Below are 45,956 nucleotides of genomic sequence, written 5' to 3' on the forward strand. Positions count from 1 at the left end.
TGCGGCTGGGTGGCGACGGCAGCCTCGACCCCACCTTCGGCGGCGACGGCGTCGTCACCGTGCCGCTCGGGAGCGGGCTCAGCGACGCCGCGGTCGGCGTCGGCGTCCAACCCGACGGTCGGGTGGTCGTGGCCGCCAACGACGACCGCACCGACGGCGAAGCGGTCGCCGTGCTGCGGTTCCGCCCGGGAGGACGCCCCGACCGCACGTTCGGCGGCACGGGGATCGTGTACGTGGAGGCGGGGCAGTCCGCGTGGCACGCGATGGCGCTCGGGCCGGCCGGCGCCCTGATGCTCGGCCGGATCTCGCCGCTCGTGACCGTCCGCGTCGTGCTCTGACACCGGCACCGGCCCACCAGCAGAACCAGGAGAGGACGACCGATGCGCACACGGACGGCGATCGCCGCCCTCGTCGTGGTCGGGGTGGCCGTGCCGGCCACGCCGGCGCCGGCTGCGGAGGGCGGCTCGGCGACCTTCGTCGTCACGACCGTGTCGGACGACGACACCGGTGGGTGCGACGAGGCCAGCTGCACCCTGCGGGAGGCGATCACGGCGGCGAACGCGCTGCCGGCCGAGACCGCGAGCACGATCGCCTTCGCCCTGCCGGGCTCGCCGCCGTTCGGCATCCGGCCGGCGAGGCCCCTCCCGCCTCTGTTGCGGGGCACGACGATCGACGGCACGACCCAACCCGGCTACGCGGGAGCGCCGGTCGTGGAGATCAACCTCGTCCGCGCCGGGCCGCTGGAGGTCACACCCGCCTACATCTCGCCGATCCCGGTCGTCCGTGGCCTGGCCGTCAACCGCTCTCGCGCCGAGGGGATCGTCGTCGCCGGCCGCCACTTCCTCCTTGACCGCAGCTTCGTCGGGACCGACGTCACCGGGACGGTCGACCGCGGGAACGCCGGCGACGGCCTCTTCCTCCGCTACGTCGACGCCGACGTCGTCGACAGCGTCGTGTCGGGCAACGGCGGCGTCGGGATCCGGTCCGAGGGCGGCAGCAGCACGATCGTCAGGGGCTCCCGGATCGGGACGGACGTCGCCGGGACGTCCGCCGTGCCGAACACCGGCGGCGGCGTCTCGATCTCGGCGACCGCGGGCGTCGTCGCCGACAACGTGATCTCCGGGAACGGGAGCCACGGCGTCGCCGTCGGGTTCGAGCTGGCGTTCGGGCCCGTCGGCCTGCTCGTCGCCGGCAACCGCATCGGCACCGACGTCACGGGGACGGCCCCGCTCGCAAACCTGGGCGACGGCATCCGGCAGACGAACGCCACCGTGCGCATCGGCGTCGTCGACGCCCCGAACGTCATCGCCGCCAACCGCGGCCGGGGCATCGCGGTCGACGGCTACGGCAACGTGGTCGTCGAGGCCAACGCCATCGGCACCGACCTCACGGGCACGCGGCGCCTGGGCAACGGCGGCGCCGGCGTGTCGCTGGGCATCGCCACGTCCTGGCCGTACCGGAGCTGGGTCGGCGGGGCGTTCCTGGACGGCACCAACCGCGTGGCCTTCAACCGGGGCCCGGGGATCGAGCTGCTGGCGGGGGCTGGCAACGTCGCCGTCACGTCCAACCTCGTGCACGACAACGCCGGGCTGGCCGTCGACCTCCTCGGCGACGGCGTGACGGCCAACGACCCCGGCGACGAGGACGACGGCCCCAACCGGCTCCAGAACTTCCCGGACATCGCCACGGCGACGGCGGCCGGCGCGACCACCACCGTCGCCGGCACGCTCGACTCCCTGCCCGAAGCGTCGTTCCGCGTCGAGGTCTTCGCCGACGCCGCCTGCGACGCCTCCGGCCACGGCGAGGCCGGGCGCCTGCTCGGGTCGGTGACCGTGCGGACCGACGGCGACGGCCATGCGTCGTTCGACGAGTCCTTCTCCGGGCGGAGCCGCCCGGGCCAGGTCGTCTCGGCGACGGCGACCCAGGTCGTCCACGACCTGGACCAGGCCACCTCGGAGCTCTCGACCTGCGTGGCGGTGGCGGCCGGCTGACCCGCCCGTCCCCGCGCTGGCCGTTTCCCCCCGCGAGCGCGAGGGTACGGGGCGGCCGCATTCCGAGTGAGGGGGACGTCGATGGGCCCACGCCCGTGGTGGGGGCGCCTGCTGGCGCCGGTGCTGGCCGTCCTGGCGGGGGCGACCGTGCTCGTCGCCGCGCCCGCCCCACGGGCGGTCGCGGCGCCGAACGACTACGTCACCATGCCCGACGGCGTGGACATCGCCGTCAACGTGCGGCTCCCCGACGGCTACCAGCCCGGGCAGCGGTACCCGACCGTGTTCGAGATGTCGGGCTACGACGGCGGCTCGGCCGAGAACGGCACCTTGCTGAACGACCTCGGCCTGACCATGGTCCCCGTCCTCCCGCACGACGACAGCCGCCAGCTCACCGAGCGGTTCAACCGGGAGTACGTCACCGTCCACGCGTCCGTGCGGGGCACCGGCTGCTCGGGCGGCGAGTTCGACCTGTTCAGCTGGAAGAGCGCCGAGGACGGGAAGTACGTCATCGACGAGTGGATCGCCCGCCAGCCGTGGTCCGACGGCGACGTCGCCATCATGGGCCACTCCTACAGCGGGATCACCGGCTTCATGGTCGCCGCCACCCGGCCCCGCCACCTCAGGGCCGTCACCGTCTCCGGCCTGATCGACGACCTCTACCGGGGGCTCACGTACCCGGGCGGCGTCGCCAACTACGGCTTCCCGCTGCTGTGGGCCGGCGCCATCCGCCCGGCCTACGACCTGCTCGGCGGCGTCGCCCCCGGCATCTTCCGGGAGGAGGACGATGACGACGTCGAGAACCGCCGCCTGCGCTGCGCGAACGACCAGCTGACCAAGCGGCGGACGGTCCTCGACGACCCGCTCGTGCAGGGCCTGAACGACACCGACAGCGAGTGGTTCAGGGCCCGCTCGCTCGTCACCTACGCCCACCTGATCGACGTGCCGATCCACGTGACCGGCGCGTACCAGGACGAGCAGACGGGGCCGCGCGGCCCGACGCACCTGTGGGAGCTGGTGCGGGGCGTGCCCAAGCGGCTGGTGATCACCAACGGCGACCACGACACCCAGAACCCGTCGAGCGCCGGGCCGGAGGTGTGGGCCGACCGCAAGGCCTGGGTCGACCACTGGATGGGCGTGGCCGCCGATCCCCGCTTCGGCGCGCTCGACGAGGACCGCCGCTCGGTGACGACCCTGCTCGAGACCCACCGCGACGCCGACGGCGTGCTCGTGTCCAACGGGCGGATCGAGTCGACCGACTTCCCGCTCGAGACGACGCGGTGGACGGACTGGCACTTCCGCAGCGGCGGCCGCCTCACCCGCTCGGCCCCGGGCGTGCTCGAGGCGCCGTCGGACGCGTACCTCTCCGGCTCCCGGCGGCAGGCGTGGTCGTACCAGGCCGGGCCGGCGTTCGGCCCGCCGTTCACGACCGCCGACGGGCCCGACGAGCTCGTCTACCGCACCTCGCCGATGACCGCGCCGATGGCCGTCGTCGGGCCGATCACCGCCACCCTGTTCCTGTCGGCCACGTCGGTCGACACCGAGCTGTTCGTCCAGCTGATCGACGAGGCGCCCGACGGCAGCCGCACGTACCTCCAGCGGGGCATGCTGCGGTCCAGCCACCGGGCCGTCGACGAGACGAAGAGCGACGTCGACGACGGCGTGCTGTACCGGCCGTGGCGGCCGCACACGAACCCCCAGCTGGTCGTGCCCGGCGCCGTCGAGGAGTACCTGGTCGAGGTGTTCCCGGTCGGCCACGTGTTCCGGCCGGGGCACCGGCTGCTCGTGAAGGTGAGCGCCCCGCCGATCCTCGACAGCTACTACGCCTACGTCCCGAAGACCACGCCCGGCGTGAACACCTTGTTCCACACCGTCGCCCGGCCCAGCCGGCTCACCCTGCCCCTCGTGCCGCTCGACGGCGTGGCGCTCGGCCCCGAGCTGGCCTGCGGGGCGCAGGAGGCCGTCCGCTGCATCCCGGCGCCGAACGGGTGACCGAGCGCCGGGCCGGTCGCCGCACGAAGGTGGTGGCGACGGTCGGCCCGGCCTGCGACGCCCCGGCCGCGCTCCAGGCGATGGCCGCGGCGGGGATGGACGTGGCCCGGGTGACCCTCGCGCACGGGCCGACGGACGAGGCGCTGGACCGCGTGCGCCGGCTGCGGGCCGCCGTGCCCGGCGTCGGCGTGATGGCCGACCTCCCGGGGCCGAAGGTGCGGGCCGCGCCGTTTCCCGAGGGCGGGGCCCGCCTGGTGCCCGGCGCGCCGGTCTCGCTCGTCGGCGCCGGGCCGGGCGACGGCAGCACGTCCGAGCGGGTCGGGGTCACCGACGACGTCGTGCTCGCCCTCCTCCAGCCCGGCGACCGGGTCGCCCTCGGCGACGGCGGGGTGGTGCTCACCGTCGTCGACCGGTCCGGCGACCGCGTGTCGGCGACGGTGCGCAGCGGCGGCACCGTGCAGGGCCGGCCCGGCATCGCCGTCCCCGGCGCCCGGGTCCCGCTCGCCACCCCGACCGCCGACGACCTCGAGCGCCTCGACGCGCTCGTGGCCGAGGGCGTGGACCTCGTCGCCGTGTCCTTCGTCCGCTCGGCCGACGACGTCGCCCGCGTGCGCTCGGCCGCGGGCGCCGACCCGCCCATGCTGGTGGCGAAGATCGAGACGCCCGAGGCGGTCGAGGACCTCGACCGCATCGTGGCGGTGGCCGACGCCGTGATGGTCGCCCGCGGCGACCTCGGGGTGCGGCTCCCGTTCGAGGAGGTGCCGCACCTCCAGAAGCGGATCATCCGCTCGGGCGTCCGCTACGGCCGGCCGGTGATCACCGCCACGCAGATGCTGGAGTCGATGGTGACGGCCACGACGCCGACCAGGGCCGAGGTGACCGACGTGGCCAACGCCGTGCTCGACGGCACCAGCGCGCTGATGCTGTCGGGCGAGACGGCGATCGGCGTGGACCCGGTCGCCGCGGTGACGGCCATGGCCCGCATCGCCGAGCGGGCCGAGCGGGACTTCGACTACGCCGGCTGGGGCGCCAACCTGGGCGTCCAGGAGGTGGCCGGAGGGCGGGGGTCGCCGGCCGGGATCACGGCGGCGACGACGGCCGCCGGCTGGAAGGCGGCCATCGACCAGGAGGCGGAGCTGATCGTGGCCTGCACGCGGTCGGGGGCGACGGCCAGGGCCATCTCCCGGTTCCGGCCCGGCATCCCGATCGTGGCCGCCACGCCGTCGGAGCGCACGGCCCGCCAGCTCACGCTCAGCTGGGGGGTGCGGGCGCTCGTCGTCCCCGAGTCGACGAGCACCGACGACATCGTGTGGTTCGCCGTGCAGGCGGCCGTGCGGGCCGGGCTGGCCGCCGTGGGCGACGTGGCCGTCGTGCTCGCCGGGTCGCCGACCGAGCCCGAGCCGGCCACCGACACGATGCGCCTCGTCCGCATCCGCTGACGGCGCGCCTGGCCCGCTACGGCGCCGCCACGAAGGTGGCGGTCACGGACCTGGCCCGCCGCATGGTCAGGGTGCACGTCGTGGACGTCCCCGTGCAGTCGCCGCTCCAGCCGGCGAACCGGGCGCCGGTCGCCGGCCTGGCCTTCAGCGTGACGGTCGTCCTGGCCACGAACGTGGCGGCGCAGTCGCGGCCGCACGTGATGCCGTCCGGCGTGCTGCGCACGGTGCCCCGTCCCGTCCTGGCGACGGTGAGCGCCGCCGTGCCCGGCACGGAACCGGCGCGCGCCCCCCAGTCGGGCTCGGTCTTGTTGCGGCCGTCGAAGGTCAGCTGCCTCGGCCGGGCGGCGGCGGCCGCGGTGGCGGCGGCGAGCGTCGTGGCCGACTCGGGCGAAGGGACGGGCAGGGCGTACAGCTCGTAGGTCCCCGTGACGGCGCTGAGGAAGATGATCTGGGTGCCGTCGGGCGACCAGCCCGGCTGGTACTCGTCGTTCGTGCCCGTCCTCGTCACGTTGCGGAGGTCGGTGGGGTCGTCGGCGTTGACGAGCCAGATGTCCCAGTCGCCGGTGCGGAAGCTGGCGAAGGCGATCAGGCTCGAGTTGGGCGACCACTGCGGGGTCATGTCCTCGGTGGAGCCGCACAGGGCGCTCTCGTCGAAGGTCAGCCGGGTGAGGTCGTCGCCGAACCCGTCGCCGTCGAGGTCGTGGGAGTCCATCATCCAGAGGTCGCACGAGTCGACGCCCTCGCCGCGCCCCCGGGACACGAACGCGATCCGCTCGCCGTCGGGCGACCACGTCACCTGCGAGTCGCTGATGCCGCCGCCGAACTCGGGCAGCGGGTCGGTGGTCAGCCGGGTGGCCGGGGGCAGGTCGCCCGCCTCGCCGGTCGCGTCCATCACGTACAGCTCGTAGCTCCAGTTGGGGCTCCCGTCGGCGTTCGGGCGGGACGACACGAACGCGATGCGGGTGCCGTCCGGCGACCACGCGGGCTGGAAGTCGCCGTAGCAGTCGAAGTCGTCCTCGCACGGCTCGCTGACGACGGACCAGTCGTCGGTCGCCGGGTCGGTGTCCATCACCTGGATGCGGGGCCCGAAGTGGGTGCCCCACCCGTCGAACGCGATCCGGGTGCCGTCGGGGGACCAGTCCGGGTTGCCGTTGTACCGGCCGTCGCTCGTGAGCCGGACCGGCGCCGCGTCGTGCGTGGCCGGGTCCATCACGTAGATGTCGTAGTTCCCCTGGTCGTCCCAGGACGAGTAGGAGATCAGCCCGTTCGGTGCCGGCGCCCCTGCGGTCGCCGGCCCGGCGCCGACGATCCCCAACCCGCCGAGCAGCGCCGTCGCCAGTGCGACCGCTGCGGACGTCCGGCTCCGGTGCCTCATCTCCGTCTCGTTTCTCGTGGAATGGCGCCCCCGTGGGCGACCGGTCCCGACGGTACGGCACGGGGTCCAAAGGGACCGTTAAGCAGGGGTGATGTCGCGCCGCTGCCCGTGATCCGTCGGGCCCGGGACCGCCCTGCCGGCAGCGTCGCTACGGGTCGCGCGCACCGACCTTCAGCCGACGCCGCGCCGGGTCGGGGCTAGTACTCGACGACGGCGATGCCCGCCGCGTCGAGCAGGTGGCGGTCGAGGTGGCCGGCCGCGCCGGTCGGCACGGTCAGGGTCGCCGGGTCGCCGTCGCTCACCCAGCGGTCGCCGGGGTGGGCCTCGAACCACCAGAACGCCGTCTCCGCGATGCCCTTCTGGGGCTCGGGCTGGATGCGGGGGACGTGGAACGGGTCGAAGCGGTCGTCGCCCGGCGGGTAGCTCGGCCCGCCCATGGCCTCGACGGCGCCGGCGAACCGGTAGGCGCCGCGTGCGCCGTCGCCGGCCCGGAGGATGCCCTCGTTGGCCGGGTAGTTGCCGTAGGGGAGGGCGAGGCTGACGACGTCGTAGTCGGGGACGAGCTCGCCGATGGCCGTGTCGGCCGCCGCCAGCTGGTCGATGACCTGGCCGAAGCCGGCCGTCGCGAGGTCGGCGTGCCAGAGCGTGTGGTTGCCGATCTCCATGCCGTGGTCGACGAGGTAGCGCAGCTTCACCTCGGCCAGCTCGGGCTGGTCGAACAGGTTGTTGGGCGGCGCCGCCTCGGGGAGCACGAAGAACGTGCCCCGCATCGGCCAGTCGGGGTGCTCGGCGGAGAAGGCGGTGAGGATGCCGACGGCGCTGTCGGGGGTCGGCACCCACTCGCCGTCGCGCTCCTCCATCGTGAGCTGGCTGTCGCTCGAGTCGTCGAAGGTGAGGACGACCGGCGTCTTGCCGGCGGGGACGTCGAGGTCCCACTCGAACAGGTCCCGCAGGTTCACCGGGTGGTAGCCGTGCTCGTAGAGGTAGTCGAGCTGGGCCCGGAAGTCGGCCGGCGAGATGGTGAGGTCCGGCGCCGAGGCGGGGTCCCCGACCCGGTGGTACATGAACACCATAATCCGCCCGGCCTCGTTGGGCGGCAGCCGCGTGGCGTTGACGGCGGCCCGGTGGGCAACGGCCGGCTCGGCGGCGTCAGCGGCCGCGCCCGGCGACGCATAGTGCGCCCGGCCGAGCAGGAGCCCGACGAGCAGGCAGTAGGCAAGCGTGTGCCCCGCCCGCTTGTGGTGAGCCGCGTCCAGCCCCAGCAGCTCGCGAAGCGAGTGCCCACCCGGTTGGCGCTCCGGGCCGCCGCCCCGGAGCCGGCGACGGAGCCGCCCCCAGGCGAGCCCGGGTTGTGCCCCGCCGAGCCTCAGCCGGCCACGAAGCGTGGACCCGGTCGTCTCGTCCCCGTCGTGGCGCGCCGCGCCGAACCCCAACAGGTCCCGGATGCGGTCGATCGCTGCCCTCCCAGGCCGTGCACGTGCCCCGTCGTGTCGGCCGGCCGAGCCCGTCCCGCTTGCCGGTCGACGGATCGTAGCGCCCCTGCCCGGTACGCTCGCCGATGCCCGCCCTCGTAGCTCAGGGGAGAGAGCAGCGGTTTCCTAATTCCACCCGGCCGGTCGCGTCTCCGCTGGACCATGTCGTTCCACAGGTCGGCTGCCGTGTGGAGGTGACCGCGAGGTGCCGCTCACAACTCCCATGCGCCGCCCGTTGTGGCACGGCGGAGCCATCGGGGTCAGAACGAAACGCCTGCAGACGACGATCTCGTTCGCCTCCGAACCACCGGGTCGCGGGATTCGAACTCAACGTTCTCCAGACCTGACTCGATCGGGAGCATCGCGACGAGTACCACTTGGACTCATTCGGGCTACGGCGGTAGCTCGGAACGAGCGCCTCGCAGGGGCGGCATCTTGTGCCGACCCAGACCTCTTCAAGCGACTCGCCCTCATTGCGAGTCCCTCGGTGTCGGCGTACGACCCGACACCTCCTCACCGGGTCGAGTACGCGCCTCCGCGATCAGACCAGGAGCCTGTTCGTTGACCTGCACGACGAACGATCGGGCCTCCTCGAGCGTCAACACGAGATCCAAGTAGTCCGGCTCGGTGGGCATCAAGTCGCTCTCCTGTCGCGCCGCTTGAGCGCTGCGTAGGCGTCGTCGCGGCTGACCGCCTCATGCCAGCCGACGGCGAGTGCCCACACCGACGTCGTTGTCTTCATCGTGCCGCCAGAGCCCGCGATAGCGCCCGTGGTGGGGGCTATAAACCGGAGCGGACGTCACGCGGAGCTTGGTTCACTCCTGCCCCTTCGGGTCCTGGCTGCGTTGCTCCACGAACGCACGGACGACGTCGTGCACGTCGACGAAGTCATTCGCCGGCCGTCGCGCAAATGTGTCGAGGGCGAGATCATCGAGCGCGCGGCGCGTCAGCCGGAAAGGCACAACGCCGAACGTTCACGGGAGGTGTGACGAGCGGGGGCTACCCGCGCAGCGCATGGACCGCCTCGGCCCGGCGCTTCGCCCGCTGCGCTGCCTGCTCGTGGAGACAGTGGGCCACGGCGTCGACGTCTCCGACCGAAGGATGGTCACGCATCAGCTTCACGTGGGCGTCCTGTCGAACCGAGGCATGGCAATCTCGCTGTCCTTCCGCGCATGACGGGCATACACGAACGTGTGTTCCCAGACAGCCCCCGGGCAAAGTGTCACAGGGCACTTCTAGGCTTGCCCCCGTGGGGATGAGTTATCCGGACGACTTCGGTGATCTGTCGCTGTCGATCGCGACCGACGACGGCGCGATCACCCGCCGAGTCAAGGCGATCGCGGCCACCCGGCCCCTGCACGACCTGGAGCGAAACAAGGCGAGCTTCGGCGGAGACCACTGGGACCGCTACGACCTGATGAGCCTCGCGATCGCCACGATCGACGAGGTCGCCCTGGCGATGGGCGTCTCCGCAGGCCGGAGCTATGACGAAGCACTTGCTCACTGCGCACGCCAAGCCGCCCGCCAGAATCCCGAAGATGACGAGACGGAGCACGAGCTCGTCGCGTCGCGGGTGCTGAGCGCGCTTCTCGCCGATGTCCCCGAAGTCGTTACTTACGTCGACCACACCGGAGACGCACCGACCCAACGGCGCCACGAGTTCCGGCTCCTGTACGAACAGTGGAACCCGGATGAGACCGTGCATCTGCGTGCCTCCGAACACGCGGTAAACGTCCTTATCGACGCGCTTGATCTCGACGTCGAGTCAGCCCAGATCGCCGCCGAAGCGCAGATGCGTGCGCTCCTCGAGCGTGGCGCGCTCGACAGCGCCGTCGAGATCGCCCGACGCGCGGTCTACCTGACGGTGCAGCACCTCGAACAGGTGCGGTCCATCCTGCGGGACACCCAGATGGATCACGAAACCTGGGACTGGGGCGAAACCGTGCCCTTCATCCTGCGCCGCGCACTCAACCACATTTCCGACCGCATCACCGCCGAGACGCGGCTCCTGTCCGCCGTGGAGGACCGCCGCGACGCCGAGCAGGATCCGGTGCAGCGGCAGCGCGCGAACGAGCTCGTGCGCCTGCTCCGGTCGTGCTACTCCCGGCACCTGGACCTTCAGCGCCACCTCATCGGCGCTCGCCAAGTGCACCGCGACGCCCAGGATGACAGCTTCCGCCGTACCCGCGGGAGCCTCCGACGCGTCGATCTCGAAGCCGATGTCCTCGTACCGCTGCTTGGCTCACCTACAGGCAAGGTGCAGCGCTGGTGCACGGACATGTTTGAGAGAATGGCCGCGCTGCGGCCCGTTGTGCCCCCGTCGCTAGCCGTGCTTCTGGACGAGTTGCTGGAGCCGCCGACCGAACCGGACGAAGGCGAGCTAGACGAGGACCCGTTCTTCGACGACGTAGACGTCGATCCGTGGTGGGTCGCGTACCAGAACCTCGTTGACGGGCTCCTCGCCGATGTCTCCGAACCCGCGTACCTGTCCGACCTGCTTACCCGCGGCCGCGAAGGGGTCAACACCACCGGCGACACCCTCGATCCGCGGACCGTTGCGGCCGTGCTCTGCCACGCATCCCATGAGTTGCTGGGCACGAACCTGATGGCGGCCGAGCCCGACACACCTATCCTCCTTGCGATCTCGACGGGTGCTCGCACCGAGGACCCGACCATCGACGCCGATGATTTACTCGTCGTCCCGGTGAGCGTCACAGCGGCTGCCGTCGAGGGTGGATGGCCGACGGCTGATGCCGACGCCCTCGATGGCGTGGGGTAGGAGCATGAGCGTCAAGGGCGAGGATCTGGCCGACATCGGCCGCCTGCTGGGGTACGCGGCACGTCCCAAGGAGCTGCCGGCGCGAACTGAGGCATATAGGGAGCTCGTCGACCGGTACCTACATGACGAGCAGTTCGCGCTCGCCGCCGACCGCGTCGCCGCCGGCACTGGCATCACACTCCATGTCGACCCCGTCGCCGGAGCAATCGCCGTCGCAGATGCTGACGCTCCGTTCAGGATGCCGCTGTCCGAGTTCCGGAAGAACACATACCCACACGAACGAGCGCTCCTCGGCATCGTGGTCCTGTCGGTGGCCCGGGTCGCGTACCCGACCACCGACCGGCTCGACGACGACCAGCGGGTCGCAGTTGTCGCAGTCTCCGGTGTCGTCGACTACCTGAACCGGCTCATCGACCGGCTCTCAGATGCGGCTGCCGCGGACCCCGAGAACAGCGACGACGCGCTCATCGAGCTGTGGCGCCAGTGGGTTCGTATGCGCCAGGACCGCTTCGACGCGAAACGCGTGTCGATCAAGGACCGGCTCGGAATCGTGAAGCGCACGTGCGAGTACCTCGAGGAGCAAGGCTTGCTACAGCGTCGCAGTAACGAGGATGGCGGCACCTACCGGGCCACACACCGGTTCCGGCTCGCGGTTACCGCGCTCGTGGAGGACAGTGACGTGTACGCCGGCCTCGTCAAGCTCACCGACAAGCCCACCAGATCCGCGGTGACCGACGCCGAAGGTGCCGCCGGCGGGAAAGACGAGCGGTGAGCGCACCGACGCCCCCTCCGGAGCTGATGCTGCGCCGCGTCTACCTGCGCAACGTCGGCCCGCCCGCCGCGCGGTTCGACCCGCTCGACTTGGACCTGTCGATCCCGACCGGCAAGGCCGCCACGAAGGTCCTTTGGTCGCTCACGAACACCGGTGGGAAGACGACGCTCCTTCGTCTGCTCACCAGCATCGTCGTGCCTAACGCACGCGCGCAGATGGGCGGCGCAAACCTCGGCGACTTCGTTCAGACCGGCGATACGTCTCATATTGTCGCCGAGTGGGAGAGCGTCGCCGCCGGCCGCTTCGTCGTCGCCGGATGCTACGAGTGGCCCGGCCGGCAGCGGCCGCGTGACGTCGCCACCGGAAGCCTGAATCGCGCGTTTTACGCCTTCAGGGTTCCCGAGCGGTTCGACATCGCCGACCTCCCGTTCCTCTCCGACGGCCGCCGACGCACGCTGGACGACTACCGGGTGGCGCTGCACGAGCTTTTCCGGAACAAGCCAGCGGCCCGATTCGTGTGGACCCGCACGCAGTCGGAGTGGGCGACGGTCCTCGACGAGCAGACGGAGCTCGATCCCGAGCTGTTCCGCTACCAGATGCGGATGAACGACGACGAGGCCGGCGCAGAACGGCTCGTTGCCAAGCTCAACAGCGCCGACGCCGTCATCGAGTTCTTCGTGTCTGCTCTCAACGACCGGTCCGTCTCGCTCGACTTCACGACCACACTTCGCGACTACGCCATCGCCGCCGCGAATCGAGCGACGTTAGAGCAGGACGCCGAATTCAGCGAGACAATGGCTGGGCACCTCGAGCGGCTCGCCGAGGCCGCCGAATACGCCACCTTGGCCGAAGGCGATGTCTTGATCCGAGCGAGCGCCGCAGGCGAGCTCACCGCTGCCATCGTCGCCCGTGCCGCCCGAGAGGAGACCGCGCGCGACGAAGCCGCCACTCGCGTGGCCCAGCACGAGGAGCGCTCCACCACCGCGAACACCGAGATCAACCGACTCGACAACATCCGCAGCCAGCTGAATCTGGACGAAGCCCAGTTCCGCCTCGAAATTGCCGTCACCGCGGAGCAGGACGCCCGAGCGCGACTCGACGCCGCCAAACGAGAATTCGCGATCTGCAAGGCGCTGGAGCCGGTCGCGCGCCTCCGCAACGCCGAGGTCGCACGCGACGCCGCGCAAGCCGCGTACGACCTAGCCGAAGCTGACCTCAAGCCACTGCGAGACGCGGTACGAGCACGCGCGGCTGGGCTCGCCGCGAAGTACGGCGAACTCGTGCGCGCCGAGCTTGCACATCACGAGGAAGCGGCCCGGATTGCCCAGGAGGCTGCGAACAGGCGAGCCGCGGCGGAGACCATACGGACCAGCCAATTGGAGGGCCGGACGACGGCAAACGTGGACCTCACCCAGATCGACGCGCTCGTCACGGAAGCTAGCGCCGCGCTCGATGAGCTGCGGAGAAACGGCGACGCGAAGCTAAGCGAGAGCGCGGCCGAGGCCCGGGCGCGCTGGGAGTCCCTCGTCACCGAGTCTGAGGGCCAGCAGCAGTCGACGGAGAGCCGCGTCGCCACCCTAGGAACTCAGATCACAGGCCTGCAGCCGAACCGGAAGCACAACGAGCGACAGCTTGCGCAAGCAGAAGCCGAGCTCCGCCGGGCCACCGAGGAACGAGAGCGGTATCGGGATGAGCAGGTGAGCCTGCTGCGGCTGGACGACCTGGTGGCGCTCATCGGCGCTGACGAGCCAGGCCCGGCGACCCTAAGGCGCGCGACACAGATGCTGGACCAGCAGGCACAGGCCGCGGAACGGACCGCCGCCGATGCTGCGACCGCGCTTCGGGAACGGCAGCACGAGTTCGATGTGCTCGAACGAGACGACCTCATGGCGTCGTCGGCCGATGTCGAAAGAGTCCGTGACCACCTCGTCGACGCAGGCGTCGGCGCGACCACCGGGTGGACCTGGATCGCCGCCAATATCGCCGACGTTGACCAGCGTCGCGATCTCATCTCCAGCCATCCCGAGGTCGCCAACGGCGTCATCGTCACCGACGCCGCCCGGACAGACGAAGCTCGACAGGTCCTCGAGGACACGGATCTCGCACTCCGCATCGCCGTGCTCGTCACCGCCGCGCCCACCAGTAGTCTGGCCGGGGACCAGGTCGGGTTCGTCGTCGAGCCGCACCGAGCTGTCTACGACCCGGACTGGGCCGCACGTACCGCTGAGGAGCTCCGCACCGAGATCGACACACTGTCCGAGACAGCAGCGATTTCCCGTGTGAACGCAGATCGAATCCGGGCCGCCAGCGCCGAGGTCACGAGCTTTGTGCGCCGCTGGCAGGACAAGCACCCTGCCCTCGATGCGAACGTGATCACGGCCAAGGTCACTGTGGAGGAGTACACGACCCGGCTCCGAGCGATCGTGGACAAGGTCGCCAAACTCGACACCGAACGGGAACAGCTCCGCGACGCACTCCCGACGCTGCAGCGCACCATCCGCCAGGCAGAAGCCGCCGCCGCCCGCTGTGGCGCCTGCGACCAGATCGGCATCCGAGCCGCCTCGGCCACCGAGCGGCGACCCGAGGTTGCGGCAGCGCGCACGAAGGCGCAGCAGGCGATCGATGACGCGGACCGCACGATTGCCGCAGCAGCCACCGAGCGCGACGACGCGCTCGCCCGTGCAGCTGCTGCGAACGAGACCGCTGCACGCTGGCGTGACCGGCTCGGGTCCGTTGGAGTCGAACCCGGCGACACGGTCCCCGACGCGCCCGTCGAGCAGCTCGAACAGGAATGGCGTACGCACCGTGCGGCGCTGGAGCAGAGACAGCGCGGCAGCAGCCATGCGGCACTGTTGGACGATGCCGAGGGCCTGGTCGCTCACCTGGCCGTCGAGGTCACCCGATACGACGCCGAGCTGATGCCCGAGGTGGACACGCGCCTCGCCTCCCACCGGGCCGCCACCCCCGAGGGCCGCACCACGCTGCTGGCGGCCGCGGAGGACGCTCAGCAGCGCTGCATGGCCGACCATGTCCGGGCGAACCACGGCTTGGAGCAGGCGCGACGAACCGTCACCGAACGCCAGCCCGAAGGCCGCGCCGTGTACGTTCAGCTCCCAGAGGAGTGGAAGGCAACCAGCGCTGACGAGTGCGTCGCGATGGTCGTCCGCGTCGACCTGGCGAACGTGAAGTGGCGCAACCGGCAGCGCGAGGAGAACCAGGCCGCAGCTGCGGCGAAGGCCGAAGCGGAGAACGCCGAGAAGTTCCGGTGGTCGTTCCACAACACCGGCAGCCTTTGGCCGGGGGAACCGGTTTCCACCGGAGCTGTGTTCGAGGGCTCGCCCGACGAAGCAACCTCATTGCTCCAGGACCGCATCGCTGCTCATCGCGCAACGATCGAGGAACGCGACCGCGCGGCGAAGACCCGAGCCGACCAGCGCGACGCGGTCAAGCGCTGCGCCGTCGACCCGCGCTTCGCCGAGTTCACGCTCGCCAAGAAGGCGATGTCCACCAGCGACGAGGAGCTATACGATCGTGCCAAGGCTTGGTCGGTGGAGCTTGGCATCCGGACCAAGAGCATCCGCGACGAGCTCCAAGAGCTGAACCGGCACCGAGAGAGCCTCGTGAACCAACTTCACGGCCTCGCCGAAGCCCAGCTCCGCCTCCTGCGCGCCGTGAGCCGTAGCAGCAACATCCCTGCCGGGTTCGGCGAGCTGTCTGGCAAGCCCGCGTTCAGCATCGACTTCGACAAGCTCGACGAGACCGAGGCGCTGGCCCGGCTCGCCACACGCGTCGACACGTGGGCCGTGCAGCTCGCCGCCGACCCGAAGCGTGCAACGCGCACCGAGCAGATCGACCGATGGCTCGCCGAGGCTGCCAAGGACCTCGTGAAGGTCAACGCCGGCGGCGCATCGTGGCGGGTCAAGGTCCTCAAGCCGCTGCTCGACAACCGGGTCTACTATTGCGCCCCGGACCGCATAGAGAAGGAGTACTCCGGGGGCCAGGAGCTCACGCTCGCCGTGCTGCTCTATTGCTGCCTCGCAGCCGTGCGGTCCAACCACCGAACCACCGGCCGCCGGCCAGCGGGCGCGTTGCTGCTGGACAACCCTTTCGGGAAGGCCTCGAATCAGCAGCTCATCGCGATGCAGCAGGCGCTCGCCCGCAAGTCAGGCATCCAGCTCATCTGTGCGACCGGGCTGAACGACCCGACCGTCATCTCCGCGTTCGAGGGTTCGGACGCCCGGGTCATCCGGCTCCGGAACGACATCGACCAACGCGGTGGCCTCCATCGCCTGCGCATCAGCGACCCGCTCGTGCACAAGGCCGTCATCGAAGCGATCCTCGACGGCCACGATGCCGACGACCCGAACGGGTATCTGAGTGCGACCAGCTACACAGTCAACGAACCTGCCACGCCGGAGAGCCCGTGAGCGTAGAAGGGGCCGTCGCCCGGCTCGGCGACCTGCTCCGGACGGCTGGCCGCGTACGGGTCCCGCTCGCGACGGTGCAGCAGCACTGGGTCACGGCCGCCCCGGAGCTGGTCGGCTCACCCCACCAGCTTGGCGACCTCGCTCGTGCGCTCGAGACGCTTGCCGGCGCCGGGCATGTTGCCCTGCCGGCGAAGGCGAGTTGGGACCGAGCTACCCGACCGCCGCTACCAAGGTTCGTGACCGTGGACGCGAACCGCACGGTCCCGGTCGGCATGCCATGGAGAACCTACCCGTGGTGCGCTCAGCTCGGCTGGATCGCGTCATTGGCCAAGATCACCGCCACCCAGTACGAGCAGCTCGTCGCGCTCAACACCTGGCTCGCACGACGCACCAACGACGATGTCGTCCCGATGCGAGTCCGGTCCGCCGAGATCTTCGCGGACGAGAAGGCGCTCGACGCCCTGATCAAGACCGGCTTGTTCGGACCCGACCGGCTCAGCTGGGAGCTCCTTGGGTGCCGGCGCTTTCCGCCGCCGCTCACGGTCACCCGCACTGGCGACGGGCCCGGCGTGCTTGTGGTCGAGAACAGCGACGCGTACTGGGTTGTCCTGGACGCCGCCGGCGCCATCAGCGGACCCGTTGGTCGGGTCGCATTCGGGTCTGGTAGAGGGTTCGAGCAGTCGATCTACGCGCTAGCCGAGGACGCCGAATTGCCGAAGCGCCTCTGGTACTGGGGCGACCTCGATCCCGATGGGATCGCCATCCCTACCCAGGCCGCCAAAGTCGCCGCCACCGTCGGGCTTCCGGAGCTCCAACCCGCACGCCCGCTGTGGGCAGCGATGGCCGAGCTACCGGGCACGGCAGGAGGCAAGATCAGCTGGGCCGCCACCACGGGAACCTGGCTCGGCGACGAGCTGTGGGCAGCCACAACCCGCGTGCGGGCCGCCGGTGCGCGCGTCGCCCAGGAACGTGTGGCTCCGCCCCTTGTCGCCGAAGCGCTCGGAGACTTGCACGCGTGAGGCACTTACGCGTGGTCGCGCACGTGAGTGGATGGGTCAGTCGCGGTACGCAGCGGCGCGTTGAACCCACCACGGAGCAAGGCGTCCACGTCCGCGTGTCAAGGCGCCGGTGGAACGGCACGTTGCTATGCCCTTCGTCCAGTAGCGCGATGGCGTCTCGCCGACATTGAGGGCTGCCTCGTTGAGGCGCGCTGGATCCCGCGGAGCGAACGCCGTGCCGATAGCCGCTTGCCGAATAGCCGTCGAGATGGCACTCAACCGCTACAGCCACCTGTATCCCGGCGACCTCGAAGACGTGGCGACGCACCTCGACGCGGTGCGCCGCCGCGCCGACCTCAGCCCGCGTCTGCGAGCACCCTCGTGGCAAGGACGGTCGGTCCTGGGACCCGTAGGCCCGGCGAGATCGTCACACCGCCTCGCTACGGTTGACGGCGGAGCATTGATGACGAATGAAGCGACCGAACAAGCACGAACGGCGACCACCGCCCGGGCGGCGAGGCGCGCTCGTGTCGCGGTCCGAACGCCGCGGCGGTCGGAGGAGCAACCCTCTTCACCCGACGGCACCGGTGGAGCGGTGACCCGTCCGCCGCGGCTCGGCTCACGGTCCGCTCGTGTCGAGCTGGGCCTCATGGCCTTCTCACCCGCGATGGCTCTCTTGGCCTACAGGGCGCGGGGCGACCTCGTGTGGGTGATCATCTTCGGGGTCCCGGCCCTACTCGGGATATTCGTAGCGGTCGTGGCTGCGCAGGTCGTTCGCAGGGGCAACCCAGAGCCCTTCGTCTTAACGTCCATAGAAGATGCGAGCGACGAGGTCATCGGCCATGTGGGGAGCTACCTCCTGCCCGCCGTCGTAGACGTGAGCCAGTCCACCGAACAGGCAGTCATCGCAGCGGTCGCGCTTGCCTTGATCATCCAGATCCACATCGCAACCGGTCGTGTTAACGTGAACCCTCTGCTGTACCTCTTCGGCTACCGCACGTACCGCGCGATGTCATCAACGGGCGTGGCGTACTACCTGATCGCCCGCACCGACGTCAGTGGCTGGGATGGCGCTCACCGTCTCGTCCCGCTCGGAGCTTCCCTCCTCGTTGAACGACCACGAGACGGGGTGGCGCAAGGATGAAGACATGAGACTGCGCATGGGAGCGTCGCATGGCCAGCCTTGACGACGTCAGAGCGGACGTGGCCGCCAGGAGCGACGAGGCCGTCTCCGTCGTCGTGGGCCGGAAGGGCACCGACGGGGAGGTCGACGCCGCGAAGCTCGCCCTCGCAGACGATGCAGCTGAAGCCTTCCGTGACCTCGCCCGCCAGAGCCTCGAAGACCTCGGCCGAAGACAGTCTGTGCCGTACACGGTCGACGCCGAGCTCAACCGGGGCGAGCTGTTCGTCATCGACGATGCCGACGATCTGGCGGAGCTCGGCGATCTAACGGAGCTGGCCGACCAAGCCGCGACGCTTCCAATTAGAGCGCCTCGCGATCTCGATCTCGGCATTCAGTTCTATGCCGTCGTCGTTGGCGACGACACGCGCGTGACGCTGGTTAGACGGACGGATCCCAGGATCGGCTTTCGCCGCGGAGGGTGGATCGCTATCGGTCGCCAGCAGCTGACCAAGCTCGAGGAGCCAGTGTTCAGCTTCTCGCCAGGTTTCGACTTCGTGCTGGGGCCTGGATGGGCGGTGATCCTCAACCAGATATCGTTCGAGCGGCTCTTCAGAGACATCGGGCTGATCGACAAGCACGTCCAAGGGTGGGTCGAGGGCATCACCGACCACCTGCCGATGGAGCCGGTGAGCGTGGCCGCGCTACTTCGCGTCGCGCGCGACGACTCACGGACGTGGAGGCGACTGCGCGAGATCCGCCGTCGTGGCCACCTCGCAAACATCGAACTGGCGGAGGTGCGCAAGTACGCGCGGCGGGTGGGCATCGATCCCAAGTCGATCATCCGCAACGGCAAGCTCGTGTTCGATCCGGGTGAGCGATTCTCGTTTCTCCACCTGCTGAACGAGGATTTGTACCGGGGGTTCCTTACGGACGTGACGTTCGAAGCGCAGCGCAAGGCGGCGGCCGGCCCGTGATGCGACGCTCGAGCACGCACGTTGTGGCAGACGTGCGGCACGATGTCGGCCGCCGGCAGCGCGAGTAGCGTGTCCAGCGGCCTGAACAGGGCGTCCGTCTATCCAGCCCTCGTAGCTCAGGGGATAGAGCGGCGGTTTCCTAAACCGTGTGTCGCAGGTTCGAATCCTGCCGGGGGCGCAAGAGAAGGTGCTGGTCACAGCGGTAGAGCGTCTACCTGGTTCGATCCTCTGCGCCTGATTCGGTGAGAGTCCGATCAACCTGTCCCATCCCGCTGCGCAAGGGTGCCCTCCAAGCTCCCGTCGGCAGTCAAGAGGCGTCCCAGCTACTTCGACGTCGGGTCGACGGCGGCCTCGACCCACTGACGAGCTAGCCGCGGCAGGTGACACGGCCAATCCGGGGCTCGGGTAAGAAGGCGAACACGCTGCGGGCCGAGCTGGTGAGGGACGTCGACCAGCGAGACGTCCGCGAATGCAAGCCAGGGGGACGACCTGTACGTCGTGCTCCACCATCTTGAGGCGCTCGGCCAGGAGCCGAGGGCGATCCAGGGCTGCTGACAGATCGCTCGCGGCATCCGCGCGTCCCTCGGCAAGGTGCGGCTGCGGAAGCTGCGGGCAAGCACCTCGACGCCTTCGACGGACCCAATGAGGGACGGCCAAGCCGGCGACCGTGCGCCGCTACCACGGCTTCATCCACCGCTCGGTCGTCGTGGGAGGCGCCACTAGATGCGCGAATCGCTGGCGCGATACCGAAACCATCGCAGGCTCGGGCGGTAGCGAAGTGGTATGAGTGGCTACCCGTGGTGAGGCGTCAGACAGTGTGCGGGCTCAACGCTCGGTATACGGGACGGCGGATCCCGGCATTGATTGGCCCAAGCGCGCTGTGCGGAACGAGGTATTCGTGCGCCTCAAGAGCAACGCCTTCCTTTAGCCCGTCGTATAACGACGTGTGGTCGGCGTACGCCAGATTGGGAAGTGCGTGGGTCACCCGGACGGATCGAACAGGCAAGACGAGATCATCCAATGGCTCGTCGTCGAATACACCGGTCATGCGCCATCGCGCTCTCCAGCCGCCGTTCTGTACCTGCACGAGCGTCCTGAGCCAATCGGCACGGACATCGACGAGAAGAACTGCGTGCGCAGGTCCGTATCGCGATCGTTGTCAGCAAAGTTGACGGCCGTGCCCGCTGACCTCTATGGCGAGCACCGATAACGGCTGACGGGTTCACGACCAGACGGGACCTGTAGATCGCGAGCCAGAGCCCGTCGGGCTGCGTGCGTGGCGTGAACTCCGCGCTCGTGGCTCGGTGGAGGCGTGGGCCGGTGCTGACACCGTCCGGCGGCTACGCTCGAAGCCATGGACCGCCGGGCATTAGGGCGTCGGTCGGCCGCATCGGCCATGTGCTCAGGATGTTTTTCGCTTCGGAGTCGGTGTACTTACTGCCGGGCACCACAACACCTCCGCTCCTCGGCGTGGTTGATAGCAAATTGTCCGGCGTAACGGAGCCGTTGTTACGAGCGAGTGATCCGGACCGCCGGGGCGTACGGCCATCTCATGGCGTGGCCCGTGGTTATCCCCGCTTCTTGTGCTTCGGAGGACAGCGTGGTGGCTCGGCTTGCCGGCGGAGGTCATCGTCATGAAGTCCCCAGCGGGTTCCGTCGTGTGCGCGTCTTCGAATGGCAGACGATGCACGGCGCTGCGCTCATCGCCTTCATCGTCAGCAGCTGCAACGGTGGATCGCCTCTGGCAACCTGCCCCTCGGTCGTCAATGGATGGTCACCCTCGCAGTGGACGGCTTCGCCCACGGACCGCGCTCTATCGCTCGGCGTTGTACAGGCGCATCGTCATGGGGGCGAAGACCGCCACCAGCGCGACGCTCCAGGCCAGGACCGCCAGGACGTCTCCGCCGGCCGCGGTGCCGTGCATCAGGGCCCGGCTGGCGTCGGTCAACTGCGTGATGGGGTTGACCCGCACGAAGGCCTGGACCCAGCCGGGCATGGTGTCGGGGTCGACGAAGACGTTGCTCGCGAACGTCAGGGGGAACAGCACCGTCATGCTCACCTGCATGACGCTCTCGGGCGTCTGCATGCGCAGGCCGATGATGGTCCACGCCCACGAGAGGCTGAACGAGAACACGAGCAGCAGCGCGACGGCGAGGACCACGCCGAGCGGGCCGCCGTCGGGGCGGAAGCCGAGCACCACGCCGAGCACGACGACGACCGCCGACGCCATCGAGTACCGCACCGTGTCGGCCAGCAGCATCCCGACCAGCACGGCGGGGCGCCAGATCGGCAGCGACCGGAACCGGTCGAACACGCCCTTGGTGACGTCGGTGTTGAGCGCCATCCCCGTGTAGGGCGTGATCATCACGACGGTCATCACGAGGATCCCGGGGAGGAGCGCCTGCAGGTACTCGCGGGGCGAGCCGGCCAGCGCGCCGCCGAACAGGTAGGTGAACAGCAGCACGAACATGATCGGGAACGCCGTCACGTCGAACAGCTGCATCGGGACGTGCTTGATCTTGCGCATCGCCCGCCAGCCGAAGGCGAACGACGCCGCCGCCGGCGTGGGCCGGGGCGGCCGGGGCCGGGTGGACAGCGCCGAGCGGAGCGTGTCCTCCGCCAGCACCGGGGGCGTGTCGACGGCGGTCATGCGGCGTCCTCCGTGGTCGCGGCCTCCTCGGCCGGGTGGCCGGTCAGGGCCAGGAACACCTCGTCCAGGCTGGGCTGGCCGAGCGACAGCTCGGCGACGGCGACGCCGTCCCGGGCCAGCTCGGCCAGTGCCACCGCCACCCGCTCCGGGTCGGCGGCCCGCACCGTGAGGGCGACGGGGTCGGCGGCCAGCTGGGGCGTCTCGCCCAGCACGGTCGCCAGCACCCGGGCGGCGGCCGGCCGCTGCGACGCGTCGAGCACGCGCACGTGCAGGCTCCCCGAGCCGACGAGCGCCTTGAGCTCGCCGCTCGTGCCCTCGGCGATCACCTTGCCGTGGTCGATGATGGCGATGCGGTCGGCGAGCTGGTCGGCCTCGTCGAGGTACTGCGTGGTCAGCAGCACGGTCGTCCCCATCGCCACCAGCACGCGCACGATGTCCCACACCTGGTTGCGGCTCCTCGGGTCGAGCCCGGTGGTCGGCTCGTCGAGGACCAGCAGCTCGGGCGTGACCACGATGCTGGCGGCGATGTCGAGCCGCCGCCGCATGCCGCCCGAGTACTCGCGGACCAGGCGGTCGCCGGCGTCGGCCAGGCCGAACGCGTCCAGCAGCTCGGCGCCCCGTTCGGCGGCGGCGCGCCGCCCGAGGCCGAGCAGCCGGCCGACGAGGACGACGTTCTCGCGGCCGGTCAGCTCCTCGTCGACCGAGGCGAACTGGCCGGTCAGGCTCACGCACCCCCGCACGGCGTCGGCCTCCTCGACCACGTCGTGCCCGAGCACGCGGGCGGTGCCGGCGTCCGGCCGGAGCAGCGTCGCGAGCACTCGGATGGTCGTCGTCTTGCCGGCGCCGTTCGGGCCGAGCACGCCGTAGACGGTCCCCGCCCGCACGGCCAGGTCGATCCCGTCGACGGCCCGCGTGTCGCCGAACACCTTGACGAGGCCGCGCGTCTCGATGGCCAGCGCCGCGTCGTCCGCAGCGGTCACGTCGTCCTCCCTCGTGGTCGCGCCGCAACCCATCAGAGCAGGTCGCGGCGAGGGGTCGCCCTCCTTTATCCGACGACCTCCGCCGCCGGAACTCATCGCCCGGTGTGGCAGCGTTCGGGCCGTGCCCCCGACCCTGCGACCGGCCGACCGAGGTGACCTCGCCGCCATCGTGGCGGTCTACGCGGACTACGACCTGGTCAACCGTGGTGCGGTCGACTCGGACGAGGACGACGTGCTGCGGGACTGGGAGGCGCCGGGGTTCCCGATGCACGAACGGACCCGGGTGCTCGTGGACGACGGCGGCGAGGTGGTCGGGTACGCCGTCGCCTCGCCGGGCGGGGACGCGGACAGCGTCGCCCGGCCGGGCCGCGGCGGGGACGACGCCCTCCTCGGCTGGCTCGAGTCGCTCGGCGAGCCGCTCCGCCACCACCTCCCCGCCTCGGACGACGAGGGGTCGGCCCGGATGGGGCGGCGGGGCTGGGTGGCCGACCGCACCTACTGGCGCATGCGCATCGACCTCGCCGAGCCGACGCCGACGCCGACGCCGACCCCGCCGCCGGCCTGGCCCGACGGGTTCACGTCCACGGCGCTCGACGTCGACCGGCACGGGCCCGCCGTCCACGAGCTGATCCAGACCGCGTTCGCCGACATCGGCGACGACCAGCCCCGCGAGGAGTACGGACCGTGGGCGGCGTGGGCGCTCGCGCCCGGGCGCTACGACCCCGACCTGTGCCGGGTCGTCGCCCGGCACGACGGCACGGTCGTCGCCGCCGACGTCTGCCACCTGTCCGGCGACGCCGGCTTCGTCCGCCAGCTCGCCGTCGCCGCCGCGGCGCGCGGCCGGGGGCTCGGCCTCGCCCTCCTCCACGACGTCTTCCGGCACGCGCGCGACCGCGGGCTCGCCGCCGTCGAGCTCGGCGTCGACCGCGCCAACGCCACCGGCGCCCCCCGCCTCTACGAGCGGGCCGGGATGCGGGTGACCGAGGCGTTCACCCGGTGGCGCTGGACGCCCGCGGAGAGGATCGACGGCCCGCGGTGATCTCCTTGCTCTTCGTGACGGGACGGCAGTAGGGTCGCCACCGAGCGGCGTCGAGGCGCGGACCAGGGGTCAGCGCGACGGAGGTGTCCCATGGCGGAAGCGAGCTCCAGCTCATCCACGCCCGCAGCGGCAACCGGGAACCCGGCGGCGCACGCGGTCCTGTTCGCCAGCGAGGCCATCGCGCCGGGCCTGAGCCACGTCCTGCGGGGCGACCTCGCCAACGGCGCCGGCTACGGCCTCGCCGGCCTGTTCGCCACCCTCGTGTTCGGCACGCCGGGCCGGGTGCTGGTCGGCGCGGCGTCGTTCGTGAAGTCGGCGTCCGGCACCGACCTCCTCAGCCTCGTCCGGCCACCCCGCCAGGGCTGAGGGGTCCGCTCCGCCGCATGCGCAGAACCGGAGCGTTCCTCGCCGGGGTCTCCGTCGGCGCCGCGCTCGTCACCAACTGGCGCTCGATCGCCAAGGGCACGGTGAAGGCGGGGATCCGCGGAGGGACGACCCTCCGCGCCAGCGCGGCCCGCGCGGCGGAGAACCTGGCCGACGTCGTCCAGGAGGCGACCTGGGAGATGGGCGCGGCCCAGGAGGCGGCGCCCACGGCGGCCGGGGCCGGCACGGCCGGGACGACGCCGCCCGCGCCCGCCGCAGGCGAGGCCGCCACCGCCCCGTCCCGGGCGGCCGACGCCGAGCCCACCACCAATGGCGACGGCGCCGCGACGGGCGCCGCCGTACCGCACGAGTCGGCCAGCCTGACCTGACCGGTGGTCGCGCTGGCCGGCCGGCGCCGACTCGCCTGACCCCGTGACCTCGAGCGTCCGCTCGTTCATCCCCGGGCGCGCCCGCCTGGACGTGCCCTCCATCCGCGGCGACCGGGCCATGGCGGCCGCCGCCGAGGAGGCCGTCGCCGCGACCGCCGGCGTCACGGCCGCGACGGCGAGCGCCGTCACCGGCACCGTCCTCGTGCAGTACGACCCGGCGCTCGACTGGGGCGCGCTCCACGCCGAGATCGACGCTCGGCTCGACGCCCTCGACCCGGCGACCGCGCGATTCCACCCGGCGGCGCGCGGGCCGCTCCAGCGGGTCCTGCGCCGCTCCCTCCCCGACCAGGGCAGCCGAGCCGGCCCGGTGCTGCTGACCGTCGGCGCCCACTCGCTGAACATGCTCCAGAACCTGGTCGTCGTCACCGGGGCGAGCGTGGTCAACGGCGACACCCCGACCGTCCTGCGCTGGCTCGGCGTCACCGACGTGCGGGCCCAGCTCACCGCCATCACCACCACCGGCCTGGCCCTGACCACCGTCGAGGGGCTGGTCCAGCACCGCCGCCGCCGGGCCTGGCAGGAGGTCGCCCGAGGCGCCGAGGAGCGCCTGCGCTCCGACGTGTTCGCCCGCCTGGAGGCCCAGGACCTCGCCTTCTTCCACGCCGACGGCACCGGCTCGCTGCTCAACGTGCTCACTGCGGACGTCGACAGCATCGGCGCCCTCGTGGAGTCGACCGACGTCCTCCTCGAGACCGCGCTCACCGCGCTGGTCGGCGGCAGCGTGCTGCTGCGCACCTCGCCGACCCTGGCCCTCGTCGCCGGCACGGCCGGGCCGCTGGTCGCCTACTCGATCCGCCGCTTCGGGCCCCGCACCAGGGACGCGTTCATCCGGGCGTCGAGGCCGTCGTCGCGGCTCACCCAGGCCCTCGAGAACATCCTCTCGGGCATCGTCGAGGTGAAGAGCTTCACCGCCGAGGAGCAGGAGGCGAGGCGGGTGGCCAGGCTCAGCCGGTCGGTGGCCGAGTCCGGGCTGGAGGCCGGCTCGGCGGCCACCCTCCAGGCGACGTTCACCGAGAAGGTGCTCTATCTCGCCGGGGCGACGGCCCTCGGCTACGGCGCCCGCCTCGCCGTGTCGGGCCGGGTCGCCCGCCCGACGTTCACGAGGACGATGTACTGGATCCCGGCGATCGTCGGAGCGGTCGGCAGCACCGTGCAGCTGTCCCGCACCTACTACCGGGCGACGGCCGGCGTCCGCCAGATCAACCGCGTGCTCGACGCCGTCCCCGCCATCCACAGCGGCCCGGCTGCGCTCGACCCCGCCGCCGTCCGGGGCGAGCTCCAGCTGGAGGGCGTGTCCTTCGCCTACGAGCCGCCCCGGCGCGTGCTCCGGGACGTCTCGCTGCACGTGCCCGGCGGTACCAGCCTCGGCGTCGTGGGCCCCAACGGCTCGGGCAAGAGCACCCTGCTCCGCCTGCTGCTGCGCTTCTACGAGCCCGACGCCGGCCGCATCCTCCTCGACGGCCACGACGTCCGCGACCTGCGCCTCGCCGACCTGCGGGCCTCGGTCTCGCTCGTCAGCCAGGACGTCTACGTCTTCGACGACACCCTCGCCCACAACGTCCGCTACGGCCGGCCCGACGCCGGCGACGACGAGGTGGTCGCCGCGCTCGCCGCGGCCGGCGCCTCGTCGCTCCTCGACGAGCTCCCCGACGGGCTCGCCACCCGCCTCGGCGAGCGCGGCCACCGCCTGTCCGGCGGCCAGCGCCAGCGGGTCGCCCTGGCCCGCGCCCTGCTGAAGGGCGCGCCGGTCCTCGCCCTCGACGAGGCGACCTCCCACCTCGACTACGAGGCCGAAGCGGCGTTCAAGGAGACGCTGCGGACGACGGCGTCCGGGCGGACGGTCGTGCTCATCGCCCACCGCCTGTCGAGCGTTCGGGACCTCGACCAGATCGTCGTGCTCGACCGGGGCGAGATCCGCGAGCACGGGTCCCACGACGAGCTGCTCGACCAGCGCGGCCTCTACCACCGCCTCTGGCAGCTCCAGCGGCCCTGACCCGACCGGCGCTCAGGCCTCCACCGGGAGCGACCGCAGGCCCCGCAGGATGAGGCTGGGCCGCCACGTCAGCTCCTCGGCGGGCACGGCCAGGCGCAGCCGGGGGAGTCGGCGCACCAGCGTGCCGATCCCGATCTGGCACTCCATGCGGGCGAGGGCGGCCCCGATGCAGAAGTGGACGCCCCGGCCGAAGGCGACGTGCCGGTTGCCGGAGCGGCCCACGTCGAGCCGGTCGGGGTCGTCGAACACCGCCTCGTCCCGGTTGGCCGAGCTCAGCACCACCGTGACGAGGTCGCCCTTCGCCACCCGGCAGCCGTCGAGGTCGACGTCCTCCACGGCGTGGCGGTGCAGGGTGGCCGCCGGGCACTCGTAGCGCAGCAGCTCCTCGACCGCCGGGCCGACGAGCGACGGGTCGGCCCGCAGGCGGGCCAGCTGGTCGGGGTGGCGGAGCAGGGCGACCACGCCGCTGCCGATCGTGCACGCCACCGACTCGTAGCCGTCCGCGAGCAGCAGCCACACCATGCCGACCAGCTCGTCGGGGGTCAGGTCGCTGCCCAGCAGGTCGCTCACGAGGCCGTCGTCGGGCCGAGCCCGCTTGGCCGCGAACACGCCGTGGAGGTAGTCGACGATCTCCTCGTTGGCCACCCGGGCCCGGCGCTCGACCTCCTCGGGCGGCATGGGGAAGTCCCCGTCGATGACCACCCGCGACCACTCGCGGAACAGGTCGCGGTCCTCGGCCGGCAGCCCGAGCATCTCGGCGACGACCACGATGGGCAGCGGGAAGGCGTACTCGGTCAGGAGGTCGACCGGCCCCCGGCCCTCGATGGCGGCGGCCAGCTCCTCGGCCAGGGCGGTGACGCGCGGCCGCAGCGCCTCGACGGCGGCCGGCGTGAACGCCCGCCGCACGGTCGCCCGCAGGCGGGTGTGCTCGGGCGGGTCGGTGGTGGTGAGCAGGCGGCCGAGGGGGACGTCGTGGCCGGGCGACCGGTGGCCGTCGACCGAGGCCGGGTCGCTGGCGAAGCGGTCGCTCGACAGCACGTCGACGACGTCCGCGTGCCGGGTGACGAGCCACGACCACCGCCCGTCGGGGAGCTCCACGCGGCACACCGGCGCCGCCGCCCGCAGCTCCCGGTAGATCGGGTACGGGTCGGCGTGGCCGTCGACGGTGAGGAGCGCGGCCGGGTCCGGTCGCCCGCTCGGAGAGCCATCCAAGAGTCGAACCGCCTGTCTCGGGGCCGCTCGCCGGCGAGTGGCGAAGCCTTGCGCGGCCGTTCGGCCGAGGGTAGCGTCCCCGCCGGGGAACACGAAGAGCGCGAGGCCGCGTTCGCACGGTGTTTCTCGGATCGGCGGTTCCGGCGATGCGAGGACGGGCGCAACGAGTGGTGGCGGATCGACGGACAGGCACCCCGGCGACGGCGCCGGTCGGGCCGGGTCCGGACCCGATCCCCACGTGGGCGCGGCGGGACCGTCGTCTCCGATGCAGTCGCACGGACGAGCAAAGGACGACGACGTGGACGAGCACAGCTCGCTGAACGGCGGGACCGGCCTACGGGTCACGAGCATGGACAACCTCCGGCCGCTGGCCGGGGGCGAGGGCTTCACCGTCGTCACCGACGAGCCCCGCCTGGTCGACGAGCTGGCGCGCCACGGGCTCCCCGCGGTGCTCTGGGACCCCGACCTGCGCATGCCCGCCGGCTCCAACGTCGTCGTCGCCCTGTGCCACCGCATGGGCAGCGCCACCATCCGGTCGCAGTTCAGCGACTCCCGGGTGCTCGCCCTGCCCATCCACAGCTTCGACGACAGCCTCGCCGGGATCATGTACACGGTGTCGCTGGTCTTCGCCACCGACTTCGTCGACACCACCAGACGCAACAACGAGTGGATCCGGCTGCTGCGCGACGAGCCCGACGGCGTCCTCGACTTCGCCGGCCCCGGCACCGACCTGCGCTGCACCCTCGGCGAGAACCTCCGCGTCGACACGTCCCTCGACCTCGAGATCGGGCCGGGGGAGTGGGTCAGCGTCGGCAACTACTGCGAGGTGTCGCTCACCCCGTCGTCGAGCACCGACTGGCACAGCTCGTTCGTGATGGACGGCCACGTCGAGGCCGTCGGCGTGCTCGTGGCCGAGGACTCGAGGGCCGGGCAGGACGACACCGCCAAGGCGAGGATCGCCGCGGCGCGCGACCTGCAGGTCGAGATGGTCGAGCGGGGGCCGGTCCGCCTCGAGCTCGAGGACGGCCGCCTGCGCGCCGCCTACCTCGACGGGCGGGACGTCACCGCCGAGATCGCGGAGGCGACCAACCCGTCCTACGAGCTGCACGCCACCGAGCTGGGCCTCGGGACCAACCCCGGCATCGGCCCGCTCGTCGACTGGCGGTTCAACTCCCAGATCAACGAGGGCGTCGGGATGATCCACCTCGGCTTCGGCGAGGGCATCACCGGCGCCCACATGGACTTCGTGGTCGACGGCGTCTCGCTCGCCGGCTGAGGTCCTCCGAGGTCTTCTCGACCACCGAAAGGAGGTGCAACACCTTGCGTAACGTCATGATCGCGGAGCGGTCCTGGACGTCCGACGACCGCGGCGGAGCCGAGAGCAAGTCGGCCGAGCGGGCGAAGGCGACCGACCCCGTGACCGCGTCCTTCCTCAGCTACAGCAACTACACCTCCGGCTGATCACCTCGGTTCGGGGCTTCGACGCGAGGGGCAGCGCGGACCGGATCCCGGCCCGCGGTGCCCCTCGTCGTCGCGTCGGCGCCCGGTAGCCTCCGCCCCGGTGGGTGAGCCGAGCGAGGACACCGAGGTCGACGCCGAGCCCGAGGCCGGGCGGCCGGCGGCCGCCGCGCCCTCGCGGGGCGCCGAGCGGTGGCGGCGGGTCGGGCTCGTGCTGGCCTCGCTCGTGATCGCCACGTCGGCCGCCCTGCTCGCCGCCTCCTACGTGGCCGACGCCACCCGGGACGAGGAGCCGCCGCAGATCACCCTCCAGCCCGAGACCGACCTGGGCGCCGGCGGCGACCTCCTCGGCGCCAACCCGGTCGGCGACCTCGCGCCCGACGCCCCGTTCGAGCGCTTCGACGGTTCGGAGGGCACCCTCGCCGACTACGCCGGCCGGCCCCTCGTCGTGAACTTCTTCGCCGAGTGGTGCGTGCCGTGCCGCGAGGAGCTGCCGGCGCTGGCCGAGGCCGACCGCCGCTTCGGCGACGAGGTCGCCTTCCTCGGGCTGAACGTGCGGGCGTCGGCCGAGTCGGCCCGGGCGATCGCCGCCGAGGCCGGCGTGGACTACGACCTGGCCAACGACGTGGAGGACCGTCTGTTCGTCGGCCTCGGGGGGTCGGTGATGCCGTACACGGTGTTCATCGGCGCCGACGGGCAGGTGCTCGACGTGCACCGGGGTGCCATCACCGAGGACGAGCTGGTCGAGACGATCACGACCGAGCTGCTGCCCGGCTGAGCGGGGGCGGGGCCGGCGGTGGGGACGGTGGTGGTCGACGGCAACAACGTCATGGGCGCGGCGGCCGACGGCTGGTGGCGCGACCGCCCGGCCGCCGCCCGCCGGCTCCTCGCCCGGCTCCAGGCGTACGGGCGGGCGTCGGGCGATCGGGTCGTGCTCGTGCTCGACGTCCCCCAGGCCGACCTGCCCGAGGGCGACGCCGGCGGGGTCGAGGTGCGCTACCCGGCCCGGCGGGGACGCGACGCCGGCGACGAGCGGGTCGTCGACCTGCTCGACGGCGAGCTGGCCGGCGGCGAGGTCGAGGTCGTCACCTCCGACCGGGCCCTGCGGGAGTCGGCGACCGCCCGCCCCGGCGTGTCGGTGACCGGCGCGGGCGCCTTCCTCCGCCGCCTCGACGACCTCGGCTGCTGACCGAGCGGCTCGGCCGCACCCGTTGGCCCGTCGGCGCCGCGGGCTAGAGGATCTGGCTGAGGAAGAGCTTCGTGCGCTCCTCCTCGGGCTCGGTGAAGAAGTGCTCCGGGGTGCCGACCTCGACGATCTCGCCGTCGGCCATGAACACGACCCGGTCGGCCACCTTGCGGGCGAAGCCCATCTCGTGGGTGACGACGATCATGGTCATGCCCGAGCGGGCCAGCTCCTGCATGACGTCGAGGACCTCGGAGATCATCTCGGGGTCGAGGGCCGAGGTGGGCTCGTCGAACAGCATCACCTTCGGCTGCATGGCGAGCGCCCTGGCGATGGCGACCCGCTGCTGCTGGCCGCCCGACAGCTGGCCCGGGTACTTCGACGCCTGCTCGGGGATGCGCACCCGCTCGAGCATCTGCATGGCGATCTCCTCGGCCTTCGCCTTCGGCCACTTGCGGACCTGGCGGGGGGCGAGGGTCACGTTCTCCAGCACCGTCAGGTGCGGGAACAGGTTGAACGACTGGAACACCATGCCGACCTCGCGGCGGATGCCGGCGATGTTGCGGAGGTCGTCGCTCATCTCGGTGCCGTCGACCACGATCCGGCCCCGGTCGTGCTTCTCCAGCCGGTTGATGCAGCGGATCAGGGTGGACTTGCCCGACCCCGACGGGCCGATGACGACGACCACCTCCTGGCGGCCGACGACGAGGTCGATGCCCTTCAGCGCCTGGAAGTCGCCGAACCACTTGTCGACCTGCTCGCAGGTGATGATCGCCTCGCCGGTGCCGCCCGCGACGGTGGCGGCCTCGGTCAGCGCCCTCGTGTCCGTCATCGCTCCCCGATCCCGAGCCGCTGCTCGAGGCGGCGGCTCTCCCTCGACATCGTGTACGACCCGACCCAGAACACGAAGGCCACGAACGGCAGGGTGACGGCGGCCAGGCCCCGGCCCCGGAAGTCCGGCTGCTGGGTGGCCGTCTCGCCGACGGTCAGGATCTCGCGCAGCTGGATGACCTCGAGCAGCGAGGTGTCCTTGAACAGGCTGATGAACTGGCCCACCATCGCCGGGATCACGGCCCGCAGCGCCTGGGGGAGCACGATCCTCCGGGTCGTCGTCGCCGGCCGCAGCCCGAGCGCCTGGGCCGCCTCGACCTGGCCCCGGCCGACGGCCTGGAGGCCGCCCCGCACGATCTCGGCGATGTACGCGGCCTCGAACAGCACGATCGAGATCAGCGCCCGCACGACGAGCCCGGGCGGATCAATCTGGGTCGGCAGGAAGAAGCCGATGAACAGCTGGCCCATGAACAGCAGGGTCACGAGGGGCACGCCCCGGATGAACTCGATGTAGACGACGCACACGGCCCGCACGGCGGGCAGCGACGAGCGCCGGCCGAGGGCGAGCAGCACGCCGAACGGGAAGGCGAGGGCGATGCCGACCACGGTGACGGCCAGGTTGAGCTGCAGGCCGCCCCACCGGTCCCACCCGACGCCGCCGAAGGCGACGAGCACGCCGACGGCCAGGACCAGGCCGACGACCACGATCAGCCAGGCCCGCCCCGCGATCGGGCGGGGGAGGCGGCGGCCGGCCAGCCGGGCGGCCGCGGCGACGGCGAGGGCGGCGGCGAGCAGCAGGACCGGGACGACGGTCTCGACGAGGAGGGCGATGGCGACGAGCAGGGCGCCGATCGGCCAGAAGCGGCGGGCGGCCGTCCACCACGGGGCCCGGGCGCGGGGCCGGTCGCCCACCTCGGCGGCGGCCATGCCCGACGCCGCGCCGATCGTGGCGGCCACGACGAACAGCGACGCCCACGGGCGCCACAGCTGGTCCCTCGGGAAGCTCCCGATCATGAAGGAGGTGAGGTTGCGGCGGACGATCTCCCACTCGGCCGTCACGAACACCCACCGCACGGCCCGGTAGGCGGCCCAGGCGATGACCACGCCCATGACGACGGTGACGACGCCGTTCGCCACCGACGAGAACAGGTTGCGCCGCACCCACTCGCCGGGCGGGAGCTTGGCCGACGGCGGCCCCTCGGGCGGCGCCGGCGGGATCGGCTCCTGGAGGGCGGTGGTCTCGACGGCCATCAGCGGCTCACCACCTGGAGGCGGCGGTTGACGACGTTGGTGAGCGCCGAGATGACGAGCGAGAAGCAGAGGTAGACGCCCATCGTGATGGCGATGACCTGGGGCGCCGGGTTGCCGTTGCCGACCACGATGCGCCCGAGCTGGGTGATCTCCGGGAAGCCGATGGCGACGGCCAGCGACGTGTTCTTCAGCAGGTTCAGGTACTGGTTGATGAGCGGCGGGATGGCGATGCGGAAGGCCTGCGGGAGGACGACGTAGCGGAGGCGCTGGAACTCCGACAGGCCGAGCGCGGTCGACGCCTCCACCTGCCCGCGGGGCACGGCCTGGATCGACCCCCGCACGATCTCGGCGACGTGGCTGGCGGTGTAGGCGACGAGGGCGACGAGCATGGCGACGTAGGCGCCCTTCATGCCGACGCCGCCGGTCACCCCGAGGCCCTCCGCGTCGGGCAGGGTCACCCGCACCGGACCGCCGAGCGCCAGCCAGGCGACGACCCCGAAGGCGGCGACCACGCCGAGCCCCCAGAGGACGCGGTGGTGGGGCCGGCCGGTGGCGTTCCACCGCCTCGTCCGCCACCAGCCGACGGCGACGGCCACGGCCAGCCCGGCCAGCAGGGCGAGCAGGAACGCACCCGTCCCGTCGCCGGCGTCGAGCCAGGCGACGGCCACCTCCCGGTTGGACAGGACGAGGACCCGCCCCACCTCCCGCGCCTCCTGGATGCGGGGCAGGCCGAGCACGACGACCGTGAACGTGAAGATCACGACGAGGACGGGCGGGATGTTGCGCAGCGTCTCGACGTAGAAGGTCGCCGCCTTGCGCACCAGCCAGTTGCCCGACAGGCGGGCGATGCCGACGACCACGCCGAGGATCGTGGTCAGCACCACGCCGACGACGGCGAGCGAGGCGGTGTTGCGCACCCCCACCCGCAGCGCGTCGCTCACGGTCTGGGTCGAGCGGAAGTCCGACCCGGCGATCTGGAAGCCGGCCGGCTGGTCGAGGAAGCCGAAGTCCGTCCGCAGCCCGCGGTTGTGGAGGTTCACCCGCAGGTTGTCGAACAGGTAGTAGAGGAGGCCGGCGACGATGGCGACGAACAGCGCCTGGAGCACGGCCCGCAGCACCCGGACGTCCCGCCACAGGGGCGGCCGGGCGCTGCGGGCGACGGCCACGGGGACCGCCTAGCGGTACGGCGGGGCGTACTGCAGGCCCCCGTCGAGGTACAGCGCGTTCAGCCCCCGCTCGATGCCGAGCGGGCCGATGTTGCGCTCGTAGATCTCGCCGTAGTTGCCGACCTGGCTCACGACCTGCACGACGAAGTCGGGCGGGAGGCCGAGGCCGGGGTCGAACACGGCGTTGTCCTCGCCGACCGGCAGGCCGAGCAGGCGGGCGACGTCCTCGCTGTCCTCACCGGTCTCGTCGGCGATGTTGGTGGAGTCGAGGCCGAGCTCCTCGGCCTGGATCGTGGCCCACACCACCCAGCTGACGACGTCGAGCCACTGCGGGTCGTCGCCCCGCACGGCCGGCGCCAGCGGCTCCTTCGAGAACCGCTCCTCGAAGATCGTCAGCGCCTCGGGGCCGCCCTCGGCGTCCGGCCAGGCCGACCGGATGCCGGCCAGCTGCGAGCCGTCGGAGGTCCAGCCGTCGCACTGGCCCTGGATGAACGCCTCCTGGATGAGGTCGACGTCCTCGAACGACAGCGGCTCGAAGGTCAGCCCGGCCTGGTTGAACCGGGTGGCCAGGTTGAGCTCGGTGGTCGTGCCGGACAGCACGCAGATGGTGGCGCCGTCCATGTCGTCGATCGACCCGAACCCGCTGTCGGCCGCGACCATCATCGCCTGGCCGTCGTAGAACGTGGTCGGGGCGAAGGCCGCGCCCTCGCTGCCGTCCCTCGTCGCCGTGTGGGTGGTGTTGCGGACGAGCACGTCGACCTCGCCCGACTGGAGGGCGGTGAACCGCTCGTCGGCGGACAGGGGCCGGAACTCGACGGCCTCGGCGTCGCCCAGGACGGCGGCGGCGATGGCCCGGCAGTAGTCGATGTCGAAGCCGGAGAACTCGCCGTTCTCGTCGACCACGCCGAAGCCGGGGACGGCGTCGTTCACGCCGCAGACGAGCGTGCCCCGGTCCTGCACGGTCTGGAGGACGTCGCCGCCGCCGGTCTGGACGGTGTCGTCCTCGCCCTCGCCGCCCTCGTCGTCGCCCTGCTGGCCGCTCGGCGCCGCGGTGGTGCCCGACGACTCGTCGTTCGGGTCGTCCTCCTCGCTGCACGCCGCGCCGGCCGTCAGCAGCAACGCCACGACCAGCAGCCGGAACCATCGAAGACGCACGGTTGCCCACCCTTCCGCTCGACGGATGCCCTGCGCCGCGCACCCTAGCCCACACCCCCCGGCGGGTCGGGCGGCCCCGGGCGGGCGCCCGGCCGGCGATCAGTCGAAGCGCCAGCGGGTGGGGGTGCCGGTGAAGTCGGCCTCCTGCAGGGCGATCACGGTCGCCGGGCGGAGGCGGAACGCGGTCGTCGCCGGGTCGAGGGCGACGGCGCCGTAGCGGCCGCCGTACTTCTCGTCGGCGGCCGCGGTGAACGCCTCGAGCTCGTCGCGCGCCGTGATCGCCTCGACCGTCCCGTCGACGACGACCGGCTCGTCCGGGTCGGCCGTCGCCGCCGAGCAGCGGGGGTCGGCGGCCAGGTTCAGCGCCTTGCGGGACCGGGCCGAGCACGACCACTCGAGCGCGCCGCCCCGCCACACGCCCCACACCGGCGACAGGTGGGGGCGGCCGTCCGGCCACCGGGTGGCGACCCAGTAGTCGTGGGACCGGGCCAGGCGCTCCGCGGCCCACGACCACGGGAGCAGCCCGGCGCCCTCGTCGGCGGCGAGGACGCCGTACCCCGGCATGCGGGGCCGGTCGGCCCCCGGGATCACGCCGCCGCGGACGCGCCCGCAGCCGCCGTCACCCGGAACGGGCGCGGGCCGGCGCCGCTGCCCCTGGCCAGGTCGACGGTGACGAGGCCCGAGCGGGCGCCGGCGGGGACGACGGCGGTGATCGTGGCGTCGTCCACGACCGTGAACGACATCGCCGGCACGCCGTCGAACGCGACGCCGACGGCGCCGGTGAAGCCCCGGCCCGTGATCGTCACGGTCGCGCCCGGCGCGCCGCGGCGGGGCGCCACGTCGCGCACCCTCGGGCAGTGCTGGGTCGACAGCCCGGCCGCCCGGTACGGGCAGTCGGCCTGCTCGGCGGCGTAGAGGACCATGTCCCGCACCCGTGCCGTCTGCGGGGCGATGTCCTCGTCGTCGGGGTAGAAGCCCTCGCCGCCGGTCGGGAACATCTCGGTCGTGATCGTGAACACGCGGTGGGCGCCGTAGAGCCAGTCGTCGCTCGTCCCGTCCGTGATGTACAGGTCGCTCGCCTGCTCGGCGGTGTAGCAGCCGCCGCCGGTCGCCCGGCACGTGGTGGCGGCCATGGCCCTCGCCATGGCGACGAACGTGGCGTGGTCGTCGGGCTCCATGTCGGACGGCACGTCGGCGAACGTGTAGCCGTACGGCCAGAGCACGAGCTCGCCGTAGGTGTGGAACGAGATGTTCGTGCGCAGCTGCTGCACGCCGTCGACGACGCGGCCGTCGACGAAGTCGCGGTACGCGGCCGTCTCGGGGGCCGAGAACGCCGACGGGCCGCGGAACGTCTCGCTGCCCGGCTGGGCGCTCGACCCGCCGCAGCAGCCCCACCGGTAGCCGTAGTTGCGGTTCAGGTCCGTGCCGATGGCCGTCGAGCCGGGCGTCGGCTGGCGGTTCTTCCGCCAGAACCGGTAGCTGCCGGTGGCGACGTCGTACTCGCCGCCGTCCGGGTTCACCTGGAACAGCACCCAGATCTCGCGGCTGTCGACGACGGCCGTCACCCTGGGGTCGGACCCGTAGCCGTCGACGTAGGTGTGGAGGATGGCGATCGCCTCCTCCGTCGTCAGGTGCTCCCTCGCGTGGTGGAGCGAGTCGTACAGCACCTCGGGCTCGGCCTCGTCGTCGGCGACGTGGTCGCTGATCTTCACCGCCCACAGCTCGCGGCCCTCGTACGACTGGCCGACGGTGAGCTTCTGCACGATCGACGGGTGGGCGGCGACGGCGGCGTCGATCTCGGCGACCGTCTCCGCGTACGTGTGGAAGCCGCGGTCGGCGAGCGGGAAGTCGCGGGTGACGATGGCGGACGTGGCGTAGCCGAGGGCGCGGATGGCGGCGGCCTCGGACGGCAGCGCCCGGACGACGACCGACGAGGCGCCGACCTGCTCGATCGCCGCGCCCGTGCGGGCGACGGCCGAGCGGGCCTCCCTGGTGGCCACGCCGTCGACCCGGTAGGTCGACGGGGACTCGGCGGGCGCGGCGGCGGTCGACGGGGCCGGCGCGGAGGACGCCGCCGACGGCGACGGGGCCACCGCCAGCAGCACGAGCACGAGGGCGGCCGGCAGGGCCAGGAGGACCGGGCGGCGTCGGGAGGGCATGGCGGGCACCGCCGGGAATGGGGGATCGGGCCGGTGAACGGTAGCCGGTCCCGGGGCGGGTGGCACGGGTGGGGGCGGGCCGGCGTCGCCGCCGACCGGCCCGCCCCCTCCGTCGTTCAGCCGGCGATCAGCCGGCCGCCGCCACCTGGAACCCGGCCGGGCTGGTGCCCGTGCCCTTGGCGTTGTCGACCGTCACCCGGCCGGCCCTCGCGCCGGCGGGCACGACGGCCCGGATCTGGGAGTCGGACACGACCCGGAACGACGCCGCGGGGACGCCGTCGAAGGCGACCGACGTGGCGCCGGTGAACCCGCGCCCGCTGATCGTCACCGTCGAGCCCGGCGCCGCCGCCGTGGGCGACACGCCGCTCACGGCCGGGCAGTACGTGCCCTGGAGGTTGGCCGCCCGGTACGGGCAGTCGGCCAGCTCGGCGACGTAGAGCACCATCTCCTGGACCCGCGCCGTCTGCGTGGCGATCTGCTCGTCGGGCGGGTAGAAGCCGGGGTTGCTGTTCTTCGGGTACATCTCGGTCGTCAGCGAGAAGATCCGGTAGGTGCCGTACATCCAGTCCTGGCTGCTGCCGTCGGTGATGTACAGGTCGCTCGACTGCTGGGGCGTGTAGCACCCGTAGGTCGACGAGCACGTCGAGTTGGCCATGTACTGGCCCATGGCGACGAACGTCTGCCGGTCGGCCGAGGTCATGTCCGACGGCACGTCGGTGTACGTGTAGCCATACGGCCAGAGCACGAGCTCGCTGTAGGTGTGGAAGCTGATGTTCGTGCGGATCTGCTGCACCCCGCCGATCACCCGGCTCTGCACGAAGCTGCGCACCCGCTGGGTCTCCGGGGCCGAGAAGGCGGCCGAGCCGCGGTAGGTCTCGCTGCTCGGGCTGCCGCTCGAGCCGCCGCAGCACCCCCACCGGTAGCCGTAGTTGCGGTTCAGGTCGGTGCCCACGTAGGTGCTGCCGCTGTTCGGCTGGCGGTTCTTGCGCCACGACCGGTAGGTGCCGCTCGAGATGTCGTACTCGAGGCCGTCGGGGTTGAGCGCGAACACGAGGTACAGCTCGCGGCTGTTCACGATGTTCGTGACGCGGGTGTTCGTGCCGTAGTTGTCGGCGTAGAGGTGGAGGATGGCGATCGCCTCCTCCGTGGTGAGGTGCTCCCTCGCGTGGTGCAGCGCGTCGTAGAGGACCTCGGGCTCGGCCTCGTCGGTGGCGACGTTGTCGCTGATCTTCACCGCCCAGATCGTGCGGCCCTGGTACGACGTGCCGAGGCTGATCTTGCGGACGATCCCGGGGCGGGCCGCGACGACGGCGTCGATCTCCGAGCTGATCTCCGCGGTGTTGTGGTAGCGGGAGTCGTAGGTCGGGAAGTCGCGGGTGGCGACGGCCGTCGGCGAGAACCCGATCGAACGGATGGCCCGTACCTCGTTCGGCATGGCCGTGATCACGACGTAGTTGCGGCCGACCTCGTCGATCGCCGCGCCGGTCCGGGAGATGGCGGTCCGCTGCTCCCTGGTCGACACGCCGTCGATGCGGTACGACGCGGAAGTGGAGGCCGATGCCTCGGTGGCGGCGGACCCGCCGGCCGAGGGTGCGGTCACCGTGGCGGCGAGTGCCGCGAGGATGAGGGGGACGACGAGGAGGACGACCCACTTGGGTCTACCGAGCAGCTTCATGGTCACCGCCGAGGGATCAGCCGTTGGGGAGCGGAAGCGTAGGCGATCTTTCGAAAGCGTGAACGGTCCGCCACGGTGAGCGCGAACGATCACGAGCGGTGGCACGCTGGCCGGGTGCCCGTCGACGACCACGTCGCCGACCGGGTCGACCTCCCGCCCCTGCCGCCGGCGCCGACCCCCCGCCCGCCGTGGGCCTACCTCGTCGCCGCCGTCGCCCTCGTGGCCCTGGCCGTCGGCGCCGTCGCCGTGGCCGCCAGGGTCGACCCCGGCGAGCTCGCGGGCCGGGTCGACCCGCAGGACCTCCCCGTCGGCGAGCCCGTCCCCGCGCTCCACGTCGAGGGCTGGCTGAACTCGCCGTCGCTCGGCGCCGCCGACCTGGTTGGCCGGGTGGTCGTCTACGACTTCTGGACCTACTCGTGCGTGAACTGCGTGCGCACCCTGCCCCACCTGCGGGCGTGGTGGGACCGGTACCGCGACGACGGGCTCGTGATCGTCGGCGTCCACTCGCCGGAGTTCGACTTCGAGCGCGACCACACCAACGTGGCCGGCGCCGTCGAGCGGCTGGGGGTGACGTGGCCGGTCGCCCTCGACGACCACCACGCCGCGTTCGACGCCTTCGACAACCACTGGTGGCCGGCCAAGTACGTGGCCGACCGCGACGGCCGCCTCCGCTACCGCCACATCGGCGAGGGCGCCTACGACGAGACCGAGGACGTGCTGCGCGAGCTGCTCGGCGTGGACCCGTCGTCGCCCAGGGCGGCCGGGCCCGGAGGTGCCGATCCGGCCCCGCCCACCGAGGTCATCACGCCCGAGACCTACCTGGGGACCTCCCGCGGGCGGGCCGGCGCCACCTTCGGCGAGCGCGACTACCCCGACCCCGGCGAGCTCGGCGTCGACGAGGTCGCCCTGGCCGGCCGGTGGGCGGCCGACGCCGAGCGGGTCCGGTCGCTCGAGCCGGGCGCCTCGATCGTCCTGCGCTACCGGGCCGCGGAGGTCAACCTCGTCCTCGCCGCCGACGGCGACGGCCCGGTCGACGTCACCGTCGAGGTGGACGGGCGGCCGGTCCCGGCCGACTGGCGGCCGGACGGCGTCGCCGCCGCGCCGGACGGGTCGACCGCGGTCACCGTCACCGTGCCCGACCTCTACCGCCTCGTCCGCTCGCCCGAGGTCGGCGAGCACACCATCCGGCTCACCGCGCAGGGCGCCGGCGTGTCCGCGTTCGCGTTCACGTTCGGGGGCTGAGGCGTGGTCGCCGACCTCGTCGCCCTGTTCGGCGCCGGCGTGGCGTCGTTCCTCGCGCCCTGCCTCGTCCCCTTGCTGCCGGCCTACCTCGGGATGGTGGCCGGCGAGGCGGCCGACGCCCGCACGCCGGCCAGGGCCGTGCCGGCGACGGCGGTGTTCGTGCTCGGGTTCGCGCTCGTCTTCGCCGGCCTCGGGGCGGCCGCCGGGCTCGTGGGCTCGTCGCTCGGCACCGTGCAGGACGCGCTCGAACGGGGCGGTGGGGTCGTCGTCGCCGTGCTCGGCCTGTCCCTGCTCGGCGTGGTGCGGGGCCCGCTGGCTCGGGAGCGCCGGCTGCTCCCGACCGTCCCCGACCTGCCGGGGCGCCTCCGCCCGCTGCGCCCGCTCGTGATCGGCGTGGCCTTCGGGGCGGCGTGGACGCCCTGCGTCGGGCCGCTGCTCGGCGCCGCGCTGACCGTCGCCGCCCGCTCCGGCCAGGCCGGCCGGGGCGCGCTCCTCCTCACCGCCTACGCGCTCGGCATCGGCGTGCCGTTCCTCGTCGCCTCGCTCGGGATCGCGTCCTGGCCGTCGCTCGGCGCCCGGCTGCGGCGGGTCGGGCCGGTCGTCCAGCGGGTGGCCGGCGGGCTGCTCGTCGTCCTCGGCGTCCTCCTGGCCACGGGCGCCTACCGCCACCTCACGTCGTACCTGGCTCGGTTCACGCCCGCCGTCGCCGGTCTCTAGCCTCGGCGCCGTGTTCGACGTGATCGGGCTGGACGGCGACGACACCCTCTGGCACAACGAGGCGCTCTTCTCGATGACCCAGGAGCGCTTCGCCGCCCTGCTGGCCGACTACGTCGAGCCGGCCGAGCTGGCCCGCCTCCTGATCGAGACCGAGCGGCGGAACCTCGTCACGTTCGGCTACGGCGTCAAGGGGTTCACGCTGTCGATGATCGAGACGGCCATCGAGGTGTCGGACCGCAAGGTCGGGGCCGAGGAGATCGAGACGATCCTGGGGTTCGCGCGGGACATGCTCCGCCACCCCGTCGAGCTCCTCGAGGGGGCGCGGGCGGCGGTCACGGAGCTGGCCGAGCGCCACCGGCTGGTGCTCGTCACCAAGGGCGACCTGTTCGACCAGGAGAGCAAGGTCGCCCGCTCCGGGCTCGGCGAGCTGTTCTGGCGCATCGAGATCGTGAGCGAGAAGGACCAGGGCACCTACCGGCGGCTGCTCGAACGGTGGCGGGTGGCGCCCCAGCGGTTCTGCATGGTCGGCAACTCGCTGCGGTCCGACGTGCTGCCGGTGGTCGCCGTCGGCGGCACCGGCGTGCACGTGCCCTACCCGCTGCTCTCCGGGCTGGAGGAGGCCGACCCCGACGAGGCGGCGAAGGGCGGCTGGCACGAGGTCGGGTCGCTCGCCGAGGTGCCGGCGCTGCTCGACCGGCTGGCCGCGGCGGGCGCGGCGTAGCCGTCGGGCGGGGGCGGTCGCACGGCCGGGCGGCCGGCTACGGGGGGTCGAGCAGGCGGGGCGGGACGAGCCAGGTCAGCGAGCCCCCGCCCACGACGGCGTCGGTCCAGCGCTCGAGCTCGATGCGCACGAGCGTGCCGGTCGGGAGGCGCACGGCCGCCCCGGTGAGCGACTCGACGACGGCGGACCAGGTCGGCTCGTGGCCGACGAGCAGCAGCGACGTCGTCGACGGGTCCTCGGCCCGCACGAGGGTCAGCACCGACTCCGGCCCCCTGCGGTACAGCTCGCCCGCCACCCGCACGGGGCACGGCCAGCGCCCGGCCTCGACGGCCAGGTCCAGGGTCGTCCTGGCCCGCTCCGCAGGGGAGGTGACCGCCATGTCCGGCACGGCGCCGATGCGGGTGAGGAACAGGCCGACGGCCTTCGCCGCCCGCCGGCCCCTGGCCGTGAGCTGCCGGTCCTCGTCCTTCGTCCCCGCGTCCCAGTCCGACTTGCCGTGGCGGAGCAGGAGGAGCGCGGGCATCAGCCGGCCCCCTGCACTTCGCGCCACAGCTCCTCGTACGCCGCGGCCGCCCGGCTCCTCGGCGCGAACACGGGCACCGGCGCCCGGTGCAGGCCCATGCGTTCCACCTCCGTCGACGATGGCACCGCGGATTGCAGTACCCCGGGGCGGGCCCCGGGGAGCGTCGCCATCACCTCCCGGTGGAGCCGCTTGCGGCGGTCGGCCATCGAGAAGAAGGCGAGCACGGCCGGCCCCTGCGCCCGCCCGCCGTCGAGGAAGGCGTGGAGCTGGTCGAGCGTGCGCAGGGACAGGGTCGTGGGGACGAGCGGGACGAGCAGGGTGGCCGCCGCCCGGAACACGCTCTCGGACACGAGCGAGATGCTCGGCGGGCAGTCGAGCAGGACGACGTCGTACTCGTGGCGCAGCGGCGCCAGCAGGCGGGCGAGCCGGGCGCGGGGCTTCTTCGCCCCGTCGAGCTCCAGGTCGAGGTGGCGGTAGGAGAAGTCGGCCGGGAGCAGGTCGAGGCCGTCGAAGTCGGTCCCCTTGATGGCGTCGCCGAGGTCGCGCCGGCCCCGCACGAGGGCCGAGCCGCCGCCCTTCACCCTCGGCTTGACCCGGAACAGCCACGTCGCCGCGCCCTGCGGGTCGAGGTCCCACAGGAGGGTCCTGGCGCCGTCGCGGGAGGCCAGGTAGGCGAGGTTGACGGCCGCCGCCGTCTTCCCCACGCCGCCCTTGATGCTGTAGGTGGCGAGGACCCTCACCGCGTCACCCCGCCCTCAGCAGGCGGTCGGCGCGGCGGCGGGCGGCGGGCGCGTCGAAGGCGGCGAACACCGTCGCGAACTCGGCCCTCGCCCGCTCGGACCGCCGGCGCAGGTCCTGGACGAGCATCCCGATGGCCATCACCGTGCCGGCGCCCACGCCGAGGCGCATGAGGTCGTCGCCGGCGCCGCGCAGCCACTCCTCCTGCACCTGGAAGTCCTGGAACCGGCCGAGGTTGTCCTGGAGGACCTTCAGGTCGGCGACGGCCGGCCCGGGGTCGCCGGGCAGCGCCGGCCCCAGCAGCTCGAGCAGGTAGCGCAGCTCCTTGCCCCGCTTGCGCAGGTCGTGGAGGCTCTCGGCGGGCGACGAGTCGTCGATGGCCCGGCCCAGGCGGCGCACCCGGCGGTCGGCCCGGCGCACCCGGTCGACGGCGAGCGCGCCGATCGGCGCCCCCGCCTCGGGGCCGAGGGGCCCGGCGGCGGCCGGGTCGGCCAGCACGCCCCGCCACCACCCGGTGAGCTCCCGCCAGCGCCGGGACCGCAGCACGCGGGTGAGGTCCCGGCGGGCGGCCTCGCGGCGGTCGCGGAGGTGGGCGACCAGCGGCGCGAGGTCGGCGGCCGCGTCCTCCGGGAGGCGGGCCGCGGCGGCGGCCAGGTCGACGAGGTGGACGTCGAGGTCCCGCACCGGGCCGGTCACCTGCTGGGCCCACCGGAACCCGTCGGCGGCGGTGGCGAGGACCGCGTCGGGGAGCACGCCGCGGAAGGCCCGCACGGCGGTGCGGGTGCGGCGGACGGCGACCCGGAGGTCGTGGAGGAACTCCGGGTCGACGTCGCCCCTGGTGCCCTCCTCGTTGGCCTCGACCACGTCGAGGAGGGCGGTGAGGACGGCCGTGGCGCCGGCGACGGCCGGGGTGGCCGGGTCGAGCGGCACCCGCACCTTCGAGGAGTAGTCGCCCGGTCGCCGGCCGGCGGCGGCCAGCGCGGCGCGGAGGACGTCGTCGGCGGACGGCTGCAGCCCGAGGTCGTCGACGAGGGCGCGGGCCACCCGCTCGAGCGGGCGGTCGTAGCCCCGGACGGGCAGCAGGCGGACGCGGTGGCCGATCGGCTCCCGCCCGGCGACGTCGCGGTCGACGGCGATCCTGGCGACCGTCTTCTCGTCGTCGTCGAGCACCCGGAGGACGGTCGTCGTCGTGCGCACCTTGGCCACGGGGAGCAGGGCCCGGACGTCGAGCACCGGGCCGAGCGCGTCCCGGACGGGGCCGTCGGGGAGGTCGCCGGCCAGCCGCAGGCCGGGCGGGGCCGGCGCCGTCGCCCGCTCGTCGCCCTCGGCCGTGCGCCACACGAGCCGGGCGCCGGTGCCGTCCTCCTCGACCTCCAGCACGCCGCCGGCCCCGTGCACGCGCCAGTCGAAGGTGTCGTAGAACGTGCGGCGCCGGCTGACAGGCCGCTCGGCGACGACCGGCAGCGCCTGTCGCAGCGCGGCGACGAGGTCCTCGGTGGAGGTCCCGTCGGGCACGGCGAAGCGGCGCGGTGGAGCCATAGGCCAACCGGCGACCCTAGCCGGATGCGGTCACCGCCGATGCTGCCGCCGCCGCGGGGTGCGAGGCGCGGGCAGGGGTGGTGTGGTGTGTCGGCCGGCGCGCCGTGGCCGGTCGCCGTCTCGGCGCCGGCGCGTGTCGCCGTCGGCGGTGCGCACGTGCCGGCCGTTGCCAACGCGCCGAGCGACCCTTCGGCGCCTCGCCGGCCCATCGGAGGCGCGCCAGCCCTGGCCGTCAGGCGAGGCGGGTGGCGAGGGCGAGGTAGCGGTCGTCGCCGTCGTCGACCGGGCCGGGGTCCCAGCCGGTCGACCGCAGGAGCCCGGGGAGGCGGGACGGGTCGCGGGGGTCCTCCGTCGACGGCTCGCCGCCGTGGCGGGCGGCCAGCGCCCGGCGCCCGATCGGGTGGAACAGGGCCAGCCGGCCGCCCGGCCGGGTGACGCGGCCCAGCTCGGCGAGGCCGGCGACCGGGTCGGGCAGGTGGGGTAGGTAGCCGGCGGCGAGGACGGCGTCGACGGACGCGGCCGGCAGCGGAAGGCGGAGGCCGTCGGCGAGGACGAGCCCGCCGCCGCCCGGCCCGCCCCGTCCCCGCCGGGCGGCCTCGGCCAGCATCTCGGGGGTGGCGTCGACGGCGACCACCGTGCCGTCCGGGCCGACGGCGGCCCGCAGCGCCGGCACGGCGCGACCCGTGCCGCAGCCGGCGTCGAGCACGGTCGCGCCCCGGGGCGGGGCGAGGTCGGCGACGGCCCGCTCGTAGGCCGGCTCGTCGCCGGGGAAGCGCTCGTCCCACCCGGCGGCGCGGGGGCCGAAGAACGCCCGGGTCTCGTCGACGTGGTCGATGGCGCGAGCATGCCCGGCCGGCGCGGCGCCGTGGGACGATGCCGGCGTGGCCGCCGCCGTGCACGTGTGGGTCGGCGAGGACGGGCCGAGGAGCGAGGCGGCGACGGTCGACGTCGACCGGGGGTCGGGCGTGCTGCGGGCGGCGGTGACGGTCGCCTGGTTCGGCCCGGAACCGTGGCGGCTCGACTACGAGGTTTCCACCCACGCCGGGTACGCCACGGCCGGGGTCTCGTTGGTGGTGACCCGCCCGGGCGCGCTGCGCCGGTTGGCGCTGGTCGGCGACGGCGCCGGCGCCTGGGAGGTCGACGGCCGCCCGGCGCCGGCGCTCGACGGCGCGCTCGACGTCGACGTCGGCCTGTCGGTCGTCGCCAACGCCCTGCCCGTGCTGCGGTGCGGGCTGCTCGCCCCCGAGGCACAGGTGGTCGACCTCGGCGTCGCCCGCGTGGCCGTGCCCGACCTGACCGTCGAGCGCGACGAGCAGCGGTACGAGCCGCTCGGCGGTGGGCGGGTCCGATTCCGTTCCGGCGGGTTCTCGGCCGAGCTGACCGTCGACGCCGACGGCCTCGTCCGCCGTTACCCGGACCTGGCGGTTCGCGTCGGCCGGTAGCCGGCTTCGTCGCCGGGCCGTGCGCGCTGCCCACCCGGACGACCGCCGGCCGGCAGCGAGCTCATCGGTGACCCGGCCCGCCCCGGGCAGTCGGACGATCGTGCGCCGCCTGGCCGCGGGGCGGGCGGTGG

General features: G+C 72.7%; 40 protein-coding genes and 1 tRNA gene. 24 read left to right on the forward strand and 17 right to left on the reverse strand.

Going from position 1 to position 45,956, the window contains the following annotated elements:
- From VGB14_06815 to pyk, 4 genes are all read left to right on the forward strand, one after another.
- On the forward strand, nucleotides 1-338 hold a 338-nt coding region (locus VGB14_06815), incomplete at its 5' end, for a hypothetical protein (protein ID HEX9992619.1).
- Between the two features lie 42 nt (nucleotides 339-380).
- Nucleotides 381-1,991 carry a CSLREA domain-containing protein gene (locus VGB14_06820; protein HEX9992620.1) on the forward strand — a complete coding sequence of 537 codons (1,611 nt, stop codon included), beginning with the start codon at nucleotides 381-383 and terminating at the stop codon, nucleotides 1,989-1,991.
- Nucleotides 1,992-2,072: 81 nt separating this feature from the next.
- Nucleotides 2,073-3,980 (forward strand): CocE/NonD family hydrolase, encoded by a 1,908-nt coding sequence (locus VGB14_06825; protein ID HEX9992621.1) that lies wholly within the window; start codon nucleotides 2,073-2,075, stop codon nucleotides 3,978-3,980.
- Entirely contained in the window at nucleotides 3,977-5,419 is a 1,443-nt protein-coding gene (pyk, locus tag VGB14_06830) for a pyruvate kinase (protein HEX9992622.1), read from the forward strand. The genes VGB14_06825 and pyk overlap by 4 nt, the downstream gene beginning before the upstream one ends.
- A 16-nt stretch (nucleotides 5,420-5,435) precedes the next feature.
- Here pyk and VGB14_06835 read toward each other — a convergent pair whose 3' ends face one another.
- The 3 genes from VGB14_06835 to VGB14_06845 all read right to left on the reverse strand — a co-directional run bounded on the left by VGB14_06835 (nucleotide 5,436) and on the right by VGB14_06845 (nucleotide 9,228).
- Nucleotides 5,436-6,794: a hypothetical protein gene (locus tag VGB14_06835; GenBank protein ID HEX9992623.1), complete on the reverse strand. Its 1,359-nt coding sequence runs from the start codon at nucleotides 6,792-6,794 to the stop codon at nucleotides 5,436-5,438.
- 197 nt (nucleotides 6,795-6,991) lie between these two features.
- Nucleotides 6,992-8,227, reverse strand: a complete 1,236-nt coding sequence (locus tag VGB14_06840) for a polysaccharide deacetylase family protein (GenBank protein ID HEX9992624.1) — start codon at nucleotides 8,225-8,227, stop codon at nucleotides 6,992-6,994.
- A gap of 854 nt (nucleotides 8,228-9,081) precedes the next feature.
- Complete coding sequence (locus tag VGB14_06845; GenBank protein HEX9992625.1) at nucleotides 9,082-9,228, reverse strand: hypothetical protein; 147 nt, start codon at nucleotides 9,226-9,228, stop codon at nucleotides 9,082-9,084.
- Between the two features lie 52 nt (nucleotides 9,229-9,280).
- On the opposite strand from VGB14_06845, the gene VGB14_06850 reads away from it, so the two are divergent.
- The 8 genes from VGB14_06850 to VGB14_06885 all read left to right on the forward strand — a co-directional run bounded on the left by VGB14_06850 (nucleotide 9,281) and on the right by VGB14_06885 (nucleotide 19,517).
- Nucleotides 9,281-9,442 carry a hypothetical protein gene (locus tag VGB14_06850; protein HEX9992626.1) on the forward strand — a complete coding sequence of 54 codons (162 nt, stop codon included), beginning with the start codon at nucleotides 9,281-9,283 and terminating at the stop codon, nucleotides 9,440-9,442.
- Between the two features lie 73 nt (nucleotides 9,443-9,515).
- The gene (locus VGB14_06855) at nucleotides 9,516-11,045 is read left to right on the forward strand and encodes a hypothetical protein (protein HEX9992627.1); all 1,530 of its coding nucleotides are present in this window, start codon (nucleotides 9,516-9,518) and stop codon (nucleotides 11,043-11,045) included.
- A 4-nt stretch (nucleotides 11,046-11,049) separates the two neighbouring features.
- Complete coding sequence (locus VGB14_06860; GenBank protein ID HEX9992628.1) at nucleotides 11,050-11,817, forward strand: hypothetical protein; 768 nt, start codon at nucleotides 11,050-11,052, stop codon at nucleotides 11,815-11,817.
- Between the two features lie 26 nt (nucleotides 11,818-11,843).
- Nucleotides 11,844-16,244: a hypothetical protein gene (locus VGB14_06865; protein HEX9992629.1), complete on the forward strand. Its 4,401-nt coding sequence runs from the start codon at nucleotides 11,844-11,846 to the stop codon at nucleotides 16,242-16,244.
- A gap of 242 nt (nucleotides 16,245-16,486) precedes the next feature.
- A complete protein-coding gene (locus VGB14_06870; protein ID HEX9992630.1) occupies nucleotides 16,487-17,263 on the forward strand; it encodes a Wadjet anti-phage system protein JetD domain-containing protein in 777 nt (258 codons plus the stop codon).
- 628 nt (nucleotides 17,264-17,891) lie between these two features.
- On the forward strand, nucleotides 17,892-18,386 hold the full coding sequence (locus VGB14_06875) for a hypothetical protein (GenBank protein ID HEX9992631.1): 495 nt from the start codon (nucleotides 17,892-17,894) through the stop codon (nucleotides 18,384-18,386).
- Between the two features lie 29 nt (nucleotides 18,387-18,415).
- Nucleotides 18,416-19,339, forward strand: a complete 924-nt coding sequence (locus VGB14_06880; protein HEX9992632.1) for a hypothetical protein — start codon at nucleotides 18,416-18,418, stop codon at nucleotides 19,337-19,339.
- Between the two features lie 105 nt (nucleotides 19,340-19,444).
- Nucleotides 19,445-19,517, forward strand: a tRNA-Arg gene (locus VGB14_06885).
- A 1,635-nt stretch (nucleotides 19,518-21,152) separates the two neighbouring features.
- Here VGB14_06885 and VGB14_06890 read toward each other — a convergent pair.
- Complete coding sequence (locus tag VGB14_06890; GenBank protein HEX9992633.1) at nucleotides 21,153-21,989, reverse strand: ABC transporter permease; 837 nt, start codon at nucleotides 21,987-21,989, stop codon at nucleotides 21,153-21,155.
- A complete protein-coding gene (locus tag VGB14_06895) occupies nucleotides 21,986-22,969 on the reverse strand; it encodes an ATP-binding cassette domain-containing protein (protein HEX9992634.1) in 984 nt (327 codons plus the stop codon). The genes VGB14_06890 and VGB14_06895 overlap by 4 nt, the downstream gene beginning before the upstream one ends.
- Nucleotides 22,970-23,090: 121 nt before the next feature.
- On the opposite strand from VGB14_06895, the gene VGB14_06900 reads away from it, so the two are divergent.
- The 4 genes from VGB14_06900 (at nucleotide 23,091) to VGB14_06915 (ending at nucleotide 26,813) form a co-directional block, all read left to right on the forward strand.
- Nucleotides 23,091-24,008, forward strand: a complete 918-nt coding sequence (locus VGB14_06900; protein ID HEX9992635.1) for a GNAT family N-acetyltransferase — start codon at nucleotides 23,091-23,093, stop codon at nucleotides 24,006-24,008.
- A gap of 90 nt (nucleotides 24,009-24,098) precedes the next feature.
- Nucleotides 24,099-24,374 carry a DUF6072 family protein gene (locus VGB14_06905; protein HEX9992636.1) on the forward strand — a complete coding sequence of 92 codons (276 nt, stop codon included), beginning with the start codon at nucleotides 24,099-24,101 and terminating at the stop codon, nucleotides 24,372-24,374.
- A gap of 17 nt (nucleotides 24,375-24,391) precedes the next feature.
- Nucleotides 24,392-24,760: a DUF5132 domain-containing protein gene (locus VGB14_06910; GenBank protein ID HEX9992637.1), complete on the forward strand. Its 369-nt coding sequence runs from the start codon at nucleotides 24,392-24,394 to the stop codon at nucleotides 24,758-24,760.
- A gap of 43 nt (nucleotides 24,761-24,803) precedes the next feature.
- Nucleotides 24,804-26,813: an ABC transporter ATP-binding protein gene (locus VGB14_06915; protein HEX9992638.1), complete on the forward strand. Its 2,010-nt coding sequence runs from the start codon at nucleotides 24,804-24,806 to the stop codon at nucleotides 26,811-26,813.
- A gap of 12 nt (nucleotides 26,814-26,825) precedes the next feature.
- On the opposite strand, the gene VGB14_06920 is transcribed toward VGB14_06915, so the two are convergent.
- Nucleotides 26,826-28,025: a cytochrome P450 gene (locus VGB14_06920; protein HEX9992639.1), complete on the reverse strand. Its 1,200-nt coding sequence runs from the start codon at nucleotides 28,023-28,025 to the stop codon at nucleotides 26,826-26,828.
- Nucleotides 28,026-28,290: 265 nt separating this feature from the next.
- Between VGB14_06920 and VGB14_06925 the strand changes: the two genes are divergently transcribed.
- The 4 genes from VGB14_06925 (at nucleotide 28,291) to VGB14_06940 (ending at nucleotide 30,672) form a co-directional block, all read left to right on the forward strand.
- Nucleotides 28,291-29,301 (forward strand): hypothetical protein, encoded by a 1,011-nt coding sequence (locus VGB14_06925; GenBank protein ID HEX9992640.1) that lies wholly within the window; start codon nucleotides 28,291-28,293, stop codon nucleotides 29,299-29,301.
- Nucleotides 29,302-29,357: 56 nt separating this feature from the next.
- Nucleotides 29,358-29,486, forward strand: a complete 129-nt coding sequence (locus tag VGB14_06930; GenBank protein HEX9992641.1) for a hypothetical protein — start codon at nucleotides 29,358-29,360, stop codon at nucleotides 29,484-29,486.
- 100 nt (nucleotides 29,487-29,586) lie between these two features.
- The gene (locus tag VGB14_06935; protein ID HEX9992642.1) at nucleotides 29,587-30,261 is read left to right on the forward strand and encodes a TlpA disulfide reductase family protein; all 675 of its coding nucleotides are present in this window, start codon (nucleotides 29,587-29,589) and stop codon (nucleotides 30,259-30,261) included.
- An 18-nt stretch (nucleotides 30,262-30,279) separates the two neighbouring features.
- Nucleotides 30,280-30,672: an NYN domain-containing protein gene (locus tag VGB14_06940; GenBank protein HEX9992643.1), complete on the forward strand. Its 393-nt coding sequence runs from the start codon at nucleotides 30,280-30,282 to the stop codon at nucleotides 30,670-30,672.
- A gap of 43 nt (nucleotides 30,673-30,715) precedes the next feature.
- Here VGB14_06940 and VGB14_06945 read toward each other — a convergent pair whose 3' ends face one another.
- From VGB14_06945 to VGB14_06975, 7 genes are all read right to left on the reverse strand, one after another.
- Entirely contained in the window at nucleotides 30,716-31,498 is a 783-nt protein-coding gene (locus VGB14_06945; GenBank protein HEX9992644.1) for an amino acid ABC transporter ATP-binding protein, read from the reverse strand.
- Complete coding sequence (locus VGB14_06950; protein HEX9992645.1) at nucleotides 31,495-32,748, reverse strand: amino acid ABC transporter permease; 1,254 nt, start codon at nucleotides 32,746-32,748, stop codon at nucleotides 31,495-31,497. Before VGB14_06950 ends, VGB14_06945 begins: the two co-directional genes overlap by 4 nt.
- A complete protein-coding gene (locus tag VGB14_06955; protein ID HEX9992646.1) occupies nucleotides 32,748-33,914 on the reverse strand; it encodes an ABC transporter permease subunit in 1,167 nt (388 codons plus the stop codon). Before VGB14_06955 ends, VGB14_06950 begins: the two co-directional genes overlap by 1 nt.
- Before the next feature lie 9 nt (nucleotides 33,915-33,923).
- Nucleotides 33,924-35,069 carry an amino acid ABC transporter substrate-binding protein gene (locus tag VGB14_06960; protein ID HEX9992647.1) on the reverse strand — a complete coding sequence of 382 codons (1,146 nt, stop codon included), beginning with the start codon at nucleotides 35,067-35,069 and terminating at the stop codon, nucleotides 33,924-33,926.
- Between the two features lie 99 nt (nucleotides 35,070-35,168).
- The gene (locus VGB14_06965) at nucleotides 35,169-35,633 is read right to left on the reverse strand and encodes a pyridoxamine 5'-phosphate oxidase family protein (GenBank protein HEX9992648.1); all 465 of its coding nucleotides are present in this window, start codon (nucleotides 35,631-35,633) and stop codon (nucleotides 35,169-35,171) included.
- A gap of 23 nt (nucleotides 35,634-35,656) precedes the next feature.
- Nucleotides 35,657-37,228, reverse strand: a complete 1,572-nt coding sequence (locus VGB14_06970) for a M14 family zinc carboxypeptidase (GenBank protein ID HEX9992649.1) — start codon at nucleotides 37,226-37,228, stop codon at nucleotides 35,657-35,659.
- Between the two features lie 127 nt (nucleotides 37,229-37,355).
- The gene (locus VGB14_06975; GenBank protein HEX9992650.1) at nucleotides 37,356-38,903 is read right to left on the reverse strand and encodes a M14 family zinc carboxypeptidase; all 1,548 of its coding nucleotides are present in this window, start codon (nucleotides 38,901-38,903) and stop codon (nucleotides 37,356-37,358) included.
- 114 nt (nucleotides 38,904-39,017) lie between these two features.
- Here VGB14_06975 and VGB14_06980 point away from each other — a divergent pair, with 114 nt between their 5' ends.
- Genes VGB14_06980 through VGB14_06990 form a run of 3 tightly spaced genes read left to right on the forward strand, consistent with a single transcriptional unit; the run spans nucleotide 39,018 to nucleotide 41,583 of the window.
- On the forward strand, nucleotides 39,018-40,145 hold the full coding sequence (locus tag VGB14_06980) for a redoxin family protein (protein ID HEX9992651.1): 1,128 nt from the start codon (nucleotides 39,018-39,020) through the stop codon (nucleotides 40,143-40,145).
- Nucleotides 40,146-40,148: 3 nt separating this feature from the next.
- The gene (locus VGB14_06985) at nucleotides 40,149-40,862 is read left to right on the forward strand and encodes a cytochrome c biogenesis protein CcdA (GenBank protein HEX9992652.1); all 714 of its coding nucleotides are present in this window, start codon (nucleotides 40,149-40,151) and stop codon (nucleotides 40,860-40,862) included.
- Nucleotides 40,863-40,872: 10 nt separating this feature from the next.
- Nucleotides 40,873-41,583, forward strand: coding sequence for an HAD family hydrolase (locus VGB14_06990; protein ID HEX9992653.1), 711 nt, complete (start codon nucleotides 40,873-40,875; stop codon nucleotides 41,581-41,583).
- A 37-nt stretch (nucleotides 41,584-41,620) separates the two neighbouring features.
- On the opposite strand, the gene VGB14_06995 is transcribed toward VGB14_06990, so the two are convergent.
- The 4 genes from VGB14_06995 to VGB14_07010 all read right to left on the reverse strand — a co-directional run bounded on the left by VGB14_06995 (nucleotide 41,621) and on the right by VGB14_07010 (nucleotide 45,218).
- Nucleotides 41,621-42,106: a histidine phosphatase family protein gene (locus VGB14_06995; GenBank protein HEX9992654.1), complete on the reverse strand. Its 486-nt coding sequence runs from the start codon at nucleotides 42,104-42,106 to the stop codon at nucleotides 41,621-41,623.
- The gene (locus VGB14_07000; protein ID HEX9992655.1) at nucleotides 42,106-42,846 is read right to left on the reverse strand and encodes a ParA family protein; all 741 of its coding nucleotides are present in this window, start codon (nucleotides 42,844-42,846) and stop codon (nucleotides 42,106-42,108) included. Before VGB14_07000 ends, VGB14_06995 begins: the two co-directional genes overlap by 1 nt.
- A gap of 4 nt (nucleotides 42,847-42,850) precedes the next feature.
- On the reverse strand, nucleotides 42,851-44,383 hold the full coding sequence (locus VGB14_07005) for a CHAD domain-containing protein (GenBank protein HEX9992656.1): 1,533 nt from the start codon (nucleotides 44,381-44,383) through the stop codon (nucleotides 42,851-42,853).
- Nucleotides 44,384-44,615: 232 nt separating this feature from the next.
- Complete coding sequence (locus tag VGB14_07010) at nucleotides 44,616-45,218, reverse strand: methyltransferase domain-containing protein (GenBank protein ID HEX9992657.1); 603 nt, start codon at nucleotides 45,216-45,218, stop codon at nucleotides 44,616-44,618.
- Nucleotides 45,219-45,264: 46 nt separating this feature from the next.
- Here VGB14_07010 and VGB14_07015 point away from each other — a divergent pair, with 46 nt between their 5' ends.
- Entirely contained in the window at nucleotides 45,265-45,825 is a 561-nt protein-coding gene (locus tag VGB14_07015; protein HEX9992658.1) for a putative glycolipid-binding domain-containing protein, read from the forward strand.
- Nucleotides 45,826-45,956 lie beyond the last annotated feature (131 nt).

This window comes from Acidimicrobiales bacterium (assembly GCA_036399815.1).
Lineage (GTDB): Bacteria > Actinomycetota > Acidimicrobiia > Acidimicrobiales > DASWMK01 > DASWMK01.

Bases quoted from the DNA above. Each gene is read 5' to 3' on its own strand.
- VGB14_06820 (HEX9992620.1), top strand. From the start codon at position 381: ATGCGCACACGGACGGCGATCGCCGCCCTCGTCGTGGTCGGGGTGGCC.
- VGB14_06825 (HEX9992621.1), top strand. From the start codon at position 2,073: ATGGGCCCACGCCCGTGGTGGGGGCGCCTGCTGGCGCCGGTGCTGGCC.
- VGB14_06835 (HEX9992623.1), bottom strand. From the start codon at position 6,794: ATGAGGCACCGGAGCCGGACGTCCGCAGCGGTCGCACTGGCGACGGCG.
- VGB14_06850 (HEX9992626.1), top strand. From the start codon at position 9,281: ATGGACCGCCTCGGCCCGGCGCTTCGCCCGCTGCGCTGCCTGCTCGTG.
- VGB14_06860 (HEX9992628.1), top strand. From the start codon at position 11,050: ATGAGCGTCAAGGGCGAGGATCTGGCCGACATCGGCCGCCTGCTGGGG.
- VGB14_06865 (HEX9992629.1), top strand. From the start codon at position 11,844: ATGCTGCGCCGCGTCTACCTGCGCAACGTCGGCCCGCCCGCCGCGCGG.
- VGB14_06875 (HEX9992631.1), top strand. From the start codon at position 17,892: ATGGCCTTCTCACCCGCGATGGCTCTCTTGGCCTACAGGGCGCGGGGC.
- VGB14_06880 (HEX9992632.1), top strand. From the start codon at position 18,416: ATGGCCAGCCTTGACGACGTCAGAGCGGACGTGGCCGCCAGGAGCGAC.
- VGB14_06890 (HEX9992633.1), bottom strand. From the start codon at position 21,989: ATGACCGCCGTCGACACGCCCCCGGTGCTGGCGGAGGACACGCTCCGC.
- VGB14_06905 (HEX9992636.1), top strand. From the start codon at position 24,099: ATGGCGGAAGCGAGCTCCAGCTCATCCACGCCCGCAGCGGCAACCGGG.
- VGB14_06910 (HEX9992637.1), top strand. From the start codon at position 24,392: ATGCGCAGAACCGGAGCGTTCCTCGCCGGGGTCTCCGTCGGCGCCGCG.
- VGB14_06925 (HEX9992640.1), top strand. From the start codon at position 28,291: ATGCAGTCGCACGGACGAGCAAAGGACGACGACGTGGACGAGCACAGC.
- VGB14_06930 (HEX9992641.1), top strand. From the start codon at position 29,358: ATGATCGCGGAGCGGTCCTGGACGTCCGACGACCGCGGCGGAGCCGAG.
- VGB14_06945 (HEX9992644.1), bottom strand. From the start codon at position 31,498: ATGACGGACACGAGGGCGCTGACCGAGGCCGCCACCGTCGCGGGCGGC.
- VGB14_06950 (HEX9992645.1), bottom strand. From the start codon at position 32,748: ATGGCCGTCGAGACCACCGCCCTCCAGGAGCCGATCCCGCCGGCGCCG.
- VGB14_06965 (HEX9992648.1), bottom strand. From the start codon at position 35,633: ATGCCGGGGTACGGCGTCCTCGCCGCCGACGAGGGCGCCGGGCTGCTC.
- VGB14_06970 (HEX9992649.1), bottom strand. From the start codon at position 37,228: ATGCCCTCCCGACGCCGCCCGGTCCTCCTGGCCCTGCCGGCCGCCCTC.
- VGB14_06975 (HEX9992650.1), bottom strand. From the start codon at position 38,903: ATGAAGCTGCTCGGTAGACCCAAGTGGGTCGTCCTCCTCGTCGTCCCC.
- VGB14_06995 (HEX9992654.1), bottom strand. From the start codon at position 42,106: ATGCCCGCGCTCCTCCTGCTCCGCCACGGCAAGTCGGACTGGGACGCG.
- VGB14_07005 (HEX9992656.1), bottom strand. From the start codon at position 44,383: ATGGCTCCACCGCGCCGCTTCGCCGTGCCCGACGGGACCTCCACCGAG.